Raw genomic sequence first — 49,333 nt, 5'->3', positions numbered from 1 at the left:
CGCCTGGGCCGCTCCCGGGCCGCGGTCGCGCCGACCCCCTGCCCCCCGCCTACAGGTCGCCGGTGCGGCGCAGCCAGGCCAGCATGAGGATCCCCGGCAGCACCGGCAGCCAGAAGCTGATCAGGCGGTAGACGAGGACCGCGGTGAACATGGACGCCGCTGTACCACCCGCGGCCGCGAGCCCGAAGGCGAGTGCCGGTTCGATCGCGCCGATGCCGCCGGCTGTCGGCGCCGCGCCGGCTACCATCGAGCCGATGAGGTAGACCCCGGCAACGGACATCAACGTCATGCTGGTGCCGAATGCCCAGACCGTGCAGGCGAGCGCGAGGATCTGGAAGAAGCGTGTCCCTATTTGGGACAGCAGCAGCACCAGAGTCCGGCACGGGGAACGGGCGAGGATCTTCAGATGAGTGTCGAAGGCCCGCACTGCCGGCCGGGCCTTCGACCGGATCCGCGGATGGGCCACGGTGCCCGTCACGAGCGCGCAGACCGCCCCACAGCCGAGCACGAACGGCCCCGGCCCGAGCCCCTGGACAGTGGACCGCAGCGGGTTAGCCAGGGCCGCGCCGATGCCCGAGTCGCTGAGGGTGCCGGCGACCAGGACGATGCCCCCGAGGTGCGCCACCCCGCCGGCCACCTTGATTGACGTGATGGCCGCCAAGGCCGCGGGACGCGTCATCCCGCGCCGTTCCAGGAAACGCAGATGGACCACGATGGCCCCGAGACCCGCGGGCACGATCCGGTTCGCCGCCGCTGCCGCGACCTGCAGGCCGGTCGCGGTGCGTAGCTCGAGCCGCAGGCCGCTGGCCGCCCGCGTGGACAGGCCGTTGGCGAAGTAGAATAGGACCGAGGAGAGCGCGCAGATGACGAGCCAGTGCCAGCGGGGCGCGGGAACGCCGGCCAGCCGTGAGGCCATGTCGCCGCGGAAGCGCACGGCCAGGATGGTGAGGGGAACGGCGAGCATACCGGCGAGCAGGACGTTGCGTCGCCGGGACCGGGCCGATCGGACCGGCCCGAGACGGAGCGCGAGCGGCTCGGCGAAGACGTGGGCGTCACCGGCCGGGGAGGCGACGAGCTCGACCCTCGGTGCCGTTGCAGAGGTCGGTGCCGTTGCAGCCACGTCGTCGGAGTTGCCGCCCGGGTGGGCACCAGAGCGTCGTAGTAGCTGCCGGGTCAACACCGCCGGTGGTGGAAGCGGGGGCGCGGGCGCGGCGCTCTCGGCGCTGTCAGCGCCGAGCAGGACCGGAGTCTCGATGACTACCCCCGTAGGATCGACAGGTGCGATCACGGTCGTGATGCAGAGGAGACGTACGTCACGGTACGCGGCTCGACGGTATGCGGCTTGGCTGAACAGCAGCTGAAGCATCCTTATTGCTAACCTAGCCACCGGAAGTCGCGCGACGACGCTTCGGGAGGAATCGGTCGGCGGCCCTGGTCAGGAGCCGCAAACCGCCTCGATCGGATCCTGTTGGCGTGGCAGGTCGAACCAGACCTGCTTGCCTGACCCCCGGGTGTCCGGCATCTCGACGACACCCCACTGTATCGCCAGCGCGGCGACCAGATGCATGCCCCGGCCCGACTCGTCGTCATCGTGGGCGGGTTTCAGCACCGGCCACAGCGAGCTTCCGTCGTCGACCGCGATGCGGATCCGGTCGTCGCGCAGGGACAGCGTGAGGCACAGGACGGCGCGGGCACCGACGAAGCGCACCGCGTTCGTCACGACCTCACTGACGAGCAGCTGCGCGACCTCGACGGTCTCCGGGCGGCCCCAAGCGGCGAGCAGCTCGGTGACCAGCCGGCGGGCTCGGCTGGCGGCACGGGGATCGGCGGGCAGGTCGAAGCGTGCGCTGAGAGCTTCGGCCACGCCTCACCTTCCGTGGGGTCGTCAGGCACGGTCATCATCCCGGTGCGGGGGTCTGCCGCGTCGCGTTACTGCCACCATGACCGCCCCCCCAAACCTGACCCTCTGTGGTCGTCGAGCCAGGCAACGGCCACGCGATGCATCTGGATACCGCGACCGGGACGTCCGGGCGACGCGACGCGCCGAGGACGGCGTCGGCGTTTCCCCGGCCGGGCGTCGGGCCGGGGAGCCGCGCCGGGGCGGGTCGGCCTCCCCCGCTGGGACGGCCGAGCGGGTGACCGCGTCGGGGGATGGCGTCAGATGACGTCGATGCCGTCCAGCACCGACTCGCGGCGAGCCATCCAGGCCCGCGTGACCTCGTCGACCGCGGTCTGGTCGATGCGGGCCGCCGCCGCCGATAGGTTGCCGCGGGGAGGCGGCACCATGTCCGCATCCGCATCCGCTCGTGCGGCCGTTCGCGGCATGGCAGCCCGACCGGGGTGCGACGAGTTCGGCGGGTCGATCCCGGGTTGCGCGTACCGGCGACCGGAGCCGTGCGGTACACCACCGGTTCCGTCCGGGGCGCGCCCGTCGGGCGGGGTCGGGTTCCGATCGGAGGTCGGCCCGGGATGGTCGGGACGGCCGATGGGCCGTGGGCCGGGCCGGTCCCTCGTCGGTTGCCCACCCGGTTCCACGCGTCGCTCCGGTGCTCGGGGACGGTCTACCCAGGCTCTCGCCCTGTTCCCCGCGGGGCGTCCCGGGGACTCGGCCGGGCCCGGCTGCCCGCGGTCGGGCTGCCCGCGATGCATAGATCCCGGCTGCATAGATCCCGACCGGATGGATTCCGGCGGCGTCGGCCCCGGCTGGGGTGATGGCCGGCCCTGGTGGCGTCCGGGCCCCGGCACCGCGTGACCGGGGTCTGACGGGCCGCCCGGCCCGGTTCCGGTTCCGGTCATCGGGCGCGGCGTCTCGACCCTGGCCGTGGCCATCTCGACCGGACCGGAGATCGAGGGAGCGGGCCGGGACGACGGCACGACGACATCGCCCCGGGCCACCGATGGGTTTACGGCCGGCGGGTAGCTGTCCGCGGTGGACCGGTCCCGGTCCCGGTCCGTGGGGTACCCGCCCGTCGGATACCGGTCCGAGGAGTATCCGTTCGGAGCATGTTGCCGCCCGCCGGGCAGTCGTGGCCGGGCACCGGTTGGCCGCGGAGCACCCCGCTGGGCGGGGTGGGCGTCCGGGGGCGGGTAGCCCGAACGGTCGGAGTGTCCCCCGGACGGCGGGTGGTCGGAGTCTGCCGGGGACCCCATGGACAGGTGGGCAGCTGCCCCGGGCATCGGCTCGGGGAACTGTCCAGGAACTGGGGCAGGCGGCCTGACCGGTGACTGCGGTGGCGGCGGTGGCGGTGGCGCGGGCGGCCTGGCCGCGGGGCGCGCCGGAGGGAACATCCTGGCCTCGTCGCCGGTGGCGGGGTGCTCGCGGTGGGGTGGCCCGGGACGGGCTCCCCGCCCCTCGGGGGCCACCGGCCGGGGATCCGGGCCGGGGTGTTCCGCGCCGGGAGACGCGACCGGACCCGATCGGCCGGATGCCCGTCCGGCGACCGCTCGCCCGATGCCCGCGGCCTGCTCATCCTCCTCGTCGACCTCCTCGTCGACCGCCCGGCTGTCCGGTGCGGCGCCCGGTGACATGCCGGTGATCGCGATGATCGACGCGCAGGGCCAGAGACGGTCGCAGCTCAGACAGAGGTCGAACTCATTCGGCTGATGAAAGTCGATGAGGGTGATCAGCGAGTGAATATGCTCGACGATCTTCGGGCCGACCAGGACCGGCCCACGGGCGATGACGTCGAGCTCGGAGCGCAGCCGCCCGTGATACTGCTCGACGTCAGCAAGGCGCGAATCCTCCATCACCGGCAGCATGCACCATAGCGGGCCAGCGGGCACGAAGGGTGTAGCCCGTTCGGGTTCACCGTCACTGCTGACTCACGTTCCGCTTCTGACCCGCGGTGCCAGATGCCGCCGATGGTTCCCTCTCCCTTACGTGCGGTAAGGATGGGAAGCGGGTTCGCCGGGACGGGCCGCATGGTCATGCCGAGCCGGAGTCCGAGTCGGAGTCCGGACGGCGTGGCCGCGTGGAGGCGCTAATCGCAGATCAGGACCGATCCGGCCGGACCTCGTCCGTGCGGCGGACCTGCCGCATCAGACCCTCTTGAAGCCTGGCGAACTCCTCGATGTAGGGACTTTCGACCTGCCCGGAGGCACCTCCGGGCTCCTTGCCTGGCGCGGACCGGTCAAACGGCTCGAAACCCGCGAACTGCCCGCCCGCACCCGGCGGCATGCGGTCGGGCTGGCCGTCGAACGCGGGGTAGTGCCCACCCCCCGCCGCCTGGAGGCCCCGCTCGGCGGATCCGTCGTACCCGGGTCCGTAGGAGGACGGCAGGCCGTTGCTGCTCTGCGGGACCGCACGGTCCGCGGCGTTGTCGAACGCCGGGTAGTGGGCACCGTTGGCCGAGGCTGTGCGGTCGGTGGAACCGTCGTAGGCGAACCCCGAGCCGTTGGGGCTGCCGGACCCGGGGCTGACCGAGAGCGGGGCGCTGCGCATGCTGTCGCCGGATGCATCCGACTGCTCCGTGGAGAGGAACCCCTCGGAGACCGGGTAGATGCGGGCCGACAGGCTGACCGACATCGGGTCACTGCCGTAGGTGATGACGTCAACCTGGTCCTCCGCGCTGATGCCGCCGCTGCGGGCGAGATCGACGAAGCGGAACAGATCGGCCCAGCGTAGCCCATCGAGGTCGACGCTGATGCGCAATGCCATGATCGTGCCCCATCCCTGAGGTTCGTTACGTGCCGACGGTTACCTGGGCGCCAACGGACGATCGAGGGGTGACCGGCTCGCCCCCCGTCAGCGCCAGCCCGGGCGGCGATGGGCGGCAGCTTATACCGCGTTGGGAGACCATTCCCCATCCGGGGAGGTTCGGCTGGCTCTGCTCCGATAAGGCGAAGTGGGGGTATCGCGTTCTCCGTCGCGTCCCGTCACCCGAGGGCATTCCCCGGCGGAACGTTGGCGGGGAATCAGGACGGCCGGGCGGGCCCTCCGGTGGGGAGGTGTGGGGTGTATGGATGCCGGCCGGGAGGCGTGGGAAGTCCCGGCCGGCGGACGTGGTCGGTCGATCGGGCGGTCGTGAAATGCCGCCTGGGGTGTCACCGGTGATTGGAAGGCGGGTAGTGTCCGACCCTGTGAACGTTGTGTCCGGCGGTGTCAACGGGGTCGGCGCGGCTGGGGTGGGCACGCAATCGGGTGTCATGCAGTCCGGCGCGCTGCCAATCAGGCTCCTGCACGACCGCGTGCTGGTCGAGCCGCGTGAGGATTCCGTGGACCGGCGGTCGAAGGCGGGCATCGTCATCCCCCCGACCGCGCATATGGGGAAGCGCCTGTCCTGGGCGGACGTCGTCGCGGTGGGGACGGCCGTGCGGACCATCCAGGTTGGCGATCGGGTGTTGTTCGACCCCGAGGACCGGGCCGAGGTGGAGCTGCGCTCGACCACCTACGTTCTGTTGCGGGAGCGGGACGTGCACGCCGTCGCGGCGGAGCGGTTGGACGATGGCCTGACAGGTCTGTATCTCTAGATCCGGCTGGTCGGCCCCCAGGCTTGCGTGGCCCTTTCCGACCATCCGATGACGGCGCGGCGTCCAGGTGGTGTACGGTGCCGCATCGATCGAGATGCGGGCGGTCCACCGGAGTCGTGATGTTTGATCATGGCTGTGGCGGGAGTGACACCGCGCCAGCCTGGTGCTGCCTGGCCTGACGCGGTTCCGCCCCCGTATCGTTCGCTCGGCTCTGGAGATCCGCGTTCCGGCCGGGACCCTTGGATGTGGTGGAGGCACCCGGAAATGCGGACACAGGGCATCGCGTCACCTCAATCCTTGGGGTCACTGCGTACTGTAACCAGCCGATGTCCTGAGGTGCCGTGTTCCATGGCTCCTCACGCTCGGCCAAACCCAAGACCGATGGGTTGGCATACCCATTGGGTGAACGATGGCAGGGAAAGGAAGGAGACGCATGGCTCGTGACTTCGACGCTCGGCGAAGCACGGATGTCGAGGAGGACGAGCTCCAGGAACAGAGCCTGGAGACGCTCAAGGCGCAGCGCGCCGGTGCGGCAGCGGACCTGGGGGACGACATGGACGCCCTCGAGGCCGAGCTGGACCTTCCGGATGCGGAGGTACGCGACGAGGAACTGTCGCTGCGGGTACTTCCCCGGCAGGCCGACGAGTTCACCTGCACCCGATGCTTCCTGGTGCAGCACCGCAGCCAGCTCGCGGACGTCCGTCACGTCGTCTGCTCGGACTGCGCGGCCTGAGGGCCGGGTCTCGGGCGGGGTGTCCCTCGACGGCGGGCGGTGCGGATCGGTTGCCCGGTTGCCCGGTCGCCCGAGTAGGCGTACCACTACCTAGCGCGAGCTTGTCGCTGGGGGTGGTGCGGATGCTCGACGAACAGTCACCGATGTCCGGTTCCGTCCGGACCCGTCCCGCCGTCTTTGAGGGTCGGCGGCCCCTCCGTCCGGAGGATGCCGCTCTCCGTCCCGGGGAGGAGGATCCCGCGGACGGTCCCGAAAGCCTGCCGCTGCTCCTGAACCGGTTCGTCCCCCCGCCGACCCCGCCGGGTCATGTCGATCGACCACGGCTGCTCGACGCACTCGACGCCGCTACCGCCCTGCCCCTCACGGTGGTGCGGGCCCCGGCCGGCTCGGGCAAGACGGTGCTGGTCGCGGCCTGGGCCGCGGGCCGGCGGGGGGAGACGCCGATCGTGTGGGTGCGGGTCGATCCGGCGGTCGTCCCCGGCCCGCGTGGCGGGGAGCCGGGCCTCCCACTGTGGCCGCAGCTGCTGCACGGGCTGGGACGACACGGTCTGCTCCCGGCCGGTGAGGGCCTTGGGAGCCGGTACGGTCCCGCGGCCGACGATCTTTGTGATCGGCGTTACCGATGGCTCGCCAACATCCTCGCCGACCTCCCGGCGTCCTTCATACTGATCCTCGACGACGTGCATCTGATCACCCGGCGTTCGGACCTCGACGGCCTCGAACTGCTGATCGACGCGGCCGCGGACCGGGCCCGGATCATTCTGGTGGGCCGGACGGTGCCCGTGGCGCTGCACCGGCTGCGGGCTGCCGGGTGGGTCACCGAGATCGGCCCGACGGATCTCGCCTTCACCCGGGCGGAGGCCGCCGCCCTCCTGGGCCGGCAGGAGATCACGGCGTCGCCCGCGACGGTGAGCGGTCTCGTGCACGTCACCGAGGGCTGGGCGGCCGGGCTGCGGCTGGCGGCCGGGGCGCTCGCCGCACGGGAGCGACGACCACTGCCGGGGGCGGATGGGCGGTGGGAAGCGGCCGTCGCATCCCCGTCCGGTGGCCTCGGTGACACGGCTGGTTTGTCCGGCGCCGTGGCCGGCCATCCCGCGATCGCCGATTTCCTGCAGGCCGAGGTGATAGCCGGTAAGCCGCCGCCGGTACGCCGCTTCCTCCTGCGGACCAGTGTCCTGGAGCGCATGACCGGGCCGCTGGCGGACGCCGTCGCGGCCGAGCGGATGGATGCGGGCGCCCTGGCGGCGGATACCGGCTCGCGTGCCGCGCCGCCGCCGGACGCCGACGCCGCGAGCATGGCGATGGGCCCGCCCGGCGAGTGCGGCCCCGGGGACACGCCGGCACCCACGGTAGGTGCGCGGGTGAGCGGGAAGGAAGTTCTGGCGGCACTCGCGCGCGCCGACGGCTTCGTGGTTGAGCTCGACCACGACGGCGGATGGTTCCGCTTTCACCGGCTGCTTGCCGCGGTGCTGCGTTCCGCGTTGGCCGCGGACGGCGACGAGGACACCGATGAGCTCCACTTGCGAGCCGCGATCTGGTTCGCCGCGCACCGTCGGACGACGGATGCGGTACATCACGCCGCGCATGCCGGGGACTGGTGGTACGCGGCCTGCCTGCTCGTCGATGGGCCCGAGATGGTGGACGCCCTGCACGGCGGCGCCGCGGGGTTCGGCTCGATCATGACGGCGATGCCGGACTCCCCGGCCTTGTGGTCGCCGGAGTGCGCACTGGTCGCCGCCGTGGGCCGGCTGGGCCAGGGACAGGTGGGGGCGGCCACCAGATGCCTGCAGGTGGCCCGGGGGAGCATCGCCGCGGCGGTCGTGTCCCGTCGTCGCGCGCTCGTGGTCCGAGCCGATCTTGTCGACCTGCGCCGGGCGGAGCTCGCCGGGGCGTGCGAGGAGATGCTGAGTATCACCCGCCGGTTGCTACGGTCCCCGGGCAGGCCGGGCGCCGTGCCACAGCCGGTTGATCCGGCGGTTGCCGGCGTGACGGGGCGGGCGGAGGCCGCGGGGAAGGTCCGGCCACGACCGCCCGTCGGCGTGCGGCCGCCGGGAGATCCCCGGTTCCTGCCTGCTGGTCCTGCCGGCCCTGCTGGTCCTGCCGGTCCCATCGGGGCCATCGGGGGCGCCGAAGGTCCCGGACTGGAGCCGTCCGGTGTTCGACATGATCACGTTGGGGAAGGCGCGGCCCGCCCCGGCTCCGTCGTCGGTGGGGCCCAGCCGGACCGCCCGGCCGGGATCGTCGCGCGATCGACCAGCGGTGGCGGGGGCGTGGGTGGTCCCGACGGGATCGTGGCGGCTGTGGCTTGGTGTGCGCGCGGGCGGGCGGAGCTTTGGCTCGGCCGTCCCGACCTGGCGCTGGAGGCGTTGCGGGAGGCGATGGCGGCGGCCCGGGATGGCGGTCTGCGGACGGTCGAGGCATCGGCGTCCGGGGCGATGGCTCTCGCCTACGTGCTGCGAGGTCGATTGCGGCAGGCCGAGTCCAGCGCGGCAGTGGCGGTCGCCACCGCCGCTGTGATCACTGCCAGCCCGGTCGATCCCACGGCCGTCCCCGCATCCTCGGATGGTTTGACCGACATGCCGGCCGGCCTGGTCGAGGCGCATCTCGCCCATGCGATGGTGGCGGCCGCCCGGGTCGACGACGTGCGCGTCACGCACCATCTCGACCTCGCGCGGATGGCCTTCACCCCGGCGCATCCTCCATACCTGCTCGATCTGATCGTCGTGCTGGAGGCGAGGGCACGATGCCGGCGTGGGGAGGCGGACGATGTGCGGGCTGCCCGCCGTCTCCTGGCGTCGCGAGGACGGCCGGCCGGACCGCCGCTGTGCCTGTCGCTGTGGCGCGCCGCCGAGACCGACCTGCTGATCGCCGTCGGGAACGCCCAGGCTGCCCGGCAGCTGCTGGGACAGCTGGCCGACACCCGCCGGCCGGACCATGCTCTCGCGCTCGCGGCGGCCCGGGCGAACCTCGCGTGCGCTGATCTAGAGGGAGCGGAGCACGCGGTGGCGGCTCTGCTGCGGGCGGATGGCGGCGGAGGCGGTTCGGTGGTGTCGGCATGTGTGGTGGCAGCGGTGGCGGCCGCGCGGCGTGACGACCACGGGCGTGCCACCGACCTGCTGGCGCGTGCCCTCGCGCTCGCCGAGGACGAGGGACTCGCTGGCCCGTTTCTCGAATTCGGCGGCGAACCATTGGCGATCTTGGATGCCCATCCCGGTCTCTCCGCCGCACATCCGTTCTTCGTGTCGACTCTGCGGGCCCTGGCCACGATGGCGTCCGCCGCCGCGGTGAATCCGCGGACGCCGACCGACGGCGGACCGGTCATGGCCGTCTCCGGGGCGGGGGTGCCGCCCCTGGGGGTGCCGCCCGTGGGGGTGGCCGGCCTGGGGGCGCCAAGCGGGGGGATGCCGAGCGGAGAGGTGGCGGTGCCCGCTCCCGCGTGGCCGGCCACCCCACGTCAACCCGTCATGAGTGGGCGAAAGGCACGTCCGGCCCTTATGACCCCCGCGGCGCGCTCGGCGCCGCCTAACTGTGACCGTCAGGGGGCCGACGTCCCGCGCGGCCCTCGCTCCGGTCCGGCGGGCCACGGCCTTGGGGTGGGAACGAGTCCGATCTCTCTAGGGCAGCCAGAGGCGCGCGAGCGCTCACCCGGTTCCATGGACGGGCGGGGACCCGGGGCGGGTGACCGGCTCAGCGACCGGGAACTCGCGGTCCTCAGCTATCTGCCGACGATGTTGACGACCGCCGAGATCGCCGCCGAGCTCTTCGTCTCCGTGAACACGGTGAAGACGCACCTGAAGAGCATCTACCGCAAGCTCGACGTGCCACGGCGTCGCGATGCTGTACATCGTGCGCGCGAATTGCGTCTATTGTAAATAGTCATACCCGGGACCCGTGTGACCGGGACCCGTGTAGCCGGCATCGAGGTAGCCGGCATCCGTCTGGATCGTGTCGGACCCGGGCTGCGGTGGGCCGTACCGGTATGTGCCGAGCGCCGCCGTTCGTTCGAGGTACCGCCCGATCGGGCCGGGACCAGGCCCGATCGGTGTCCGCCCCGGTCCGCGGGTACGCGCGGTGGCCCGTGCCGGTGCCGGCAGGAAGGCATGGAGCAGGCAGATCATCGATGTCACGATCCCCATGATGATCAGGATCAGGCCCAGAATCTGGAGATCCACTCCGGTGGTGCGCCAGGTGAGCGCGTAGCGCAGGATGGCACCCATCACGACCAGGAAGACCGACCGCCCCAAGGTCATCGCCTTCGTACCTCTACCTCTTTCCTGCCGTGGCTTTGGTCTCCCGCCGTGGCTTCGACCGGGGGCTTCGGCCGGTCGATGATCGGCGCATGGCCACATCGCGGGCCCCGGCCGCGCTCGATGGTGTCCGCGCTCGATGTGTCGTCGTCGTGGAGCGGCACCATGGGATGGGTGGTCCGTGCAGGGAGCGGGGAACTCCATCCCTCCGGGGCAGGCCGCGGGCCGCTGGCGAAACTGTGCGCTGCCGTTGTGGATACCCTGCGTGACCAATGTTCATGCTGTCGATGTTGGTCGGGATCCGAGGCTCACCCGTGCCGGAGGACGTTTTCCGGCTTCTTTCGCGACCGCGATCGAAGCCGGGGGAGCCAATCTCGTACTTGTGAGGTAGCCCCGACGGGCGGTGCCAGTGGGAGGGAAAAATCACCTCGAGCCACTGCCGGGGGCTGCCGGACGGCGTCATCCCAAACGTTTACGTGCGTTAAGGTCGCGTTTTCCCCGGCTGCGCCGAAGGTACGGGGTGAGTGTGATCAGGGGGCGTGGGTGACCGCTGGCGTAGCGAGGGAGATGGGCCCTACGCTTGCCGAACCTGTCCAACTTCGCCGGAAATCAACCTGGCGGCATCGTCCCTAGCGGACGAGGCCTGGCGTCGGTTCTGAGTTCTGACCCCCCTGGAGGCACGTGTGACCGACCGAGTTTCCCGCCCGCATGATGTTATCGGTGAGGACGCACTACATCGGCCACGAATTGGCGTGACCGTCGACACATCCGCCGAGGCCGCTGCGGCGGGCCGGGTCGCGAGGCGTGTCTCCGCGAGCTCACCCGCACCGCTGACCCCGCCGCACCGCTCGCCGACCACCCGGCATTCCGCCGCCACCGGCGCCGGTGCGGGGCGACCGCTTCACCAGCGCTCCGTCCCACCGGGGAGCGGTGTGCCGATGGGCCACGGCGAGGTGCCGAGCGGCAGCGGCCGTGCGGTCCCGGCTGGCGGCCCGCCCGTCCGGTCCGCTCCGGTGGCGCGTGCCGCGCCGATGCCGCGGGACCTGGCTCTCGGCGCGGCCGAGTTGCGCGGCATCCTGCGCGTGGTGGAGGACTGCGAGCGGGCGTCGTCGCTGGCATCCTTCCGCGAGCTCGCCCTGGACGGCATGGCCCGGCATCTCGGTTACCGGCATTCCGCCTTCTTCCTGGGCTCCTCGCTCGAGACCGCCTTCCAGGACGCCCGGCCCACCGGTCGCGGGCTGGCGCTTCGACTCGCAGGCCCCTACCTGGAGCGTTACCGGGAGCTGGAGGCCCTCAGCAATCCGGACAGCCTGCGTTTGGTCCGCGAGCGAGGGCTCGCCACCCTTGACGATCTCGGCATCCCGGAACGCCCGGAGGTGCGGATGCGCCTGGAGCGGTTTCTGCGGGCACACGGCATCCACGCGAAGCTGCTCATCCGCCTGTTCGGTCCGTCGAACGTGGGCGCCGTGGTGTCCCTGTTGGATTCTCGGCCGGGCGCGTTCGGACCGCGGGACCGCGCCGTCGGGGCGGTTCTCGGTCGGCACCTCGGTAACCTTCTGCGGTTCTACATCCGGGCGGACCCGGGTCCGTCGGTCGCGGGCAAGCTGTCGGCGCGCGAGCGCGACGTCGTCCGTCTCGTCGCCGAAGGCCGTTCCAACCGCCAGGTCGCCGAGGCGTTGTGCATCAGCATCGACACGGTAAAGCACCATCTCACCCATGCGCTCGTGGCGACGGGGTGCACGAACCGGACCCAGCTGGCGATCGCGTGGCAGCGGGAGACGAGCGCGTTCGCGGCCCCCGGCAACCCGCGGCCCTGAAACTGTGACGTCATGAGGTCATGAGGCTGCTGCCGTGGATGTTCGATCCGCGGGATCCGCGGCGGTGTCGATGATCTACGACCTCGATCCGAGCCGCGAACCCCGGTGCGCGACCGCGCGGGGCGCGGTCGCCGGCACCTGATCCTCCGATGGCGGCAATCATGATCGACCTCTCCGTCGGGGCCGCCGGCATTTCGGCGCGAAGGGATAGAGGCGAGAGGCCGGTCCCGATGATCGAACAGTGGCGGGAACGGACACGCTGCGTGTCCGTTCCTGGTGCCGACGGTCGCGTGTCGATGATCCCACTCGAGTAACAAAGCCGGTCCGTGGTAATCGATCTGGCCTCGCCTGACCGGTCCCGACGGTCATGTCCTGCGCGCCCCGCGACGACTGTCGCTTATTGTAGCTGAAATGTTGCCATTGGCATCCCTATTGAGGTCGTTTCCGGAAAGTTGATCGGATAAGCTTGCGATCGATGGCGCGCTGTGACTAGGTTGGCCGATGTCCCTTCTGGTCCGCATGGGGTCTGAAGGAGTCAGTCCCCGCCCGTCAGCGCCTGACCCGGCTGGCGGCGACCACGATCGATTTTCAGGACGGTGCCCGCCCGTGGTTCCATACCTCCCGGGGCATCGTCCTCGCATCCGATTTCTCCAGGCCCTGCGCATGCGGGCGTGTGTTGCCGGGAAGTAGCCACATCTGTTCATCGCCGCATTGGGTGATCGATACCGAAGAGAAACCGCTGCGACCGGCGACCGGGATAGCGACCTGCGTGATACTCATTCGTAACCTCCATCGATGGCCGCGGCGATTGATGACGTCGCCCGGTGCACACCCCTGCAGGCTCTGTGTAATTCCGATCCGCGACATCCTCATCGATGTCCGGCGGTGGGCGAGCGGGCGACCGGATGCCGTCCGGACCTGGTCACGGCGACCGCGCCAGTGGTCCGACGGGCCCACGATCAACGCTGTGGTCCGGCGCCACGCAATGATCCCAACCGGGCCGGCTAGTATTCCGCGCACGTTGGCAATCCCGTGTCGGCTAACCGGATGCGGCTTCCCGGATGTCTGCCGTCCCGGCGGCACTGACCAGGAGGTCTGGATGATGCGGGCGGTCTTGTCGTCCGGAACAAGTCGATCATGCTGGTTCGGTGGGTGAGTTCTGTGGCCTCGATGTGCCGCCGCGGCGATCGGGCGGCAGCGGACGCGCCGTCGGCCCCGGGTCTGCCGGCTGTCCGCCTGCCCTTGAGATACCCGCTCACGCGGACCAGCGATTACCCGCCTATCCGGACCAGCACAGCCCCCTCAGCCTCTGCCCCCTCAGCGCCCTGCCCCAGGCGGGGACCGGTCGGGAGGACCAGCCGATGACCACTGCACCCAGCGCGTCACCCGTGGCCTCGCCGGCCAATCCCGCCGACCGCGATCCGCTCGACGCCCGCGAGCTGGTCGTGGTGATCACGCCGTTCGCTGAACCGTCCGCGCCCCTGGTCGCCGCGGTGCAGCGGGCCGGAGGGCTCGGGGTGCTGGACCTCGGGTTGCTGGCCGGACCGGCACGTGACGCGCTGCGGGACGCCGAGCGGTGGGCGCCGGGCCGGTTCGGGGTGCGGGTCGCTCCCGGCTGCCCCCTCGATCCCGACGAGCTGCCCGCGAGCGTCGGGACCGTCGTACTAGTCGTCCGGTCCGGTCCGGATCCCCGATCCGGCCCCGTCGCGTGGGCGGACGCCGGGCCGGGTCCGGGGAGCCGCTGGGACATCGGCGCGCTGACGAGCCGGTTGCAGGCGAGCGGGCCGCGTGGAGAGGCGCGGCGCCGGGTCTGGGCGGAGGTCACCTCGGTCGCGCAGGCGTGCGACGCGGTGGCGGCGGGGGCCGAGGGGCTGATCGCGCGAGGCAACGAGTCCGGGGGGCCCGTAGGCGACCTCACCACCTTCACCCTCCTGCAACATCTGCTCGCGCAGGCGTTCGTCACCACCGAGGGCGCGCCGCTGCCCGTGTTCGCCGCTGGCGGGATCGGTCCGGCCACCGCGGCGGCCGCGGTGGCCGGCGGCGCGGCCGGTGTGGCCCTGGACTCCCAGCTCGCCCTGGTGCGTGAGATGGAGCTGCCGGCACAGGTCGCGGCGGCGGTCCGCGCGATGGACGGTAGCGAGACCACCCTCCTCGCCGGCTACCGGGTGTACACCCGTCCCGATCTTCCTGTCGCCGCTATGGCGGGCGCCGCTATGGCGGGCGACGCCACGGCGATCCCGTGCCGGCTGGGTGCGCGTGATCTGCGTAACCAGTTCCTCCCGGTCGGCCAGGACGGAGCGTTCGCCGCCGATCTCGCCGACCGCCACGTGACCGCGGGCGGTGTCGTACGGGCCGTGCGCCAGGGCATCCGCGAGGGCATCGCCGCCGCCACCCGTACCCGTCCCCTCGCCCCCGGTGCGCCCTTCGCCGCTGCCCGCGGCCTGCGCCACCCGGTCGCGCAGGGACCGATGACGCGGGTCAGCGACCGGGCGGCGTTCGCCCGTGCCGTCGCCGATGAGGGCGGGCTGCCCTTCCTCGCCCTGGCGCTGATGAGCGGCGAGGACAGCCGCGCCCTGCTGGAGGAGACCGCGGACCTGCTCGGGGACGCGCCCTGGGGAGTCGGGGTCCTCGGGTTCGCCCCGGCACCGCTGCGGGCCGCCCAACTCGCCGCTGTGCATGACGTGCGTCCTCCCTGCGCGATCGTCGCCGGAGGTCGCCCGGCACAGGCGGCCCCGCTGGAGGCCGCCGGCATTGACACGTTCCTGCACGTCCCGTCCCCGGGGCTGCTGAACCGCTTCCTGGCCGACGGCGCGCGCAAGTTCGTCTTCGAGGGGCGTGAGTGCGGCGGGCACGTCGGGCCGCGGGCGAGCTTCCCGCTGTGGGAGGCGCAGATCGCCGGCCTGCTGGAGTTCGGCGCGACCGATCAGGCCGGTCCGGACTTCTTCGCGGGCCTGCATCTGCTGTTCGCCGGGGGCGTGCACGACGCCCGTTCCGCTGCGATGGTCGCCGCGGCGGCCGGGCCGCTCGCAGAGCGGGGCGCGAGCGTTGGCGTGCTGATGGGCACCGCGTACCTGTTCACCGCCGAGGCCGTCGCGTCCGGGGCGATCCTGCCGGGTTTCCAGCAGGCCGCTCTCGACTGTAAGCGCACCGTGCTGCTCGAGACCTCTCCCGGTCACGCCACCCGGTGCGTGGAGTCCGCGTACGTCCACACCTTTCTGGGCCGTCGCCGTGAGCTGATCGCCGCCGGCCACTCCCGCCAGCAGATGTGGGAGGAGCTCGAGGCGCTCAACCTCGGCCGGCTGCGGGTCGCGAGTAAGGGCCTGCGCCGTGAGGGCAGCGAGGTCGTCACGGTCGATCCCGCGGCCCAGGCCCGGGAGGGCATGTACATGATCGGGCAGGTCGCCGCCCTGCGTTCGCGGCGGACGAGCATCGCCGAGCTGCATGACGAGGTCACCGCGCAGGCCACGGCCGGGCTCGCCGCCCGGGCCGCCGAGCTGCGGTCCGCCGACCGGATCGCGGCGCCCGACCGTCCGGGCGCCCGGCCGCTCGACATCGCGATCGTCGGGATGTCCGCGATCTTCCCGGATGCCCCGGACCTGGCCAGCTTCTGGGCGAACATCGTCGCCGGCAACGACGCTATCCGCGAGGTCCCGGCCGATCGCTGGGACGCCGAGGTCTACTACCACCCGGACGCGGTGCTCAGGGACGCCGGCCGCAGGACTCCGTCGAGATGGGGCGGTTTCCTCCCGCAGGTGCCGTTCGACGCGCTGGCCTACGGCATCCCGCCGAAGTCGCTGCGCAGCATCGAGACCAGCCAGCTCCTCGCGCTGGAGGTCGCCGCCCGCGCGCTGCGCGGCGCCGGGTACGACATGGGCCAGAAGGACGTGGGCCAGAAGACCGTCGGCGAGGGCCGGGCGTTCGACCGCTCCCGCACATCGGTGGTCTTCGGCACGGAGGCCGGGACGGATCTCTCCGGTGCCTACAGCTTCCGCTCCCTGTGGCCGGCGCTGCTCGGGGACCTGCCGGCCGAGCTGGAGGAGTTCCTGCCGGAGCTGGACGAGGACTCGTTCCCGGGCATGCTCGGGAACGTCATCGCCGGCCGGGTCGCCAACCGGCTGGATCTCGGCGGGGTGAACTTCACCGTGGACGCGGCCTGCGCGTCGTCGCTCGCCGCCCTTGACGCCGCCTGCAAGGAGCTCGTCGCGGGCACCTCGGACATGGTGCTGTGCGGCGGCGTGGACACTCACGCGGGCGCCCACGACTTCCTGCTGTTTTCCTCTGTCCATGCGCTGTCTCCGGGCGGGCGGTGCCGCAGCTTCGACGCGGGCGCCGACGGCACCAGCCTTGGCGAGGGGGTGGCTGTCATCGTGCTCAAGCGGCTCGCGGACGCCGAACGGGACGGCGACCGGATCCACGCCGTCATCCGGGCCGTCGCCGGTTCCTCCGACGGGCGGGCCCTGGGGCTGACCGCGCCGCGCAAGGCCGGCCAGGTGCTCTCCCTGGAACGGGCCTACGGGCGGGCGGGGATCTCGCCCAGCGAGATCGGTCTGCTGGAGGCGCACGCGACCGGAACGGTCGTGGGGGACCGCACCGAGCTCGCCACCCTCACCGAGGTCTTCACCAACCACGGTGCGACACCGGGCCAGTGCGCGGTGGGTTCGGTGAAGTCGCAGATCGGGCACACGAAGTGCGCGGCGGGCCTGGCCGGTCTGATCAAGATGGCCAAGGCCGTCGAGACCGGGGTGCGGCCGCCGACCCTGCACATCGACACGCCGAACACCTATTGGGACGCCGAGACCAGCCCGTTCTACTTCGACGGCGTCGCCAAGCCGTGGGTCGCCCCGGCCGAGCGGCGCCACGCCGGCGTGTCGGCCTTCGGATTCGGCGGCACCAACTTCCACGTCGTACTGTCCGCCTATGACGGCGGACCCGAGCCCGCCCACGGCCTCGACCGCTGGCCCGCGGAGTTGTTCGTCGTCCGCGGCACCGACCGGGCGGCGGCCACCCGGGCGCTGAACCGGCTGGCCGGGCTGATCGCCGCGAACGACGCGGCCGGACGGCCGTTCCGCCTGCGTGACCTCGCCTCCACCGTCTGCGCGGAACGCGGCGGCCCGGTCCAGCTCGCGTTCGTCGCCGACGACCTCGACGCGCTGCCCGCCGCCATCGACCAGGCGCGCACGTTCGCGTCGAACCCTCGGGCGGGCCTGTTCGCTCGGGACCAGGACGCGGATCCGGGTGCCACCGCGTTCCTCTTCCCCGGCCAGGGCAGTCAGCGGCCCGGCATGCTCGCCGACCTGTTCATCGCCTTCCCACGGCTGCGGTCCGTGCTGGACCTCGCTCCCCGGTGGGCAGACACGATGTTCCCGCCGGCGGCCTTCTCCCGGGAGCAGAAGGCCGCCCAGGCAGCCGCGATTACTGACACCCGCGCGGCCCAGCCGACGCTGGGGCTCGCCGGGCTTGCCGTTCACGACCTGCTGACCAGTCTCGGGGTGCGCCCGGACCACGTTGCCGGGCACTCCTACGGCGAACTGGTCGCGCTGTGCGCCGCCGGGGTACTGGACCGGCGGGACCTCATCGGCCTGAGCGAGGCCCGTGCCGCGGCGATCCTGGCGGCCGCTGGCGACGACCCGGGCACGATGGCGGCGGTCTCCGCGTCGGTCGAGCAGGTCCGCGCCGCGCTCGACGGGGCCGGTGCGGGTGGGGAGGCCGGACCGGGCCGGGTCGTCGTGGCCAACCACAACGCCCCGCGGCAGAGCGTGATCTCCGGGCCGACGGACGCCGTTGCCGCCGCCGTGGCGGCTCTCGGCCGGGCCGGCATCAGCGCCAAGCCGATCCCGGTCGCGTGCGCCTTCCACAGCCCGGTGGTGGCGGGAGCGGCGACGGCGCTGGCCGCCCGGCTCGATGAGGTCGAGGTCGAGGCGCCGACCCTGCCGGTCTGGTCCAACACGACCGCCGGGCCCTACCCCGGCAGCCCGGACGAGGTGCGGGCGATGCTCGCCGGCCAGGTGGCGGCGCCGGTCAGGTTCGTCGAGCAGATCGAGGCGATGTACGCCGCGGGGGTGCGGACCTTCGTCGAGGCCGGGCCCGGCCGCGTCCTGGCGCAGCTCGTCGGCAGGATTCTGGCCGGTCGACCGCACCGGGTGGTGGCCACCGACGTCGCCGGCGAGCCGGGGCTGCGCCGGTTGCTGCTGGCCCTCGCCGAGCTCGCCGCCGTCGGCGTCGAGCTCGACCCCTCCGCCGCGCTGTTTACCGGCCGTGACGCCCGGGTGGTCAGCGCGACGGACCTGCCGCGCCGTCCCGGCTGGCTCATCGATGGGGCCTACGTGCGCACGCCCGACGGCCGGTTCCTTCCCGGTGGGCTGCGGCCGCCGACCCGGCTGACGGCGCGGACGACTTCACCCGGGGTCGTCTCCGTGCCCGGGGTCGCCTCCGTGCCCGAGATCGTCGGCGTGCCCGAGATCGTCGGCGTGCGCGGGTTCGTCGAGGACACCGTGACGCCGCCCCTCCCGTTCGACCGCACCGGCGTGACCGACCACAGCGAGACGACCGACGACCCGGCGGCGGGGCCCGCCGGACTGGCCGAACTTGGAGGTGACGGATCGGTGGACGCCGTGGTGCTGGAGTTCCTGCGGACCACCCGGGAACTGGTCGCGGCGCAACGTGACGTCGTACTGGGCTACTTGGGCATCGACCCGACTGGCCTGGCCCGGCCGGGCCAGCTTCCCGAGGGGCGGCCGGCGGACTTCGTGCCGCCGCGGCCCCGGGCCGTGTCGGACGACGTGCCGGACGTGGCTGCCGCGAGTCGGGTGGTGCCGGACCGGGCCGCGGTGTCGGCTGCGGTGGTGGGGGTGATCGGGGAACAGACGGGTTATCCGGTGGAGATGCTGGAGCCGGATCTGGATCTTGAGGCTGACCTGTCGATCGACTCGATCAAGCGGACGGAGATTCTGGGGGAACTGGCGCAGCGGCTGGGCCTGGTGGATGCCGGGTCGGGGGAGTTGGGCGAGGAAGTCGTCGAGGAGCTGGCGGCGATCAAGACCGTCCGCGGCATCGTCGACTGGCTGACGGACCCGCCGGGTGCGGTGTCCGGGGTGCCCGGTGCGGGGGATGCGGGTCGGGTGGATCGGGTGGCTGCGGTGGATCGGGTGGCTGCCGCGAGTCGGGTGGTGCCGGACCGGGCCGCGGTGTCGGCTGCGGTGGTGGGGGTGATCGGGGAACAGACGGGTTATCCGGTGGAGATGCTGGAGCCGGATCTGGATCTTGAGGCTGACCTGTCGATCGACTCGATCAAGCGGACGGAGATTCTGGGGGAACTGGCGCAGCGGCTGGGCCTGGTGGATGCCGGGTCGGGGGAGCTGGGCGAGGAGGTCGTCGAGGAGCTGGCGGCGATCAAGACTGTCCGCGGCATCGTCGACTGGATCGTCGCGTCGGTGGATCCGGATGCCGTCGGCGCGACCGAACCGGCTGAGCCCGTCGGGTCCGGTCGGTCCGCCGGAGTCGCGAAGTCCGGGGGGGCCGGCTCGACAGCCGCGATCCCGCTACGGCGGTTCGTCGTCGAACCGGAGATCGTCCCCGTGCCCTCGGCCCCGGAGCCGGTCGGGCGGGCCGGGTCGCTGGCCGGGGCCCGCTTCCTTCTCGTCGAGGGCGGTCTCGGGGTCGGACTCGAGCTCGCCACGTTGCTGGAGCAGGCGGGTGCCGAGGCCCGCATCCTCGCCGCCGACGACCGGGGCCTGGTCGGCCAGATTCGAGCCGGCGCCGGCGCGGACGGCCTGGTGTGGATCGCCTCGATCGATCCCGGCGCCGGCGACCACGCCGTTCTTCCCGCCGCGTTCGCGGCACTGCGGGCCGCGGCTCTCGGCGGCAGCCGGCGGATGCTCGTCGCGACCGGGCACGGCGGGCGCTTCGGTCGCCCGTCGCCTCACGGCACCGGGGCGCTCGCCCCGGGCGACGCCGGGGACGAGGGGATCCAGCTGACCCCGGGGATGGGCCTCGCCGGCCTGGTGCGCACGATCGCCTGGGAGGTTCCCAACATCGCGGTCCGCCTCGTCGACGTCGAACCGAAGGACGAACCGCGTCGGATCGCCGAGAGCCTGCTCGTCGAGCTGCTCACCCCCGGCGGGCCGTCCGTGGTGGGCTACCGTGACGGGGTCCGCGCGACCCCGCGGATCCGGCCGGTGGAGCTGGGCGTCGCGGGCGAAGTCGGCGAAGTCGGCGACGTGGGTGCGGCGGGCTACGCAGGCGAACTGCCCGCCGGGCTCGGCCCCTCCTCGGTGGTGCTGCTCACCGGTGGCGCGCGGGGTATCACGGCGGCCGTCGCCGTGGAGCTCGCCCGGCGCAGCGGCTGCGCCATCGAGTTGATCGGGCGCACCCCACCGCCCACCGGACCGGAGGAACCGGTGACGGCGGATGCGCTCGACGCCCCGGCGCTGCGCCGCGCGCTCGTCGCCACCGGCGTCCGCCGGCCGGCCGAGATCGAGTCCCAGGTCGCCCGGTTGCTCGCCGAGCGGGAGGTGCGCACCACGCTGGAGGTTCTTGGCCGGCTGGCCTCGTCGGTGCGTTACCACGCGGTGGACGTGCGTGACGGTGTCGCTGTTGCCTCGGTCGTGGCCGACGTCTACGCCCGCCACGGTCGCCTCGACGGCGTGGTGCACGGCGCGGGCATCCTGGCGGACCGGCTTCTGCGGGATAAGACGCCCGAGTCGTTCGACCAGGTGTACCGAACGAAGATCGAGGGTGCCCGGGCGCTGCTGGCGGCGCTGCGGGACGACGTCGGCTTCGTCGCCCTGTTCGGGAGTGTCGCGGGCGTCTTCGGCAACCGCGGCCAGGTCGACTACGCCGCCGCGAACGACACCCTGGACACGCTCGCCGGTGCCTGTGCGGGCCGCTTCGCCGGCCGGGTGGTCAGTGTCGACTGGGGTCCCTGGGGATCGGCGCGGGACTTCGTGGCACGGGCCGGCGGACCGGCCCCCGCGGTGGCCGGGGGCGCGGTGGCCGGTGGTGGGATGGTCTCCCCGGAGCTTGCCCGGGAGTACGCGCGCCGTGGCATCGGCCTGATCGATCCCGCCGACGGGGTGGCCGCCCTGCTGCGGGAGCTGGCCGCTCCGGCGGGCACGCCCGCGCAGGTCGTCTACATGTGCGCCTCGGTGGAGTCGTTCGATGCCTGAGCCCGGTGCCGGGCCGGGGGGGCGGTCGGCGTCGGGATCCCGGCCTGCGCCCGGGGGCGGCGCCCCACCCATCGCCCTGGTCGGGATGGCGGCGCTGTTCCCCGGCGCCGGCGACCTCGGCACCTTCTGGGGCAACATCGTCGGGGGCGTCGACGCGATCCGGGAGGTGTCGCCGGAGCGTTTCGACGTCGACGACTACTTCCGCCCCGACCTGTTCCGCCCCGACCCGCCCCGCGGTGACCGTCCCGGCGCCGGACCGGGCGGTGCGGGCGACGCCTTTTACTGCCGGCGTGGCGGTTTCGTCGAGGAGTTCGCGTCGTTCGACCCGGCCGCGTTCGGCATCATGCCGCTCGCCGTCGACTGGACCGAACCCGACCAGTTGCTGTCCCTGCGGCTCGCCGCCGCGGCGATCACGGACGCCGGCGGTCCCGAGCGGCTGGGGGACGCCGAGCGTGTCGGGGTGGTGCTCGGCCGCGGCGGCTACGTCGGTCCCGGGGTCGCCAAGCTCGAACAGCGGGTGCGCACCTCCCGCCAGATTGTCACGACGCTGCGCGAGATCCTGCCCGACCTGCCGGCCGAGGCCGTCGAACGGGTCCGGGAGGCGTTCGTCGCCCAGCTCGGACCGCAGCGCCCCGAGGCGTCCATCGGGCTGGTGCCGAACCTCGCCGCCTCCCGCATCGCCAACCGGCTCGACCTGCGCGGGCCCGCCTACACCGTGGACGGGGCCTGCGCGTCATCGCTCATCGCCGTCGACATGGCGATGCGCGACCTCGGGTCCGGCCGGACCGACGCGATGATTGTAGGTGGCGCCCACATCGTGCACGAGGCGTCGTTCTGGAGCGTCTTCACCCTGCTGCGGGCGTTGTCCCCGAGTGAGATCATCCGTCCCTTCGACCGGCGGGCCGACGGCATCCTCATCGGCGAGGGCGTCGGTATGGTCGTCCTCAAGCGGCTCGCCGACGCCGAGCGCGACGGCGACCGGATCTACGCGGTGCTGCGGGGATCGGGCACGTCCAGTGACGGCCGGTCCGCCTCGCTGATGGCCCCGGCGGTCGAAGGCCAGACGCTCGCCGTCCGCCGGGCCTGGGCGGATGCCGGGCTCGACCCGACGGCGCCGGGTGCGATCGGCCTCGTCGAGGCGCACGGCACGGCCACCCCCACTGGCGACGCTGTGGAGCTCGCCACCCTCGGCCGGATCTTCGGCACCGCGCCGGCCGGGCCGGCCGGGCCGGGGCGGGCGGACATCGGGATCGGTTCCGTCAAGTCCATGATCGGTCACGCGATGCCGGCCGCGGGCGCGGCCGCTCTGATCAAGACCGCGCTGGCGCTGCACCACCGGGTCCTGCCGCCCACGCTGCACTGCGACGAGCCGCATCCGGCGTTCGCGGGCAGCCGGTTCGCGCCGGTGCGCGCCGCCGTCGAGTGGGACACCCCGGCCGGCGGCGGTCCCCGCCGAGCGGGGGTCAACGCCTTCGGGTTCGGCGGCATCAACGCCCATCTGGTGCTGGAGGAGGCGCCGGCACCTGCGGCGGTGACGGCGGCCCGTACGTTCGCCGCCCCGGCGGTGACCACGGTGGACCGGGCGGCCGACCCGGACGTCGATCCGGACGCCGAACCGGTGCTGCTGTTCGCCGGGGCCGACGCGGCTGACCTGCTGGCCCAGCTCGACGTCCCGGACGCGGAACTGCTCGCCCGCGACGACGCCGCGGCCCCGCCGACCGGTGGGCCGTGGCGGCTGGCCCTGGTCGCGCCGACCGCCCGTCGGCTGGCGCTCGCCCGCACCGTCGTCGAGCGCGGCACCCTCTGGCGGGGACGCAACGACCTGTGGTTCACCCCGGCGGGGATGTTCGCCCCCGCGCGGCCGGGCGGGGACTCCCCGGCGCAGACCGCCTTCCTGTTCTGTGGCCTGGAGGACAAGTTCGCCCCGCGGATCGACGACGTCTGCGAACACTTCGGGCTGACGAAGCCGGCCCTCGACGACACCGGGATGCTCGGCCGGCATGGCGTCGCGAGCGTTGAGGTCGGCCGGATCCTCGATGTGGCGTTGCGGCGGCTCGGGATCATCCCGGACCTCGTCGGCGGCCACAGCATCGGCGAGTGGAACGCGATGATCTCCTGTGGGCTGATCACCGACGAGTACACCGACGACTTCCTCGCCGGCTTCGACCCGACCGTCCTAGAGGTGCCGGGGGTCGTCTTCGGCGCGCTCGGCTGCGGCGCGCAGCGCGCGGCGGAGGTCATCGCCGGGCTCGGCGAGGTCGTCGTCTCCCACGACAACTGCCCGCATCAGTCGATCATCTGCGGGCGGGAGGACAGCGTGCGCACCGCGCTGGACCGGCTGCGCCGCGACGGCGTGCTGGGCCAGATCCTGCCGTTCCGGTCGGGGTTCCACTCCCCGTTTCTCGAGCCGTACCTGGACCCGATGCGGGCGCGGCTCGCCCTCACCGCGTTCGTCGAGGCGAGCGTGCCGATCTGGTCGGCGACCACGGTGGCGCCCTACCCGAGCGACCACGACGCCATCCGCGCGCTCGCTCTTCGGCACCTGGTCGAACCGGTTCGCTTCCGCCAGCTCGTCGAGCGGCTGCGCGAGCGCGGGGTGCGTGCCTTCATCCAGGTCGGAGTGGGCAGCGTCGCGGGATTCATCGACGACATCCTACCCGGCAACGACCATCTCTCGTTGGTCACGAATACCGTGAAGCGCCCCGGGCTGGACCAGCTGCGGCGGGTCGCGGCGGCGATGTGGGCGGAAGGCGCCGCGCCCCGGATGGACCTGCTGCCCTGCCGGTCGCGACCCGCGCCGGCGGTGCCGCCGCCCCCCGGGGGGGCCAACGGACCGCACCGCGTCGGTGCCCCGGTGCGGTTGAGCCTCGGCACCCCCCTGATCCGCCTCGGCGGCGGAGCCGGCGACCTGCTCAACCCGGGCAGTGCTGATCGGACCCACCGGAATCCGCCGGCCTGGGCCGGGGGTGACGTGCCGACGCATCCGGTGATCGCCGAGCTGCGGGCCGCGCTCGCCGAGGCGGACGCGGTGATGTCCACCGTGGTCGACCGCTGGTCGCATGGGGCGACATCGGCTCGGGTCCCCCCGCCCGGACCGGGGGGCGGGGCAATCCCGGGCGCTGCGACCCCGGGCGCAGGTCGGACGTCCGCGGTGGGCCGGGTACCCGTGCCCCGTGACAGTCCCGAACCCGGGCCGCGGATGTTCCGGCGACGGCTGTCGCTGGCGTCGATGCCGCACATCGTCGACCACTGCTTCTACCGTCAGCCGCCGGGCTGGGCGGACATGTCCGATCTGTTCCCGGTCGTGCCGATGATCGAGGTCCTCGAGCTCATGATCGGCGAGGCCGCCGCGCTGCTGCCGGGCCGGGTGCCGGTCGGTGTCCGAGACGTTCGGGCGTTGCGCTGGCTCGCGATCGAGCCGGCGGTGGAGGTGTCCATTGCGCTCGCCCCCGCAGGGCCGGACGCGGTGCGGGTGACCGTGGACGGCTACGCCCGCGGCACGGTGCTGTTCGCGGCGGACCACCTGCCGTCGCCCGGGTCGACCGCGATCACCGCCGATCTGTCGGTGGGCCGGACGGGCCCGACGCTGCCCGTCGAGCGGCCCCCGCGGCATCATGGCAGGGATCTCTACGGGGCCCGGTTCCTCTTCCACGGTCCCGGCTACCAGGGCATCCATCGGATCGAGGCGATCGCCCCGACCGGTATCCGGGGGCGTCTGCGGGTGCCGTCGGCGTCCGGCGCCCTGCTCGACAACGTGGGCCAGCTCTTCGGCTACTGGGCGATGGAGCATCTGTCCGACGACTCCCTCCTGCTCCCGCAGTCCCTGGCCGACGTGCGGTTCCACGGCCCGGTGCCGGTAGAGGGCGACCTGGTGGACTGCGTCGTACGGATCCGTCAGGTGGCCGAGCGCACGGTGACCGCGGATATGGAGGTGCGGCGGGCTGACGGGCGTGTCTGGGCGGTCATCACCGGGTGGACCGACCGCCGGTTCGCCAACGACGACGTGCTCTGGGCGATGGTGCGTGCGCCGGAGCTGAACACCGTGGCGCAGCCCTCCGGTGAGGGCTGGGTGGTCGCCGTGGACCGCTGGCCCGATGCGGCTTCGCGGGAACTGATCGTGCGCCACTACGCTGATGCCGCCGAGCGTGCCCGGCTCGCCGCGCTCAACCCCAGGGCGGCGCGTGGCCGGCTGTTGGGACGGATCGCCGCCCAGGACGCAGTCCGGCGATGGCTGTGGGAGCGGGGAGCGGGGCCCGTCTGGGGGATCGAGATCGGGATCCGTAACGACGACGTGGGTGCCCCGGTCATCACCTCCCTGCCGGCGCGGCCGGGTGTCCCCGCGCTCGACCCCCCGTGGGTGTCGCTCGCCCACAAGCCGGAGCTCGCCGTGGCCCTGGTCGCCGCGGACGGGGAGATCGGTATCGATCTTGAGCAGATCGTGTCCCGCGCCGCCGGGGTCGAGAAGGCGGCCTTGGCGTCCAGCGAACTGCGCCTGCTCGACCGGGTCGCCGGCACCGATTCTCACCGGCGGGCCGTGTGGTTCACCCGGTTGTGGGCGGCGAAAGAGGCGGCGGCGAAGGCCGACGGAACGGGCCTCGCCGGCTGTCCACGCCGGTTCGTCGTGGACGGCCCTCATTCCCTGGGGACGGCCCAGTTTCCGGGAAGGGATGGGCTCGCATCCTCCCGGGCGGGGGGCACCCCGCCCGATCTGGTCCGGGTCACCGTCTACGGGGATGGTCCCGACGGGTCGGTGCCGGAGCGGACCCGGTGGGTGGCGTTGCGTACGGTGGACGCCGCCGGCCGGATTCAGCCGGAACCGACCGGCCCGGTGCCCCGCGAGGGCGGGGCACCGCCGCCGCAGCGCCAGGACGCTGTGGGCGATGGCGTCTCCGCCGGAAGAGTCGATGTCGCTACCGTCAGTTACGTAGTCGCCTGGACCTCCCCCGCGGTCGAGGCGCATGGTCTCCAGAGCCAGAAGGAGTGTTGATGATGTCTGCGCAGAGCACGACGAGGCAGGGTCCTCCCGGCCCGGAACCGGACGACCGCACCGGCGCCGTCACACGGGCCGAGGCCGAGGCCCGGATCCTCGGTGAGGTCACGGAGCTCCTGCGGGAGGTGATCGGGGAGGAATACGTCGTGGACATGGAGATCACGATGGCCACCTCGTTCAATCAGGATCTCGAGCTGGAGAGCATCGAGTTCGTGGCGCTGGCCGACCGGCTGCGTGAGCGCTACGGCGAGGCGGTGGACTTCGTCGGCTTCCTTGCCGACATGGACGTCGACCAGGTGATCAACATGCGGGTCGGCGAGGTCGTCCGCTTCATCGTCGACAGCCTCCCGACGCTGGCGCCGGCGGGATCGGCCTGAAGGCCCGTGGCTGAGGTCATCGCGAACGGGATCCGGCTGCATGTGCAGCGACTGGCGCCCAGGGGCGGAGCGTCCACGGACTCGCCGGTCGTCGTGATGGTGCACGGCATGGTGATGGACAACATCTCCAGCTTCTACTTCACGCTGGGCAACTGCCTCGCTGATGCCGGCTGCGACGTCATCTGCTACGACCTGCGCGGCCATGGGCGCAGCGAGCGGACCCGCAGCGGCTACGGGCTGGCGGACTCGATGGCAGACCTGCTCGGGCTGCTCGACGAGCTCGGAGTGGACCGCCCGGTGCACCTGGTGGGTAACAGTTACGGCGCCACGATGGCGCTGGCTTTCGGGCTGGAGTTCACTTCCCGGGTGGCGAGCCTGACGCTGATCGAGCCGCCGTTCCTGATCGAGGGTCTCGGCGAGGAGATGGCCCGATCGCTGACCCAGATCCTCGTCGCGATGAGCGACGAGGAGGTCCAGGAGTGGCTGGACAACGGCGCCGGGCGCGTGGCCAGCCGCGCCACCCGGGCCGCGCAGCGGCTGCTGCAGGAGACGACGATCGCCACCGACATGCTGGCGACTCCGCCGTTCTCCACCGAGGCGCTGGCCGCGCTGAACGTCCCGGTGCTCGCGGTGTACGGGGAGAACTCCGACATCATCGGGCAGGCTGCGGGCCTGGCCGCGCTGGTGCCCGATTGCACCCTGATCGTCCTGGAGTACCACACGCACATGGTGCTACGGGAGGCCGCGCACTACCTGCGGGACCTGCTGCGGTGGTGGTTGTTCCGCAGCCAGACGACGCCGCCGCCCTACGTGCGCGCGAACGGCCGGCGCTTCGCCACCCCGGACTGGGTGACGCAGCGGGTGCCGCCGCCCGATCTCAACGCCGAGCGCCGGTCGGCCCCGATCCCGGCCGACGCGGCAGCTGCGGCCGGCGAGGGGTGTGAGGAGCGAGGGGTGTGAGGGGCGTGAGGAGCGTCCGATGAGCCGCGTGCTGTTCGTGGTGCCGCCCCTGACCGGGCATGTCAACCCGGCGGTCGGGGTCGCCGCCGAGCTGGCCGCCCGTGGTCACGAGGTGGCGCTCGCCGGGTACGCGGGCGTCATCGGATCGTTGATCCCGCCGGAGCTGGCTCTGCTGGCGTTACCCGAGGCGGTCCTGGGCGAGAAGTGGTCCCGGATCCAGGACACGTCTCGGGCGCTGAGGGGGCCGGCGTCGCTGAAGTTCCTGTGGGAGGACTTCCTGCTCCCGCTCGGCTCGATGATGGCCCCGGCGATCGACAGGATCATCGACGACTTCCAGCCCGACCTGCTCGTCATCGACCAGCAGGCGGTGGGCGCCGCGCTTGTCGCCCGTCGTCGGAGCCTGCGCTGGGCGACCCTCGCGGCGACCTCCGCCGAGTTCGACAACCCTTACGGGGTGCTCGCGGGCCTGGGGCAGTGGGTCGTCGACCGCCTGCGGGACTTCCAGACCGGGCACGGAGTGCCGCCCGGCGAGGCGGCCGTCGGGGACCTGCGCTTCTCCGAGGCGTTGACCCTCGTCTTCTCCGTCCGGGAAATGCTGCACAACCCCGGGATCCCGGACTACGCGGTCTTCGTCGGCAGCGCGGTCGGGAAACGGGCCGGCGTGGGCGAGTTCCCCTGGGACTGGCTCGACCCGGCCCGCCGGGCGGTGCTCGTCTCCCTCGGCACGGTGACCCGGGAGGCCGGCGGTCGATTCCTGCGGGCGGCGGCGGAGGGGTTGCTCGGCCTGCCCGAGCGGGTACAGGCGATCGTCGTCGCCACACCCGGGCTCGTCGACGACCTCGCCGCCGCGGCGCCCGACGACCTGCTGGTCGCGCCGTTCGTGCCGCAGGTCGCGTTACTTCCGCGGTTGTCGGCGGTGGTGTGCCACGCCGGCAACAACACCGTCTGCGAGTCGCTGTCACACGGGGTTCCGCTGGTGGTCGCCCCGGTTCGCGACGACCAGCCGATCATCGGCGAGCAGGTCGTCCGCAACGGGGCCGGGGTGCGCGTCAAGTTCGGTCGGGCCGGACCCACCGCCGTGCGTTCCGCGGTGACGGCCGTGCTGGACGATCCGTCGTACCGGGCCGCCGCTGCCCGGATGCGGGCCGCCTTCGCCGCCGCCGGCGGGGTGGCCGCCGCCGCCGATCATCTTGAGAAACTGGCCTCCTGATGCTCGGTCTGGTGGTCGATGATCGGTCTCATGGTCTGATGCTCGAACGGTTCTGACGTCGTGCTGACATGGTTGCCGATCCTGGTGTGTGCCGGTCTGGCGATCAACGGTGTGCGACTGCGCGGCCGGCTGCGTCGCCTCGACACCCTGCCAGCCTCCGGTCGCCCGGTGGACCCCGCGCATGAGTTCCTCGTCGCGACCGGGGTCCGCCTCTCCGACAGCGGCCGACGGGCGGCCAGTTACCACGCCAGCCGGGACCGGCTCGACGTGCTCGACCTCGTCCCGGCGGACCTGACGGCCGAACGGGCGCTCGACCTCGCCCGGATGGTCGACATCCGCACCTACCGGGCCGACCGCTGCGTGCCCGGCCGCGGCGCCTTCCAGGCGCTGCTGGTCCGCTCCGAGATCCTCCAGCGGGCTGGGATCACCCGCCGGGACGGTTTCGACCCGGTGGAGCTCGTCGACATCACCGAGCGGCTGAAGACCTTCGCCTCCGGCTCGACGGATCTGGCAGTGCTGCCGGGGCTGCGTGCCGCCCGGGACGACGCGGCGATGCGCGTCCGCGTCCAGCAGCGGGCCTACCGGTTCACCCGGCAGAACCAGCTCTTCCCGTTCGTACCCCAGATCGCCACCGCGATCGGCTTCCACGTGAACCAGCCGTTCGGCCTCGCGGCCATGGCGCTGTTTTGGTTCCAGCCGTTCTTCGTCTGCGCCGGCCGGGTGCCGCTGTCCCCGCGCGATCTCATTCGTTCCCCCATCGTGCGCATCCTCGGCGGGGTGCTGTTCGTGGTCGACTCCGTGCGGGCCGGCCGGGCGCAGGCCGTGAAGGCGGCCGAGGCGAAGGCCGCCGGGCTTCCCCCAGACCCGGTCAAGCATGCGGCCAGGCAGGAGACCGCAGCCAGCCGCGCCTCCTACTCCCAGGACGTCCAGGCTGGCCTTGACCGGTTCCTGCGCCACGACCGGGCCGACTGCCCCTGGTGCGGATCGGTCGAGCTTGCCACCCGGGTGGAGTCGCCGGACCTGCTCCTGCGCAAGCCCGGTTCCTTCCGGCTGGACGGCTGCGAGCGCTGCGGACACGTCTTCCTCAATCCGTCGCTGAGCCCGGCCGGGCGCGAGTTCTACGACCGGGACCGCTACGACGGCCTGCGCACCGATGTCGCCGAGCAGGCTGCTGTCGTCCGGCCGTTCGTGGTGCCACGGACCTGGCTGGCCGTGGGGGACCGGTACGGTCACTTCGCCAACGCGGCCCGCGAGGTATGGCCGAGGACGGTGTTCGACGGGCTCGACACCTTTCCCGGCCTGGCGAAGGGCTTGGCGTGCGGCTGGGTCGACCACGCCCACTACGGCCGTTTCCCCGACGTCGTCGACAGCCTCGCCGGCCGGTACGACGTCATCAGCATGTTCGACTACCTGGAACGCCGCGACGACCCGTCGGCGGAGCTCGACGCCGTCGCGAAGGCGTTGCCGCCTGGCGGGCACGTCGTCTGCGAGCTGGCCAACGCCGACTGCCGGCAGGCCCGCTGGCTCGGTCGGTTCTGGCCCGGCTGGGCGGTTCCCGGGCGCGCCCACTTCATCCCCGTGGAGAACCTGATTGCCGCGCTGGAGGACCGGGGGCTGCGGCCGGTCACGGTGCGCTTCGCCGCGGCGCGCCGTCCCGGTGGCCTGACCGGCGCCCTGCTGCTCGCCGTGGCCATGATCGCGCCACGCCCCATGCCGTGGCTGCCCCAGCAGGCCGGCCCGGCCGGCGCGGCCAGCCGCGTCCTGGTGATGCTTGTGGCCAGCCCCCTACTGGGACTGGCCCGGCTCCTCGACCGCCTTGCCTGCCGGTACGCGCACGACGCCCGGTACGCCGGCACCTACCTGATGATCGCCCGCAAGGAGCTCTGACCTCGACCGATCTCGGCGATGAGCGCGGTGTTGCCCATGCGTCGAGGGTTTCCTCCAGCGACTCCAGGTCGTCGACGCTGATGACGATCGCGCTGGGCCTGCCGTGCCTGGTGATCACGACACGCCCGTGCTCACGTTCGACGCTGTCCACGATCTCCGAGAGCCGGTTCTTCACCTCCGCCAGCGGCATCTGTTCCGAGAACGACATAGCCACGAGTACAGCAAGCTTGTCCTCCGTCGGGGCTAGGGTGCCGGATCGATGGGTCGGACCGGCCAGGTCTCGAGGCGCCAGGCGGCGTCCCAGAACATCAGCAACATGCGTGGACCGGTTGACCGGAATGTGCGGCGCGGCACAGGGATACGGGACGTGCCGAACGAATGTCCCGCGGAGCTCAGGAGGCCAGCGCCCGCGGAGCGCGCGGCACCGACGCCGACCAGCCGCGGTCACGCAGTGCCCCGCCTACGAGGGAAGCCACCTCGGCCGGGGCGTCCCGCGCCAGGCGTGCCGGCAGACGGATGAGAAGCTGGCCCGTCGGCTCGGCGACGACCGTCGGCCGGGGGACCGTCGCCTGGATCTCCACCCGCACGCGCCACGGCTCGTACCAGACGTCGAGGCGCGCCATCGGCTCGTCCGCGGGCCCGTCGACACTCGGGGTCCCCGCCGGCAATCCCCACTGCGCCTCGATGCGGCGGTACATGATCTCGGTGAGGTGCGGCGCGTCCCGGCCCAGGTCGTCCAACGTCTCGGTGATCAGCGTCCGGCGGCTGATCGGACCACGCCGGGCCAGCGCGGTCCGCAGGCTCGCGACGGTGACGAAACGCCGGCGGACGGCGTCGACGAGCAGGCCCTGCGCGTCCGCGCGGGTAGACGCCCACTCGGCCATGTCGATGACGGACCGGGCGGGGGCCGTCCGCCGGGGCAGGCGGAGGGGATCGATCTCGGTGATGTCGAGCCGAGCGCTGTGCCGCAGAAGCACGCCCGGCGGCGCGGCGATCCGGCGGTCGGTGGGCAGGAGAACCGTCACCGGGCCGGTGTCGTAACCGTCCAGACCCGCGAGCCCCGCCGCGCAGGCGCCCGCGAGCACCGCGTCCGGGCCGACGGCCTGCAGGGCCCCCACAGCTCCTGCATCCTCGTCACGGGTGCGGCGGCCGTGATCAGCACGCCGCGGAAGGGTTGCTGCCAGCGGCCGTCGTTCAACCGTCGGCGGATCTCGTCGCGGGTGATGCCGGCGTTGATCGCATCGCGCATCGTGATCACGCCGGCCTGCATGGTGGCGATCTCCTGCCAGGAGAGTCGGCCAGGGTTATGGGCCATGAGAAGACGATGGAGGTTGTCTGTCCGTTGGGCCAGAACCTTTTTCGGGCTGTGGATAATTTTCGGCTGTCTCCTTCCTGACGGCCGCGTTCCGGCCCGGGTCAGCCATGCCCCGGGTGGTGGTCCCCGACGCCGGGAACCCATCCCCGCGTCCCCGGGTGAGTGCTCTGACCCCCGGAGCCGCCGGAGCCGCTGGGACGTGTCTTGGGCGGGACGAGCCGGTAGACCTCCTCGTCGGCCGGCGGTTGCTGGCCGATGCCCGGAAACCCGACGGGCGGGGCGGGCTCGATCCGACGCCGTTCCTCCGCGCCGGTCCGCGCCAGACCGGCATGATCAGTACCAGCCTGGCCCGCGCCGGACTGGATCATCCCGGCTCCGGCGGTTCCGGCGTGGTGACCTGCCAGGGGCGCGGCGGCCGCGTCGGGTACGGACCAGCGGTCGGCCGAGGAGACCCCGGGCAGCAGGACGGTGCCCGGATTGCAGTCCCCCGGCGCCACCCGTCCCGCCCCATCGACCGGGTTGACCAGCAGGAATGCGGTCGCCGGCAGGGTCTGGACGGTGGTCGGCTCCACGGTGAACTCGTAGACCCGCTGGGAGGTCGTGCCGTCGGTCGTCGAGTCGCTCACCGACGAGTTTGTCGTGCGCTGCCAGGTCTGCGATCGCGACGTCGTCACCGACTCTTGCCATCCGGCGTTCTTCGACGTGTTCTGCAACCAGGGCAGCAGCCGGGTGCCGTCGTAGGTCCGGCCGGTTCCGCCGCTGGTGCCGGCCGTCTCCGAGGTGCCGTCCTGGTCACCGACGCTGTCGCTGTCGCCGGCCGTGAAACTGCGCCCCACCTGGGCCGTCACCTGAGACATGACGAAGCGGTAACCACGCCCGATGAACTCCGCCGCGGTCGCGGCGTCCTTACCGTTTCCCAATCGCATGATGATAGTCGAGCCCCCCTGGCTGCCCAGCACCCGTTCGGCGTCGTCGGCGAGCCGTTCGAAGAGCAGCACGAGCCGCACCCCGGCGAGCTCGGCGTGGCGGGTCAGCCCGGTCAGGACCGCTCGGCCGAGATGGTCCGCCCCGGCGACAACCAGCATGTCCCGGCTGGTCGGCCCGCCCCGCTGGCGGCGACGGAGCTGGTGGAGCACGGTCTGGACGAGGAGCCGGTCCGCGAGTTCCTTGCGGTGGGCGGACGAGTCCCGGCTCGACGTGGCGAGAACCCGCAGCCCGGGTACCGGCCACCAGGCCGCCAGCGGACGGGGCACACTGTCTGCCCTGGTCGTCGGCACCCTGGTCGTCGACCTACCGGCTGCGGCCGTCAACATGTGGGCCTCGACCGTCGCGGCCGGTGCCGTTGCGGCCGTGGCTGGTGGTGGCGGGCTGAGCGCCTCCAGCGAGGAACGCAGGTAGCGCAGCTCATCGGCGATCCGGTCGCCGCGGCCGAACGCGTCCATGTGCGCGGTGAGCTCCCCGGCCTCGGCCGTCGACAGCGATATGGCCGCGCTGCCGTCGTCGAGACCTTCGAGGACGCGCAGGCCCTCGGCGAGACGGCGAATGCTGAGCCGTTCGTACAGAACGACGGCGACGGTGGTGACCAGATCCGCGTGCAGGGCGCGTCGGTGCGGATCATCGCCGCTCTCCTGGGACAGGCCGAACGCGTCGGCGACGAGCTCGCCGGCCTCCCGCGGCCCGAAGCCGTCGAGGAGTGCCACCTCGTCGAGCTGGCGGGGCAGGTCCCAGGACTCCACCGGCCAGCGCGCCTGGCCGGCGAGGCGCGCCAACCCCCCGCCCACCGTCCGCTCGCTGAGATCGACGAGCAGGATGCCGGTGCCGCCGGTGAGCACCGAGCAGCCCGCGGTGGCCAGCAGGCTCGCCCATCCGTCGCCGGTTCCGCCGAACACGTCGATCCTGGGGGTCGCCGCGGGGGCCGAGACGGGATAGAAGACGGCGGTGGCCTCCCGGCGTTGCAACTCGGCCCGGTCGTGCGCGTCGACCTCGGTCTGCCAGGACGTCAACGCCTGTAGGTAGCGGGTGTACCCGTCGGCCCGGGCCGACGCGGTCCGGGATGGCGTCCGGCCCAGCCGGCAGTGCAGGACCAACGGAGGCAGGCACGCGACCACGGCGAGCGCGAGTCCCGCCGGGACGAAGAAGAACCCCCCCTCGCCCGCGAGCAGCGTGCCGAACACCACGAAGGCCATCGGCAGGACGAGCCGGGTCAGCAGGGCGCGGACGGCATGGTTTCGCCGGGCCGTGAGCGCGGTCAGATCGGGCGGTTCGGGCTCCTGCCAGGCCGGTTGACGGTCGGCGAGCGGGCTCGGGGTCGATGGACCGGTGTCGACGAACTTCCAGCCCCAACGCTCCCGTGGAACGAAGAGCCCCTGGATCAGTCGGGCCTCAGCCGTGGTCAGCGTGCCCACCCCCATCGCCGACCCTCCGCCGTCCCACTCGCCTGCTCCTGTGTTGCCGCCCACCGTGTCGCCGCCCACCATGCCGCGACTCCCCGCTCCCGATCATTGTGCACCTGGAAACGATCTCGGCACGCCCGGTGTCGATATCGGGGCGTTACGTGGCCATTATGGCGTATGGTGTCCACTATGTCGCATTCCGCCGTGCATGCAGGCCCTGCCGTAGCGCCCCGACGGTCGACGGGCCCGGGCGCTCAGTCCTGCGCTGTCCCGAACGCCTGCGCTGTCCCGAACGCGGGTGCCGTCCCGATGGGCGGGCCGGGGGCGATGGCTGCCGCGGTGGACTCCGGTGGGGCGCTCCCCGGTCCGCTCGGCGCGGGGCCGACGAGGTCGGAGATCTGAGTGGCCAGCTCGGCCAGTCCGTCGCCGGTGCATGCCTGGTGGAGTGCGTCCGACAGCGAGGCGGCATCCGCCGCGCCGGTGAGTTCCCGGACCGCCGCGGTGAGGCCGCTGACCGCCGGATCACCGATGTTGACCCTCTCCCGGCCCGGAGCGTAGAGGGCACTGTTCTTCATCCGGGTGAGCTGTTCGCCCACGGTCTTGCCCGGCAGGGTCAGACTGCGCTCGCGCCAGGCCGCGGTGAGCGGATGCGGGCCCGCGTCGGCCCCCCGCCGGCGCACCGCGTCGATCAGTGCCTGCCGGACGTCCTGCCAGCGGTACACGCCCGCGGTCAGGTGCCGGGAGTCGACGGTGTTCGCCGCGTCTGCCACGTCTGCCACGTCCGCCGGGGACGGCGGCAGGCCGAGGAGCCGGCGCAGCGTCGCGAGCAGGGCGGTGGTGAAGTCGTCGGGGTCGACGAAGGGGCGCAGCGCGGCGGCGCGGGCGTCCGTCGCCCGGTCGGCGGCATGGGCGAGCGCGCAGTCGAGGATGCGACCCGGCAACGCAGCGAGGGTGGTCCGCAGGGGTTCCGCCGGAGCGAACAGCGCGATCTCGAGCAGATGGGTGAAGCCCATGACCTGGTGCGCGGCCACCGCCTCGACCCACACCACCAGCAGGGGATCGCGGGCCGCGAGGGCGGACGTCTCCGTCTCCTCCAGGGTGCAGGCGGGACCGGCGACGCAGGCCGCGCCGCAGCCGAGGCTGCGCCATCTGGCCAGGGGCCCCTGGTCGTAGCGCGCGAGGCGCGCGCTTTCCCGGTCGTCTCCGGCGACCATCCGGGCCAGCACGGGACGGTCCATGCCGTCCGCGCTCACCGCCGCCACCCCCGCCGGCAGCGCCACGACCAGCTCGGACTGGTCGTCGCGCAGGTTCATTGTCGCGCCGACGGCTTCCCGGTCGTCGGCGGCCGGGAGCCGGTGCATCACCTTCAGCGCGGTGTTCTTGATAACGTCGGGAAGGATTTTCGCTGGGATCTGTTCCACGACAATGAGCCCCTCGCCGTAGGCGCGGATCTCCGCGAGCAGCGAGGCGAACAGGTCGACGGCGGCCGCGGCCGGGCCGTCGGTGACGTTCTTGAGCAGCCGGTGGGCCTCCTCGAGGACCAGGACGTGGCGCAGTCCGCCCGCGCTGCCGTACCGGACCCGCAGATGCTCCACGACGCGGATCAGGACGGCGCCGAGCAGGAACGCCTTGTCCTGGTCGCTGGTGATGTCCTCCAGCTCGAAGACGACGTTGCGCGCCAGCAGGGCGCCGATGTTGATCGGATGCCCGCCCTCGAAGAACCGACCGGGAGAACCCTCCCGCAGGCTGCCGATGCGCACGTCGACAAAGCCCCGGACGTCCGCCGTGACCTCCGCGCCGTGGCCGATATTCTCGACCACCCTCGTCGCGGTCCGCTGCAGGTCCCCGAGGGTCGGATATCGCCTGCGCACGTCGACCTTCGGGTCCTCCTTCGGCCCGGCCACCCGGAATCTGGGCCGGTGCGCGGGCTCCGGCCGGTCCAGCACCAGGTTCCATCCCAGGTCTTGGTAAGAGACCGTCAGCGCGCGGGCGAGCACCTGGGGGAACGGCTCGTGCGCCTCGAACGCCGCCAGGAACAGGGCCCGGACGAGATCGATGTGGCTCTGCAAGGGAAAGCCGGGCTCGGGTTCCAGCGGGTTCAGCGACGCCGGTGGAGCGTCGAGCCGGCCCGGCCTGATGACGAGCACCTCGGCGAGGCCGGCGAGCCGCCCGGCCATCCGGGCGTACTCGGCCTTGGCCGGCTCCAGGACCAGCCACGGAACGGGCGCCGGAGCACGGGTCAACGACTCCAGCAGCGACCGCACGGTCTGTGACTTCCCGGATCCGGTGGCGCCGCAGACGAAGGCGTGCCGGTTGAGCGTCGCGCGGGGAACCGAGAACGTGCCGGCCGGCATCCAGCCGGCGTCGAGCACGTCGCCGAGCCGAACGGCGCCGGGCGTTCCCCGGGGGTCCGCGGGACCGGACCGGTTCGGACCCTCGGGCGTCACGTCGAAGGCGTGCGGTGTGATCAGGGTGATACCCGGCAGCTCACGGCCGGGCGGCCGGGCCAGCGCCGCCAGCAGCTCCGCGCTCGCTCGCGGCGAGGGCCGCGGCGAGCCGGCCAGCCCGCCGGTTCCGGTTCCGGCTCCGACCCCGGCTCCGGCTCCGACCCCGCCGAGGGCCCCCGCGAACGAGGTGACCGGGCCGGTCGGACTCAACGTGTAGGGCAGCCGGTCGAGATCGCTGGAGCTGCACAGCAGGGCGGCCAGCGGGACCGCGCCGGCCGGGGTCACCCCACCGACCAGGATCTCCACGTCCCACATGCCGCTCGACGCGCCCCGGCCCAGTTCCCGGTAGCGGGCCTCCGCGCGCTCCAGGTCGAGCCGGGCGCCCTGGTCGTTCTCCCGCCGGCGCAGCACGGGAATCGATCGCGAGAGATCCGCCTGTTCCTCGGCGAGATGTTCGGGGGGCACCGGCCACGCGAGCACAAGCCAGGCGAACGGGCCGACGAGATGCGCGGCGTAGTCGTCGAACGATCCGCGGCGGGTGTCCGGCGGGCCGGACGTCGGTGCCGGGATCGGCGGCCCACAGGGCATCCGGGAGGCCTTCGCACCGCAGCCAGTAGGGGAAGCCTGCGAGCTGGGCGGGTACGGCGTCCGGTGGCAGCGCCACCGCTGTCGATCCCGGCGGGTACAGCAGCGGAACCGCGGTTGCGGCTGGTGTCGACGTGGCTGTTGCGAGCGACGTGGCCGGTGTCGACATGGCCGCCGCGGTCGGGTCTGTCGTGGTCGGGCCCGCCGGGAAGAAGGGGCGGCCGCCGGCGAGGAACCGGATGTGCGCCTCACCCGGGCCCCGTAGCCAGGCGACGGCGATTCCCGGCCGGGCTGCTCCCGGCACCGGGTACGGGCCGCCGCGAGTGGACGCACCGGAGACGGTGGGTTCGTGGCCGGGCCCGAGCGAGGTCAACTGCGCGTGCGCGCCGACGAGGGCGGCGAAGAGCGCGGCCGGTACGGGATCGGGCCGGTCGGGTGTGTCGGGTCGCCGAGGGGCGGTGAGGATGCGGTGGAACCGGAAACCGGCGAGCACGATCGGAGGGGCCTATTCGTGCCGGCTGCGCCGGGAACGGCCGCCGGCCGTCCGTACCACCATGCCGGGCTCCTCGTGGTCTTCGTCTCGTCTCTCCGTGAACATACTTCTGATCATCGATGCCGATGTGGCAATCTATCATCCTCCGCTGGGCATTGGATCCGGATCGTGTCCATCATTGCTCGAAGTACTTGAATTCTGAGATCGGGGAGGAGTGAGGGTCGAACATGGAGGCATGGACGGTTGTCTCCGATCGTCACGGTCCCGGGCGCATGGACTCCCGTCGTCGTGATCGCGGTCTGCGGGTGTCGTGGGCCGACGCACCGGCGGCTGCTCCGGGATACCTCCCCGAGTCGGGGTACCTCGCCGGGCTGGGCTACCTCGCCAGGTCGGCGCGAATGATACGTATTGTCATCGCCGGTGCATTATGGCCGCAGCCGGATGGCGCGGGCGTGGCGGCCGCCGGGGGTGGCAGAGGTCAACAGTGCGTCGCCGCCCCGCCCGTGGCGTCGTCCCGGAAGTCGGAGGCATGGCCGATCATCGCAGGAATCGCCGCCGGACCGAGACGCGTACGAGCCCCCCGCGGGGTCGATCGGTCGCGGTCGGTGCCGCCGCGGTGGGTGTGACGTTGGCCGTGGGGGCGGCCAGTGCACTTCATCTCAGCAGTCCCGGCTCGGACCCGGGCTCCTCGCATGACCTGTCGGTGTCCGTACCGTCCGGGCCCAGGGGCGCGCCCCGGCTCGGACGCACATCCGGGCTCGATCCCACCTCCGAAGCACGCCCGGCGGGAGTGGGTGGGCCGGTGAGGACCAGCCGGGCGGCCGGCACCGGCGCGGACGGTAGGGCGGGGCCCGCCTCCGACCTCACGGCGATCCCCGGGGTCGGACCGGTGATGATGACGAAGATCCCGCAGGCCGCCCGGCAGGTGATCGTGGTGAGCGGCATCGACCGGAACGCGAACACCAACAACGTGACGCTGTGGGAACGAGCCGATCCCGGCTCCGCCTGGGAGACCTACGGCGCCCCGCTGATCGGCCGCAACGGCGCCGACGGCTGGACGTATGACCATCGGGAGGGCGATCTGCGCAGCCCGATCGGCGTGTTCAGTCTCACCGCCGCCGGTGGCAAGCTGGCCGATCCGGGCACCGGTCTGGCCTACGAGTATCGCCCGTCGTTCTACCGGGCGACGGGTCCGCGGGGCGAGCTGATGCCCGACGCGTTCAACTACGTGGTCGCCATCGACTACAACCGACTGCCCGGGCATCCGCCGTCGGACCCGACCCGTCCGCTGGGCCCGCAGATCGGCGGGGACATCTGGCTGCATGTCGACCACAGATCGCCGACGCGGGGCTGCATCGCGGTGGAACAGGACGCCCTCGTGGTCGTTCTCCGTTGGCTGACCCCGATGGCCCATCCCATGATCGTTATGGGAGACGCGGCGGACCTCGGCGCCGACAACGCCCGCCCCTGAGCCCTTTCCTTGCCTATCCAGAGGGATAAATCAGACACAAAAGCCTCTGGACAGGCAAGGAAGCCGGCGAGGCTCAGCCGGCTGGCTTCTCCGCGTGCCCACCGAACTGCTTGCGCATCGCCGACAACAGCTTGTCGGCGAACAGGCCCTCCCCGCGCGAGCTGAACCGCTCGTAGAGGGACGCTGTCAGCACATGGGCGGGAACGCCCTCCTCCACGGCGGCCAGTACCGTCCAACGTCCTTCCCCGGAGTCGGACACCCGGCCGCTGAACTCGGTGAGTCCGGGATCCTCCTGCAGCGCGGCGGCGGTGAGGTCGAGCAGCCAGGAACTAACCACGCTGCCCCGCCGCCACACCTCGGCGATCGCGGTGGTGTCGAGGTCGTACTGGTAGTACTCCGGGTTGCCCAGCGGGGCGGTCTCGGCGTTGTGCTCGGCGGACGTCGTGCCGATGTTCGCCTTGTCGAGTACCGCGAACCCCTCGGCGAAGGCGGCCATCGAGCCGTACTCGATGCCGTTGTGCACCATCTTGACGAAGTGACCGGCGCCGTTCGGGCCGCAGTACAGGTATCCCTTCTCGGCCTGGGTGATCTCGCCGGTCCGGCCCGGGGTCCGCGGGATGGTGCCGACGCCGGGTGCGATCGTCTCGAACAGCGGCTCTAGGCGGGCCACGACCCCCGGTTCGCCGCCGATCATCAGACAGAAGCCGCGTTCCAGCCCGAACACGCCCCCGGAGGTGCCGACGTCGACGTAGTGGATGCCCCGCTCGACGAGCGACGCGGCACGCAGGATGTCATCCCGGTAGTAGGAGTTGCCGCCGTCGATGATCACGTCGTCCGGCGCGAAGTGCTCGGCCAGGGCCGAGACGGTCTCACCGGTCAGCCCGGCGGGCACCATGATCCAGGCAGCCCGGGGCGGACGCAGGGCTGCGGCGAACTCGGCGAGGCTCCGCGTCTCCGTGGCGCCCTCCGCCGCCAGGGCCTTGACGGCCTCGGGGTTGACGTCGTAGACCACGCATTCGTGACCACCGCGGATCAGCCGGCGCACCAGGTTGGCACCCATCCGGCCGAGTCCGATCATCCCGAGCTGCATCTTCATCTCTCCGCTGGTTCGTCTCGATGGCCCGCTCCGGCGTGTCGCCGGGACGGGCCCGGCCTGGCGCTCCTGACGCCATTCTCCGTGCTGCATCCGTGCTTCCCCGTCCGTGGTGCACGTGCTTCTCGTCTCCGAGCCGGCGCCGGCCCGGTCACGTGCCGTCCGTGCCGTCTGGATCAGTTGGATCAGTTGGCGAGCCGGGCGGGACCCCGAAAGTTCTCGATGATCTTCGGTTGGCGTGGAGCGAGCGGCAGATTCTAACGAGCAACGACGGAGGGCTTGTGAGCGAGCCGGGCAGGGCAGGGGAGGCGGCCATGGATGCCGACGCGGACGTGATTGTGCTCGGCGCCGGGCCCGCGGGCGAGAACGTCGCCGGCCGCTGTGCCGACGCGGGTCTGTCCGTCATCGTCGTCGAACGCGAGCTCGTCGGCGGGGAGTGCAGCTACTGGGGCTGTATCCCGAGCAAGACTCTCCTGCGGCCGGGGGAGGTGCTGGCGGCGGCCCGCCGCGTTCCCGGCGCGGCGTCGGCGGTCACCGGACCCGTCGACGCCGCCGCGGCGTTCGCCCGGCGAGACCGGATGGTGGGCGACTACTCCGATTCCTCCCAGGTGCCCTGGCTGGTCGACAAGGGCGTCGAGCTGGTGCGCGGGACCGGGCGCCTGGTGGGGCCCGCCGGCCGGGTCGCGGTGACGCTGCTGGACGGCACCCGCCGGGTGCTGACCGCATCCCGAGCCGTGGTTGTGGCCACCGGGACGCGGGCCGCTGTTCCACCGATCCCCGGTCTCGCCGACGCCGAACCGTGGGACAACCGGACCGCGACCGGCGCGCGGAAGGTCCCGCACCGCCTCGTGGTGCTCGGCGGCGGCGCCGTGGGGGTGGAACTCGCCCAGGCCTTCCGCCGGCTCGGTAGCGCGGAGGTGACCTTGATCGAGGGATCGCCCCGGCTGCTCGTCCGGGAGGAGGAGTTCGTCAGCGAGCAGCTGCGGGCCGCCTTCGAGGCGGCCGGCATCACGGTGCGGCTCGGAAGCCGGGCGGTCGAGGTCCGCCGGGCCCGGACGGGACCGGACGGCTCGGCCGGGCCGGTGACCGTCACGGTGGAGTCGGCGGATCCGGCTGAGCCGAGTGAGTCGGCGGATCCGGCTGAGCCGGCGGATCCGGCTGAGCCGGCCGAGCCGGGTGAGCGGCGGCCGCGCCGCGATGCCGTGGTCGCCGACGAGATCCTGGTCGCCGTCGGGCGCACCCCGGCGACCGGCGACCTGGGCCTGGAGACCGTGGGCCTGCAACCCGGGCGGTTCATCGAGGTCGACGACCGGCTCCGCGCGGTCGGCGTGGCGGGGGACTGGCTCTACGCGGTCGGCGACGTCTGCGGCCGCACGCTGCTCACCCACATGGGCAAGTACCAGGCCCGGCTGGCGGCCGACGTCATCACCGGCCGCCGGGACCTCGCCGGCGCTCCCGTGCGCGACCTGGCCGACCCGGCGGCCGTCCCGCGGGTGACCTTCACCGATCCACAGGTCAGCGCGGTCGGACTGACCGAGCGGGCCGCGCGGGAGGCCGGGATCGCCGTGCGGGCCGTGAGCGTGCCGACCGGCTCGGTGGCCGGCGCGTCGGTGCGGGGGGAGGAGATCACGGGCACGTCGAAGATCGTCGTGGACGAGACCCGCCGGGTGCTCGTGGGAGCGACCTTCACCGGTCCGGACACCCAGGAGATGGTGCACGCGGCCACGATCGCGATCGTCGGAGAGGTGCCGTTGGAGCGGCTGTGGCACGCGGTCCCGTCGTTCCCGACAGTCAGCGAGGTCTGGCTGCGCCTGTTGGAGGTCTACGGATGACGTCGTTGCGCGGACGTCGTTGCGCGGACCGCAGCACCGAAATGCCTGGGCGGGGCCGCGGATCGGGTTGGCCGAGCCTTCAGGACGGCCCGCCGGTCGCCGCCGGGGCGCGGTGGTCGGTCCGGCCCAGCCGGCGCACGTCGGGCGCGCCGAGCCGGGCCGCGTCGGCGGTCGCGTCGTCGGCCTGCCGCTGCGAGGCCCGTTCGGCCTCCACCCGGGCGAGGTAGTGCTCGACCTCGCGGGCGCGGGTCGCCTGGTCCCAGCCGAGCACGGGGGCGATGAGATCGGCCACGTGCTCGGCGGCCTCCACCCCCCGGTCGATGGTCTCGATCGAGACGCGGGTCCGCCGGGTGAGCACGTCCTCCAGGTGCAGCGCCCCCTCGTGGGAGGCCGCGTACACCGCCTCCGCGGCCAGGTAGGTCGATGCCCCGCGCAGCGGCTGGGCGAGATCCGGCCGCGTCTCGATGAGGTCCAGGAGCTCCTCGGTGAGGGTGCCGTAGCGGTGCAGGAGGTGCTCGATCCAGCCGACGTGCAGCCCCGCGCGGCGGGCGAGGGTCTCCCGGGCGTTCCACAGCGCGGGGAACCCGTCCGCGCCGAGCAGTGGGATCTTCTCGGTGCACGACGGCGGCACCGCCCGGTTCATGCCGTGCACGGCCGCGTCGACGGCGTCGGCGGCCATCACCCGGTAGGTCGTGTACTTCCCGCCGGCGACCATCGTCAGCCCGGAGACGGGGCTGACCACGGCATGCTCGCGGGACAGCCGCGAGGTGTCCTCGGACTCCCCGGCGAGCAGCGGGCGCAGCCCGGCGTACACCCCGGTGATATCCGCCGCTGTGAGCGGCGTGCGCAGCACCCGGTTGACCGTGCCGAGCAGGTAGTCGATGTCGGCGCTGCTGGCCGCTGGATGGGCGAGGTCGAGGCTCCAGTCGGTGTCGGTGGTGCCGATGATCCAGTGGCTGCCCCACGGGATGACGAACAGCACGCTCTTCTCGGTGCGCAGGATCAGGCCGGTGGCGCCATGGATGCGGTCGCGGGGCACGACGATGTGCACTCCCTTGGAGGCCCGGACCGACAGCTGGCCACGTCCCCCCACCATCGCCTGGATCTCGTCGGTCCACACTCCGGCAGCGTTGATCGTCTGGCGGGCCCGCAGCTCGATCTCGGCGCCCGACTCGAGGTCACGCACCCGCACGCCGGCGACCCGGTCGCCCTCCCGCAGGAAGCCGGTGACCCGCGCGCTGGTCGCGATGAGCGCCCCGTAACGGGCGGCGGTCCGCGCGACGAACACGGTGTGCCGCGCGTCGTCGACCTGGCCGTCCCAGTACTGGATCGCGCCGACGAGGGCGTCCGGGCGCAGCGACGGGAACTCCCGCAGTGCCGCCTTGCGGGTCAGGTGCCGGTGATGGGGCATGGTGGCGTCGCCGCTCGGCCCGATGCGGGCCAGCCCCTGCCCGAGGGTATCGTAGAACAGCACGCCACTGCCGATGTAGGCACGTTCCCAACCGTGGCGGGTCAATGGCAGCAGGAACGGGATGGCCCGGACCAGATGGGGCGCGAGCGTGTCCAGCATGAGGGACCGCTCCCGCAGCGCCTCTCGGACCAGCGGGGCGTTGAGCTGCTCGAGGTACCGCAGCCCGCCGTGGATGAGCTTGCTCGACCGGCTGGACGTGCCGGCGGCGAGGTCGCGCGCCTCGACCAGGGCGACGAACAGGCCCCGGGTCACCGCGTCCAGCGCCACCCCCGTGCCGGTGACCCCGCCGCCGATCACGGCCACATCCACCGGATCCGCCCCCATCCGGCGCAGTGCCTCGGCGCGGCCGACCCGGTCGAGCCGGGCGGTCGGGGTTCCGTGTCTGGTCGGCGTCATCGCCAGTTGCTTCCTCTCCTGCGAACGTCCTCGCGTCCCGTCGTCGTGATCGCCCGGGACGCTCCGGCGGCTCGCCACCCATCGTGCCGGCTGTCGGTGTCCGGTGTCCGGGCGCGGGATCGTTGAACGTCCATGAACGTCTGTGAACGTCCGGCCGGGGCGTGGTGGGATGCGAATGCGACCGTCCCGGGATCCCGCGCGAGGCGACCGGATGGGCGACCAGATGGAGGTCAACACCAGATGGAGGTCAACGCATGGACCTGACCCACCCGCCGGCCGAGGAACGGTTCCGTGCCGAGTTGCGGGCCTGGCTCGCCGAGAACATCCCCGCCCCCTGGACGGAGCCCGGGTTCTGGGCCGGCGTGGGGGAGGCCGAGGGCTTCGACCTGCGGCGGGACTGGGAGCGGCGCAAGGCGCTCGCGGGCTTCGCCGGGATCGACTGGCCGGTGGAGTATGGCGGCCGGGGCGGCACCCCGGGGATGATGGCCGTCTACGACCAGGAGATGCAGCTCGCCCGGGCGCCGCGCTCGGTCAACACGCTGGGCCTGGCCTTCCTCGCGCCGACGGTGATGGCGGTCGGGACACCCGAGCAGAAGCGCGACATCCTCGGGCCGATGCTGCGCAACGAGGTGATCTGGTGCCAGGGCTTCTCGGAACCCGGCGCGGGCTCCGACCTCGCGGCGCTGCGTACGTCCGGGGTGCTCGACGGGGACGAGTACGTGGTCAACGGGCAGAAGGTCTGGACGACGTTCGCGAACCGCGGAGACAAGCTCTTCACCCTGGTCCGGACCGAGCCCGGCAGCCGGCGCCATCACGGCATCTCGCTGCTGCTCATCGACATGCACGCTCCCGGGGTGGAGGTCCGGCCGGTCCGGCAGATGAGCGGCGCCAGCGAGTTCGGCGAGGTCTTCCTCACCGACGTGCGGGTGCCGGCGTCGGAGTGCCTGGGCGGGATCGGCAACGGCTGGGCGACGGCGATGTTTCTGCTGTCGTTCGAGCGCGGCGCGTCCGGGATCAGCCAGTACACCGGCTTCCGGCGCAGCTACGACGAGATCGTCCGGGTCGCCCGGGCGCTCGGCCGCGACACCGACCCGGTGCTGCGCCAGGAGTTGGGCCGACGCATGGTCGAGCTCGAATGCCTGCGCTACCACTCGATGCACGTCCTCAGCCAGGTAGAGCAGGGCCGGGACCTGGGGGCCGAGTCGTCGATCACCAAACTGCAGTGGTCGGAGACGTACCAGGACCTGTTCGAGACCTTTGATGCGCTGCTCGGCGCCGATGTGGCGCTCACCCACCCCACCGCGGACCTCGATCTGACGACGCTGCGGCAGGAGAGCTTCTGGACCCGCTCCGTCACCATCTGGGGTGGATCCTCGCAGGTACAGCGCACGATCGTCGCGGAGCGGGTCCTCGGCCTGCCACGCAGATCATGATCATTGTCGCGATTCGGGCCTGCGTCTACGTCTGTGCCCGCGCCCGCGCCTGTTCATCCCGCTGATCTTGCCTCGCCCCGCCTCCGGAGGTCCGAGCCCGTGTTCTTCGCCCTCACCGACGAGCAGCGCGCGCTCGCCGCCACCGTCCGGGACTTCCTGGCCGACCGCTTCGATCTGACCGCCGTCCGCGCGGTCTTCACCGATCCCGACGGTGACGGACACCCCCCCGAGCTGTGGAAGGCGATCGGCGAACAGGGCTGGCTCGCGGTGTGCGTGCCCGCGCGGTTCGACGGTCTCGGGCTCGGGCTGCTCGACGCACAGATCATCGCGCGGGCGTTCGGAGCGGGGGCGATCCCCGGGCCCTGGCTGCCGACCGTGCTCGCGGGCGAGGCGGTGCGGCTCGCCGGCTCGGCGGACCAGGCGGCGGCGGTGCTCGCCCCCCTCGCCGCCGGTGACCTGGTGGCCACCGTGGCGCTGCGGGGCCCGGGCGGGGGATACGACCGTACCGGCATCGCGGTCCGCGCGACCGCGGACGGCAGGCTGGGCGGTGTCGCGTCTGGCGTCGAGTATCTCGAGGTCGCCGGGTTCGTGGTGGTCGCCGCCGTCGACCCCGCCGGAGTCGGGCTCTACCTGCTCGATCCGCATGGCCCGGGGGTGACGGTCACCGCCCAGCGCGGCTTCGACGGCACCACCCGGCTGGCCTCGCTGTCCCTGGCCGACGCGCCCGCGACCCGGTTGCCGGCCTCCAACGCCGCGGTCGCTGCGGACCTGGTCCGTCGTGGTGCCCTGCTCACGGCCGCGGACCTCGTCGGTGTCGCGCGGGCCGCGCTGACCCGGACCGTCGCCTACGACATCGATCGGGTGCAGTTCGGCCGGCCGGTCGGTTCGTTCCAGGCGCTCGCGCATCATCTCGCCGATCTGCATGTCGCCGTCACGATGGCCGAGCACGCGGTGCTGTACGCGGCGTACGCGCTCGATACCGCCCTGCCCGACGCGGAGCTGGCGCTCGCGGTGGCGAAGAGCAAGGCCAACCAGGCCGCCGGGGACGCCACCGCGGCGATGATCCAGTACCACGGGGGGATCGGCTACACCTGGGAGCATGATGCGCACTTCTTTTACAAGCGGGCCAAACGCCAGATTCCCGCTTTTGGTGACACTCCTGCGCATCTGGAGCGCATCGCGGTGCTGACCGTCGACACGTTGCCCTGACCGCCCCCGATCCCGCAGCACTCGCAGCGGTGCTGGTTCCTCGGCGGTTCTGGTCCTTAGCGCGTCAGCGTATGGTCGAACAGCTGCCGGGCCGGGCCCAGGGCTGCCCGGCGGTCGGCGGGAGCCAGCCCGATGCGCGTCCGGCGATCCAGCAGGTCTGCCGGGTCGAGCGCGCCTTCGTCCCGCACCGCGAACAGCAGCTCCGCGCCGGTGACCGGCGTCCCCTCGGCGACGGGTGCCAGCAGGTCGGGGTCGCCGTCGGCCAGGGCCAGCACCCTCGGTGCCTCCGTCCCGTACCGCTCGACCAGACGGCGCGGCGCGGCCACCGTGGCGAGGACCGATCGAGGTGCCGCACCGACCAGGCCGAGCCGCCGGGTACGGCAGGGGCCGGCGTCGAGGTCGCCTACCGCGACGGCGGCGTCCACCGCGTCGGCGGCCATCCGTCGATAGGTCGTCAGTTTGCCGCCGACCACCGTGGCCAGGCCGCCCGGGTCGGTCCGCACCAGGTGCCGCCGGGAGAGATCGGCGGTGCGGGCGGCGCTGGTACGGGCGTCGGCGGTGTCGAGCAGGGGGCGCAGGCCCGCGAAGGCGCCCAGCCGGTCCGCCGGGTCGATGGGGGTGGCCAGCACGTTCGAGACGATGCCCAGCAGCTGCGCGATCTCGTCCTCGTCGGGCACCGGGACGTCGACGACCTCCTCGACCGGCACGTCGGTCAACCCGACGTAGACGCGGCCGTCGTCCTGGGGCAGCACCAGCGCGAACCGGTTCCGTTCACCCGGCATCGGCAGGGACAGCGCCGCGCGGGTCCCGGCCAGGACGGTGGAGCGCAGCACGAGGTGGGTGCCGCGGCTCGGCCGCAGCCGGATCCCCGGAGCCAGGTCCGGCGCCCACACGCCGGTGGCGTTGACCACCGTCCGCGCACGCAGGGTGATCCGGGTACCGGTGAGGGTGTCCACCGCGGTCGCCTCGATCCCACGGCAACCGTGCCGGCCCGGGCCGGCACGGTTGCCGTGGGATCCGGTGCCGAGGGCACGCGCCGCGCTGCTGCCGCCGTCGAGGCCGGTCACCCGCAGCCGGGTCAGGATCCGGGCGCCGAATCCGGCGGCGGTCCGGGCCAGCGCGACGACGAGACGGGCGTCGTCAACGAGCTGGCCGTCCCAGTGCAGCACCCCGCCGCGCAGCCCGGCTTCCCGGAGCGCGGGAGCCACCCCGAGCGTCTCCACGGCGGTCAGCCGGCGTGGGCCGGGCAGGACCGCGCGGGGCGTGCCCGCGCCGCGGCGCAGCAGGTCGCCGAGCCACACCCCGGCCTGGACCAGCGCGGCGTTCGACCGCGGTACTCCCGGGGTCAGCGGGGTGAGCATGGGCAGCGCCCGCACGAGATGGGGCGCGGTGTGCCGCATCAGGATGTCGCGTTCGACGGCGCTCTTCCGCGCCAGCGCCACGTTTCCGGTGGCCAGGTAACGCAGCCCGCCGTGAACGAGCTTGGAACTCCATCGGCTCGTGCCGAAGGCGAGGTCGTGCGCCTCGGCGAGGACGACGGACAGGCCGCGGGAGGCGGCGTCCAGGGCCACCCCGGCCCCGGTGACCCCACCGCCAATCACCAGCAGGTCCACCGGGCCGCCGGCCGCGACGGCGGCCAGCTCCCGTTCCCGCCGCCCGGCGTTCAACGAGGTCGCCGCGGTCGGCCGGAGCGTCAGAACCGTCATGGTGATCCCCCAGTGCTCTCCTTGACCGGTTCCGGCGCGAGGTAGCCGCGCAGGAGCCGGCGCAGTTCGGCGGTCCGGGTCGCCGCGGGGACACCGCAGCCGAGGGCCTCGGCGGACAGGACGAAGGACTGCACGACGAGCAGGACCATGAGGGCCAGCGCCGACGGGTCCGCGGGCCGCACGGCGCCGTTCGCCGCGGCGGTGCGGAACTGGCTCGCCAGCAGGTCCAGGATCATCTGCTGGGTGGCGCCACGTCGCTCGATCAGGTATGGGATCAGCAGCTCGGGATCCGTCTCGATAATCCGCAGATAGAGCGGGTTGGTGCGGAACGCCTCCACCGTCGCGATGATGTGCTCGACGAGATCGTCGAGCAGCCCGCCGTCGAGCAGCCCGCCGTCCGGCCCGGCCTGGGCCATGGCCGACGCGGCCGTCACGACCTGGGTCCACTCGCGGGTCATCACATCACCGACCAGCGAGCGCAGGTCCGGCCAGCGTCGATAGAGGGTCATCCGGCTCACTCCGGCGCGGCGCGCTACCTCGGTCAGGGTGGTCCGCCGGACCCCGACCGCCAGCAGGGACGCCTTGGCCGCGTCGAGGACGGCCTCCTCGCCGGCGAGAGCCATCCACCCTCCCAC

27 protein-coding genes and 1 pseudogene are annotated in these 49,333 nt (G+C 72.6%); 14 read left to right on the top strand and 14 right to left on the bottom strand.

Annotation, left to right across the window (positions count from 1 at the left end):
• Positions 1-49: 49 nt before the first annotated feature.
• From AC08OJ_RS02270 to AC08OJ_RS02255, 4 genes are all read right to left on the bottom strand, one after another.
• A complete protein-coding gene (locus AC08OJ_RS02270; protein WP_476594942.1) occupies positions 50-1,288 on the bottom strand; it encodes a lysylphosphatidylglycerol synthase transmembrane domain-containing protein in 1,239 nt (412 codons plus the stop codon).
• Between the two features lie 147 nt (positions 1,289-1,435).
• A complete protein-coding gene (locus tag AC08OJ_RS02265) occupies positions 1,436-1,864 on the bottom strand; it encodes an ATP-binding protein (protein ID WP_476594941.1) in 429 nt (142 codons plus the stop codon).
• 293 nt (positions 1,865-2,157) lie between these two features.
• A complete protein-coding gene (locus tag AC08OJ_RS02260) occupies positions 2,158-2,286 on the bottom strand; it encodes a hypothetical protein (protein WP_462186757.1) in 129 nt (42 codons plus the stop codon).
• A 1,705-nt stretch (positions 2,287-3,991) separates the two neighbouring features.
• Positions 3,992-4,657: a hypothetical protein gene (locus tag AC08OJ_RS02255; protein ID WP_476594305.1), complete on the bottom strand. Its 666-nt coding sequence runs from the start codon at positions 4,655-4,657 to the stop codon at positions 3,992-3,994.
• A 422-nt stretch (positions 4,658-5,079) separates the two neighbouring features.
• Between AC08OJ_RS02255 and AC08OJ_RS02250 the strand changes: the two genes are divergently transcribed.
• The 3 genes from AC08OJ_RS02250 (at position 5,080) to AC08OJ_RS02240 (ending at position 10,074) form a co-directional block, all read left to right on the top strand.
• A complete protein-coding gene (locus AC08OJ_RS02250; protein ID WP_476594940.1) occupies positions 5,080-5,469 on the top strand; it encodes a GroES family chaperonin in 390 nt (129 codons plus the stop codon).
• 433 nt (positions 5,470-5,902) lie between these two features.
• Complete coding sequence (locus tag AC08OJ_RS02245) at positions 5,903-6,202, top strand: DUF4193 family protein (protein WP_011435374.1); 300 nt, start codon at positions 5,903-5,905, stop codon at positions 6,200-6,202.
• A 143-nt stretch (positions 6,203-6,345) separates the two neighbouring features.
• Positions 6,346-10,074: a winged helix-turn-helix domain-containing protein gene (locus tag AC08OJ_RS02240; RefSeq protein ID WP_476594939.1), complete on the top strand. Its 3,729-nt coding sequence runs from the start codon at positions 6,346-6,348 to the stop codon at positions 10,072-10,074.
• On the opposite strand, the gene AC08OJ_RS02235 is transcribed toward AC08OJ_RS02240, so the two are convergent.
• Entirely contained in the window at positions 10,066-10,452 is a 387-nt protein-coding gene (locus tag AC08OJ_RS02235) for a hypothetical protein (RefSeq protein WP_476591718.1), read from the bottom strand. The genes AC08OJ_RS02240 and AC08OJ_RS02235 overlap by 9 nt on opposite strands.
• Positions 10,453-11,201: 749 nt before the next feature.
• Here AC08OJ_RS02235 and AC08OJ_RS02230 point away from each other — a divergent pair.
• The 7 genes from AC08OJ_RS02230 (at position 11,202) to AC08OJ_RS02200 (ending at position 30,854) form a co-directional block, all read left to right on the top strand.
• On the top strand, positions 11,202-12,266 hold the full coding sequence (locus AC08OJ_RS02230; protein WP_476594938.1) for a helix-turn-helix transcriptional regulator: 1,065 nt from the start codon (positions 11,202-11,204) through the stop codon (positions 12,264-12,266).
• 1,361 nt (positions 12,267-13,627) lie between these two features.
• Positions 13,628-21,430: an SDR family NAD(P)-dependent oxidoreductase gene (locus tag AC08OJ_RS02225; protein WP_476594937.1), complete on the top strand. Its 7,803-nt coding sequence runs from the start codon at positions 13,628-13,630 to the stop codon at positions 21,428-21,430.
• The gene (locus AC08OJ_RS02220) at positions 21,423-26,417 is read left to right on the top strand and encodes a type I polyketide synthase (RefSeq protein ID WP_476594936.1); all 4,995 of its coding nucleotides are present in this window, start codon (positions 21,423-21,425) and stop codon (positions 26,415-26,417) included. Before AC08OJ_RS02225 ends, AC08OJ_RS02220 begins: the two co-directional genes overlap by 8 nt.
• Positions 26,418-26,419: 2 nt before the next feature.
• On the top strand, positions 26,420-26,797 hold the full coding sequence (locus AC08OJ_RS02215; protein WP_476591722.1) for a phosphopantetheine-binding protein: 378 nt from the start codon (positions 26,420-26,422) through the stop codon (positions 26,795-26,797).
• A 6-nt stretch (positions 26,798-26,803) separates the two neighbouring features.
• On the top strand, positions 26,804-27,757 hold the full coding sequence (locus AC08OJ_RS02210) for an alpha/beta fold hydrolase (RefSeq protein WP_476591723.1): 954 nt from the start codon (positions 26,804-26,806) through the stop codon (positions 27,755-27,757).
• 19 nt (positions 27,758-27,776) lie between these two features.
• Complete coding sequence (locus tag AC08OJ_RS02205; protein ID WP_476591724.1) at positions 27,777-28,967, top strand: glycosyltransferase; 1,191 nt, start codon at positions 27,777-27,779, stop codon at positions 28,965-28,967.
• A 60-nt stretch (positions 28,968-29,027) separates the two neighbouring features.
• Positions 29,028-30,854 (top strand): class I SAM-dependent methyltransferase, encoded by a 1,827-nt coding sequence (locus AC08OJ_RS02200; RefSeq protein WP_476591725.1) that lies wholly within the window; start codon positions 29,028-29,030, stop codon positions 30,852-30,854.
• 13 nt (positions 30,855-30,867) lie between these two features.
• Here AC08OJ_RS02200 and AC08OJ_RS02195 read toward each other — a convergent pair.
• The 5 genes and pseudogenes from AC08OJ_RS02195 to AC08OJ_RS02175 all read right to left on the bottom strand — a co-directional run.
• Positions 30,868-31,044: pseudogene (locus tag AC08OJ_RS02195) on the bottom strand (type II toxin-antitoxin system Phd/YefM family antitoxin); the annotation flags it as partial.
• Positions 31,045-31,246: 202 nt separating this feature from the next.
• The gene (locus tag AC08OJ_RS02190) at positions 31,247-31,972 is read right to left on the bottom strand and encodes a type IV toxin-antitoxin system AbiEi family antitoxin domain-containing protein (protein ID WP_476591726.1); all 726 of its coding nucleotides are present in this window, start codon (positions 31,970-31,972) and stop codon (positions 31,247-31,249) included.
• Complete coding sequence (locus AC08OJ_RS02185) at positions 31,876-32,103, bottom strand: hypothetical protein (RefSeq protein WP_476594944.1); 228 nt, start codon at positions 32,101-32,103, stop codon at positions 31,876-31,878. Before AC08OJ_RS02185 ends, AC08OJ_RS02190 begins: the two co-directional genes overlap by 97 nt.
• A 167-nt stretch (positions 32,104-32,270) precedes the next feature.
• Positions 32,271-34,646, bottom strand: a complete 2,376-nt coding sequence (locus AC08OJ_RS02180) for a hypothetical protein (RefSeq protein WP_476594935.1) — start codon at positions 34,644-34,646, stop codon at positions 32,271-32,273.
• Between the two features lie 170 nt (positions 34,647-34,816).
• Entirely contained in the window at positions 34,817-37,597 is a 2,781-nt protein-coding gene (locus tag AC08OJ_RS02175) for an ATP-binding protein (RefSeq protein ID WP_476594934.1), read from the bottom strand.
• Between the two features lie 1,292 nt (positions 37,598-38,889).
• On the opposite strand from AC08OJ_RS02175, the gene AC08OJ_RS02170 reads away from it, so the two are divergent.
• On the top strand, positions 38,890-39,558 hold the full coding sequence (locus tag AC08OJ_RS02170; protein WP_476591730.1) for a hypothetical protein: 669 nt from the start codon (positions 38,890-38,892) through the stop codon (positions 39,556-39,558).
• A gap of 73 nt (positions 39,559-39,631) precedes the next feature.
• On the opposite strand, the gene gnd is transcribed toward AC08OJ_RS02170, so the two are convergent.
• Positions 39,632-40,648 carry a phosphogluconate dehydrogenase (NAD(+)-dependent, decarboxylating) gene (gnd, locus tag AC08OJ_RS02165; RefSeq protein WP_476594943.1) on the bottom strand — a complete coding sequence of 339 codons (1,017 nt, stop codon included), beginning with the start codon at positions 40,646-40,648 and terminating at the stop codon, positions 39,632-39,634.
• A 317-nt stretch (positions 40,649-40,965) separates the two neighbouring features.
• Between gnd and AC08OJ_RS02160 the strand changes: the two genes are divergently transcribed.
• Positions 40,966-42,483: a dihydrolipoyl dehydrogenase family protein gene (locus AC08OJ_RS02160; RefSeq protein ID WP_476594933.1), complete on the top strand. Its 1,518-nt coding sequence runs from the start codon at positions 40,966-40,968 to the stop codon at positions 42,481-42,483.
• 79 nt (positions 42,484-42,562) lie between these two features.
• Here AC08OJ_RS02160 and AC08OJ_RS02155 read toward each other — a convergent pair whose 3' ends face one another.
• Entirely contained in the window at positions 42,563-44,350 is a 1,788-nt protein-coding gene (locus AC08OJ_RS02155; protein ID WP_476591732.1) for a glycerol-3-phosphate dehydrogenase/oxidase, read from the bottom strand.
• A 254-nt stretch (positions 44,351-44,604) separates the two neighbouring features.
• Here AC08OJ_RS02155 and AC08OJ_RS02150 point away from each other — a divergent pair, with 254 nt between their 5' ends.
• Together AC08OJ_RS02150 and AC08OJ_RS02145 are read left to right on the top strand one after the other, a co-directional pair.
• Entirely contained in the window at positions 44,605-45,783 is a 1,179-nt protein-coding gene (locus AC08OJ_RS02150) for an acyl-CoA dehydrogenase family protein (RefSeq protein WP_476591733.1), read from the top strand.
• A gap of 99 nt (positions 45,784-45,882) precedes the next feature.
• The gene (locus tag AC08OJ_RS02145) at positions 45,883-46,992 is read left to right on the top strand and encodes an acyl-CoA dehydrogenase family protein (protein WP_476591734.1); all 1,110 of its coding nucleotides are present in this window, start codon (positions 45,883-45,885) and stop codon (positions 46,990-46,992) included.
• A 56-nt stretch (positions 46,993-47,048) separates the two neighbouring features.
• Here the strand turns inward: AC08OJ_RS02145 and AC08OJ_RS02140 are convergent, their stop codons facing one another.
• Both AC08OJ_RS02140 and AC08OJ_RS02135 read right to left on the bottom strand, forming a co-directional pair.
• Positions 47,049-48,698 (bottom strand): glycerol-3-phosphate dehydrogenase/oxidase, encoded by a 1,650-nt coding sequence (locus tag AC08OJ_RS02140; protein WP_476594932.1) that lies wholly within the window; start codon positions 48,696-48,698, stop codon positions 47,049-47,051.
• The gene (locus AC08OJ_RS02135) at positions 48,695-49,333 is read right to left on the bottom strand and encodes a TetR/AcrR family transcriptional regulator (protein ID WP_476594931.1); all 639 of its coding nucleotides are present in this window, start codon (positions 49,331-49,333) and stop codon (positions 48,695-48,697) included. The genes AC08OJ_RS02140 and AC08OJ_RS02135 overlap by 4 nt, the downstream gene beginning before the upstream one ends.

The organism is Frankia sp. CgKIO3 (assembly GCF_977946435.1).
This window is presented reverse-complemented; position numbering and strand designations above follow the sequence as displayed.

Coding starts and splice junctions, on each gene's coding strand:
- AC08OJ_RS02240 (WP_476594939.1), top strand. CDS start 6,346: ATGTCCGGTTCCGTCCGGACCCGTCCCGCCGTCTTTGAGGGTCGGCGG.
- AC08OJ_RS02150 (WP_476591733.1), top strand. CDS start 44,605: ATGGACCTGACCCACCCGCCGGCCGAGGAACGGTTCCGTGCCGAGTTG.
- AC08OJ_RS02215 (WP_476591722.1), top strand. CDS start 26,420: ATGTCTGCGCAGAGCACGACGAGGCAGGGTCCTCCCGGCCCGGAACCG.
- AC08OJ_RS02225 (WP_476594937.1), top strand. CDS start 13,628: ATGACCACTGCACCCAGCGCGTCACCCGTGGCCTCGCCGGCCAATCCC.
- AC08OJ_RS02155 (WP_476591732.1), bottom strand. CDS start 44,350: ATGACGCCGACCAGACACGGAACCCCGACCGCCCGGCTCGACCGGGTC.
- AC08OJ_RS02235 (WP_476591718.1), bottom strand. CDS start 10,452: ATGACCTTGGGGCGGTCGGTCTTCCTGGTCGTGATGGGTGCCATCCTG.
- AC08OJ_RS02255 (WP_476594305.1), bottom strand. CDS start 4,657: ATGGCATTGCGCATCAGCGTCGACCTCGATGGGCTACGCTGGGCCGAT.
- AC08OJ_RS02140 (WP_476594932.1), bottom strand. CDS start 48,698: ATGACGGTTCTGACGCTCCGGCCGACCGCGGCGACCTCGTTGAACGCC.
- AC08OJ_RS02245 (WP_011435374.1), top strand. CDS start 5,903: ATGGCTCGTGACTTCGACGCTCGGCGAAGCACGGATGTCGAGGAGGAC.
- AC08OJ_RS02220 (WP_476594936.1), top strand. CDS start 21,423: ATGCCTGAGCCCGGTGCCGGGCCGGGGGGGCGGTCGGCGTCGGGATCC.
- gnd (WP_476594943.1), bottom strand. CDS start 40,648: ATGCAGCTCGGGATGATCGGACTCGGCCGGATGGGTGCCAACCTGGTG.
- AC08OJ_RS02160 (WP_476594933.1), top strand. CDS start 40,966: ATGGATGCCGACGCGGACGTGATTGTGCTCGGCGCCGGGCCCGCGGGC.
- AC08OJ_RS02260 (WP_462186757.1), bottom strand. CDS start 2,286: ATGGTGCCGCCTCCCCGCGGCAACCTATCGGCGGCGGCGGCCCGCATC.
- AC08OJ_RS02175 (WP_476594934.1), bottom strand. CDS start 37,597: ATGCCCTGTGGGCCGCCGATCCCGGCACCGACGTCCGGCCCGCCGGAC.
- AC08OJ_RS02205 (WP_476591724.1), top strand. CDS start 27,777: ATGAGCCGCGTGCTGTTCGTGGTGCCGCCCCTGACCGGGCATGTCAAC.
- AC08OJ_RS02180 (WP_476594935.1), bottom strand. CDS start 34,646: ATGGTGGGCGGCGACACGGTGGGCGGCAACACAGGAGCAGGCGAGTGG.
- AC08OJ_RS02185 (WP_476594944.1), bottom strand. CDS start 32,103: ATGCGCGATGCGATCAACGCCGGCATCACCCGCGACGAGATCCGCCGA.